Origin of the sequence: Bacillus sp. TH50 (assembly GCF_016650565.1) — a bacterium.
Taxonomy (GTDB): Bacteria; Bacillota; Bacilli; order Bacillales; family Bacillaceae_G; genus Bacillus_A; species Bacillus_A mycoides.
Genome location: NZ_JAEKFM010000007.1, coordinates 1,153,431 through 1,211,101, shown reverse-complemented (window position 1 = coordinate 1,211,101; position 57,671 = coordinate 1,153,431). Strand labels below are relative to the sequence as shown.

63 protein-coding genes, 2 pseudogenes and 1 riboswitch (2 of these 66 cut by a window edge) are annotated in these 57,671 nt (G+C 35.1%); of the genes and pseudogenes, 12 read left to right on the top strand and 53 right to left on the bottom strand.

Annotated elements, in window-relative coordinates:
* The 13 genes from menG to JFU23_RS23295 form a co-directional block, all read right to left on the bottom strand.
* A protein-coding gene (gene menG / locus JFU23_RS23355; protein WP_002086620.1) for a 2-heptaprenyl-1,4-naphthoquinone methyltransferase crosses the window boundary here: on the bottom strand, nt 1-386 show its 5' portion. 328 nt of this gene lie to the left of the window's left edge; 386 of the gene's 714 nt are visible here — the first part of the coding sequence; the start codon lies at nt 384-386; its stop codon lies off the left edge, out of view.
* 29 nt (nt 387-415) lie between these two features.
* Complete coding sequence (locus tag JFU23_RS23350) at nt 416-1,168, bottom strand: heptaprenyl diphosphate synthase component 1 (RefSeq protein WP_002030763.1); 753 nt, start codon at nt 1,166-1,168, stop codon at nt 416-418.
* A gap of 271 nt (nt 1,169-1,439) precedes the next feature.
* Nucleotides 1,440-2,009 carry a GTP cyclohydrolase I FolE gene (gene folE, locus JFU23_RS23345; protein ID WP_002011819.1) on the bottom strand — a complete coding sequence of 190 codons (570 nt, stop codon included), beginning with the start codon at nt 2,007-2,009 and terminating at the stop codon, nt 1,440-1,442.
* A 121-nt stretch (nt 2,010-2,130) separates the two neighbouring features.
* A complete protein-coding gene (locus tag JFU23_RS23340) occupies nt 2,131-2,403 on the bottom strand; it encodes an HU family DNA-binding protein (protein ID WP_001043860.1) in 273 nt (90 codons plus the stop codon).
* A 298-nt stretch (nt 2,404-2,701) separates the two neighbouring features.
* Nucleotides 2,702-4,180 (bottom strand): stage IV sporulation protein A, encoded by a 1,479-nt coding sequence (spoIVA, locus tag JFU23_RS23335; protein WP_000416521.1) that lies wholly within the window; start codon nt 4,178-4,180, stop codon nt 2,702-2,704.
* 242 nt (nt 4,181-4,422) lie between these two features.
* Nucleotides 4,423-5,136: a hypothetical protein gene (locus tag JFU23_RS23330; RefSeq protein ID WP_002126422.1), complete on the bottom strand. Its 714-nt coding sequence runs from the start codon at nt 5,134-5,136 to the stop codon at nt 4,423-4,425.
* Between the two features lie 65 nt (nt 5,137-5,201).
* Complete coding sequence (locus tag JFU23_RS23325) at nt 5,202-5,405, bottom strand: DUF2768 domain-containing protein (RefSeq protein WP_002011815.1); 204 nt, start codon at nt 5,403-5,405, stop codon at nt 5,202-5,204.
* A gap of 227 nt (nt 5,406-5,632) precedes the next feature.
* Nucleotides 5,633-5,884, bottom strand: a complete 252-nt coding sequence (locus JFU23_RS23320) for a stage VI sporulation protein F (RefSeq protein WP_000369753.1) — start codon at nt 5,882-5,884, stop codon at nt 5,633-5,635.
* A gap of 116 nt (nt 5,885-6,000) precedes the next feature.
* Nucleotides 6,001-7,023, bottom strand: a complete 1,023-nt coding sequence (locus JFU23_RS23315; protein WP_002011813.1) for an NAD(P)H-dependent glycerol-3-phosphate dehydrogenase — start codon at nt 7,021-7,023, stop codon at nt 6,001-6,003.
* 18 nt (nt 7,024-7,041) lie between these two features.
* On the bottom strand, nt 7,042-8,352 hold the full coding sequence (gene der / locus JFU23_RS23310; RefSeq protein ID WP_002011811.1) for a ribosome biogenesis GTPase Der: 1,311 nt from the start codon (nt 8,350-8,352) through the stop codon (nt 7,042-7,044).
* 124 nt (nt 8,353-8,476) lie between these two features.
* On the bottom strand, nt 8,477-8,662 hold the full coding sequence (locus JFU23_RS23305) for a capping complex subunit for YIEGIA (protein ID WP_002086624.1): 186 nt from the start codon (nt 8,660-8,662) through the stop codon (nt 8,477-8,479).
* Nucleotides 8,659-9,552 carry a YIEGIA family protein gene (locus JFU23_RS23300; protein WP_201032800.1) on the bottom strand — a complete coding sequence of 298 codons (894 nt, stop codon included), beginning with the start codon at nt 9,550-9,552 and terminating at the stop codon, nt 8,659-8,661. The genes JFU23_RS23305 and JFU23_RS23300 overlap by 4 nt, the downstream gene beginning before the upstream one ends.
* Nucleotides 9,545-10,156 (bottom strand): YphA family membrane protein, encoded by a 612-nt coding sequence (locus JFU23_RS23295; protein ID WP_201032799.1) that lies wholly within the window; start codon nt 10,154-10,156, stop codon nt 9,545-9,547. The genes JFU23_RS23300 and JFU23_RS23295 overlap by 8 nt, the downstream gene beginning before the upstream one ends.
* Nucleotides 10,157-10,273: 117 nt before the next feature.
* Between JFU23_RS23295 and JFU23_RS23290 the strand changes: the two genes are divergently transcribed.
* The gene (locus tag JFU23_RS23290; protein ID WP_000513901.1) at nt 10,274-10,408 is read left to right on the top strand and encodes a YpzI family protein; all 135 of its coding nucleotides are present in this window, start codon (nt 10,274-10,276) and stop codon (nt 10,406-10,408) included.
* Nucleotides 10,409-10,534: 126 nt separating this feature from the next.
* Here JFU23_RS23290 and JFU23_RS23285 read toward each other — a convergent pair whose 3' ends face one another.
* The 5 genes from JFU23_RS23285 to JFU23_RS23265 all read right to left on the bottom strand — a co-directional run bounded on the left by JFU23_RS23285 (nt 10,535) and on the right by JFU23_RS23265 (nt 15,097).
* Nucleotides 10,535-11,323, bottom strand: a complete 789-nt coding sequence (locus JFU23_RS23285; RefSeq protein WP_201032798.1) for a hypothetical protein — start codon at nt 11,321-11,323, stop codon at nt 10,535-10,537.
* A 250-nt stretch (nt 11,324-11,573) separates the two neighbouring features.
* Entirely contained in the window at nt 11,574-12,623 is a 1,050-nt protein-coding gene (fni, locus tag JFU23_RS23280; protein WP_201032797.1) for a type 2 isopentenyl-diphosphate Delta-isomerase, read from the bottom strand.
* Between the two features lie 12 nt (nt 12,624-12,635).
* Nucleotides 12,636-13,784 carry a 30S ribosomal protein S1 gene (gene rpsA, locus JFU23_RS23275; protein ID WP_201032796.1) on the bottom strand — a complete coding sequence of 383 codons (1,149 nt, stop codon included), beginning with the start codon at nt 13,782-13,784 and terminating at the stop codon, nt 12,636-12,638.
* Nucleotides 13,785-14,115: 331 nt separating this feature from the next.
* Nucleotides 14,116-14,793 carry a (d)CMP kinase gene (cmk, locus tag JFU23_RS23270; RefSeq protein ID WP_201032795.1) on the bottom strand — a complete coding sequence of 226 codons (678 nt, stop codon included), beginning with the start codon at nt 14,791-14,793 and terminating at the stop codon, nt 14,116-14,118.
* A 130-nt stretch (nt 14,794-14,923) separates the two neighbouring features.
* The gene (locus JFU23_RS23265; protein ID WP_002135263.1) at nt 14,924-15,097 is read right to left on the bottom strand and encodes a DUF5359 family protein; all 174 of its coding nucleotides are present in this window, start codon (nt 15,095-15,097) and stop codon (nt 14,924-14,926) included.
* A gap of 213 nt (nt 15,098-15,310) precedes the next feature.
* On the opposite strand from JFU23_RS23265, the gene ansA reads away from it, so the two are divergent.
* Nucleotides 15,311-16,285, top strand: a complete 975-nt coding sequence (ansA, locus tag JFU23_RS23260; protein ID WP_201032794.1) for an asparaginase — start codon at nt 15,311-15,313, stop codon at nt 16,283-16,285.
* A gap of 63 nt (nt 16,286-16,348) precedes the next feature.
* Here the strand turns inward: ansA and JFU23_RS23255 are convergent, their stop codons facing one another.
* The 15 genes and pseudogenes from JFU23_RS23255 to JFU23_RS23185 all read right to left on the bottom strand — a co-directional run bounded on the left by JFU23_RS23255 (nt 16,349) and on the right by JFU23_RS23185 (nt 27,632).
* Nucleotides 16,349-16,870 (bottom strand): IS3 family transposase, encoded by a 522-nt coding sequence (locus JFU23_RS23255; protein WP_201032793.1) that lies wholly within the window; start codon nt 16,868-16,870, stop codon nt 16,349-16,351.
* Nucleotides 16,867-17,229: an IS3 family transposase gene (locus tag JFU23_RS23250; protein ID WP_201032792.1), complete on the bottom strand. Its 363-nt coding sequence runs from the start codon at nt 17,227-17,229 to the stop codon at nt 16,867-16,869. Before JFU23_RS23250 ends, JFU23_RS23255 begins: the two co-directional genes overlap by 4 nt.
* A gap of 8 nt (nt 17,230-17,237) precedes the next feature.
* Nucleotides 17,238-17,534, bottom strand: a complete 297-nt coding sequence (locus JFU23_RS23245; RefSeq protein ID WP_002170592.1) for a transposase — start codon at nt 17,532-17,534, stop codon at nt 17,238-17,240.
* 88 nt (nt 17,535-17,622) lie between these two features.
* Complete coding sequence (locus JFU23_RS23240; RefSeq protein WP_002030753.1) at nt 17,623-18,603, bottom strand: YpdA family putative bacillithiol disulfide reductase; 981 nt, start codon at nt 18,601-18,603, stop codon at nt 17,623-17,625.
* Between the two features lie 109 nt (nt 18,604-18,712).
* Nucleotides 18,713-19,243 carry a peptidoglycan recognition protein family protein gene (locus JFU23_RS23235; protein ID WP_002011791.1) on the bottom strand — a complete coding sequence of 177 codons (531 nt, stop codon included), beginning with the start codon at nt 19,241-19,243 and terminating at the stop codon, nt 18,713-18,715.
* A gap of 79 nt (nt 19,244-19,322) precedes the next feature.
* Nucleotides 19,323-19,559 (bottom strand): DUF3961 domain-containing protein, encoded by a 237-nt coding sequence (locus tag JFU23_RS23230; protein WP_002011789.1) that lies wholly within the window; start codon nt 19,557-19,559, stop codon nt 19,323-19,325.
* A 94-nt stretch (nt 19,560-19,653) separates the two neighbouring features.
* Nucleotides 19,654-19,863, bottom strand: a complete 210-nt coding sequence (locus JFU23_RS23225) for a hypothetical protein (RefSeq protein WP_201032791.1) — start codon at nt 19,861-19,863, stop codon at nt 19,654-19,656.
* 80 nt (nt 19,864-19,943) lie between these two features.
* Complete coding sequence (gudB, locus tag JFU23_RS23220; RefSeq protein WP_201032790.1) at nt 19,944-21,230, bottom strand: NAD-specific glutamate dehydrogenase; 1,287 nt, start codon at nt 21,228-21,230, stop codon at nt 19,944-19,946.
* Between the two features lie 348 nt (nt 21,231-21,578).
* Entirely contained in the window at nt 21,579-22,187 is a 609-nt protein-coding gene (locus JFU23_RS23215) for a genetic competence negative regulator (protein ID WP_002011786.1), read from the bottom strand.
* A 77-nt stretch (nt 22,188-22,264) separates the two neighbouring features.
* Nucleotides 22,265-23,139, bottom strand: a pseudogene (locus JFU23_RS23210) (MerR family transcriptional regulator).
* Nucleotides 23,139-23,915 (bottom strand): metallophosphoesterase, encoded by a 777-nt coding sequence (locus JFU23_RS23205; protein ID WP_002126398.1) that lies wholly within the window; start codon nt 23,913-23,915, stop codon nt 23,139-23,141. Before JFU23_RS23205 ends, JFU23_RS23210 begins: the two are co-directional and overlap by 1 nt.
* Before the next feature lie 71 nt (nt 23,916-23,986).
* A complete protein-coding gene (locus JFU23_RS23200; protein WP_201032789.1) occupies nt 23,987-24,466 on the bottom strand; it encodes a LysM peptidoglycan-binding domain-containing protein in 480 nt (159 codons plus the stop codon).
* Nucleotides 24,467-24,488: 22 nt separating this feature from the next.
* On the bottom strand, nt 24,489-25,052 hold the full coding sequence (locus tag JFU23_RS23195) for a CPBP family intramembrane glutamic endopeptidase (RefSeq protein WP_002064506.1): 564 nt from the start codon (nt 25,050-25,052) through the stop codon (nt 24,489-24,491).
* On the bottom strand, nt 25,052-26,581 hold the full coding sequence (locus tag JFU23_RS23190) for a RecQ family ATP-dependent DNA helicase (RefSeq protein ID WP_002086642.1): 1,530 nt from the start codon (nt 26,579-26,581) through the stop codon (nt 25,052-25,054). The genes JFU23_RS23195 and JFU23_RS23190 overlap by 1 nt, the downstream gene beginning before the upstream one ends.
* On the bottom strand, nt 26,571-27,632 hold the full coding sequence (locus JFU23_RS23185; RefSeq protein WP_201032788.1) for a YpbB family protein: 1,062 nt from the start codon (nt 27,630-27,632) through the stop codon (nt 26,571-26,573). Before JFU23_RS23185 ends, JFU23_RS23190 begins: the two co-directional genes overlap by 11 nt.
* Before the next feature lie 297 nt (nt 27,633-27,929).
* Here JFU23_RS23185 and JFU23_RS23180 point away from each other — a divergent pair, with 297 nt between their 5' ends.
* Nucleotides 27,930-28,178, top strand: a complete 249-nt coding sequence (locus JFU23_RS23180) for a ferredoxin (RefSeq protein ID WP_001151994.1) — start codon at nt 27,930-27,932, stop codon at nt 28,176-28,178.
* 117 nt (nt 28,179-28,295) lie between these two features.
* Here JFU23_RS23180 and JFU23_RS23175 read toward each other — a convergent pair whose 3' ends face one another.
* On the bottom strand, nt 28,296-28,874 hold the full coding sequence (locus tag JFU23_RS23175; protein ID WP_002011769.1) for an ECF transporter S component: 579 nt from the start codon (nt 28,872-28,874) through the stop codon (nt 28,296-28,298).
* Nucleotides 28,875-29,037: 163 nt separating this feature from the next.
* Nucleotides 29,038-29,177: riboswitch (FMN riboswitch) on the bottom strand.
* Nucleotides 29,178-29,425: 248 nt separating this feature from the next.
* Between JFU23_RS23175 and JFU23_RS23170 the strand changes: the two genes are divergently transcribed.
* Nucleotides 29,426-30,112, top strand: a complete 687-nt coding sequence (locus JFU23_RS23170; RefSeq protein ID WP_201032787.1) for a hypothetical protein — start codon at nt 29,426-29,428, stop codon at nt 30,110-30,112.
* A gap of 220 nt (nt 30,113-30,332) precedes the next feature.
* Here JFU23_RS23170 and JFU23_RS23165 read toward each other — a convergent pair whose 3' ends face one another.
* From JFU23_RS23165 to JFU23_RS23100, 14 genes are all read right to left on the bottom strand, one after another.
* Nucleotides 30,333-30,947, bottom strand: coding sequence for a peptidoglycan DD-metalloendopeptidase family protein (locus tag JFU23_RS23165; protein WP_002141020.1), 615 nt, complete (start codon nt 30,945-30,947; stop codon nt 30,333-30,335).
* Nucleotides 30,948-31,031: 84 nt separating this feature from the next.
* Complete coding sequence (locus JFU23_RS23160) at nt 31,032-31,613, bottom strand: cob(I)yrinic acid a,c-diamide adenosyltransferase (RefSeq protein WP_002086651.1); 582 nt, start codon at nt 31,611-31,613, stop codon at nt 31,032-31,034.
* 143 nt (nt 31,614-31,756) lie between these two features.
* Nucleotides 31,757-33,532: a sensor histidine kinase ResE gene (gene resE, locus JFU23_RS23155; RefSeq protein WP_085963310.1), complete on the bottom strand. Its 1,776-nt coding sequence runs from the start codon at nt 33,530-33,532 to the stop codon at nt 31,757-31,759.
* On the bottom strand, nt 33,532-34,248 hold the full coding sequence (gene resD, locus JFU23_RS23150; RefSeq protein WP_002011758.1) for a DNA-binding response regulator ResD: 717 nt from the start codon (nt 34,246-34,248) through the stop codon (nt 33,532-33,534). Before resD ends, resE begins: the two co-directional genes overlap by 1 nt.
* Before the next feature lie 301 nt (nt 34,249-34,549).
* The gene (gene resC, locus JFU23_RS23145; protein ID WP_088030880.1) at nt 34,550-35,707 is read right to left on the bottom strand and encodes a cytochrome c biogenesis protein ResC; all 1,158 of its coding nucleotides are present in this window, start codon (nt 35,705-35,707) and stop codon (nt 34,550-34,552) included.
* A gap of 14 nt (nt 35,708-35,721) precedes the next feature.
* A complete protein-coding gene (gene resB / locus JFU23_RS23140; RefSeq protein ID WP_201032786.1) occupies nt 35,722-37,347 on the bottom strand; it encodes a cytochrome c biogenesis protein ResB in 1,626 nt (541 codons plus the stop codon).
* 121 nt (nt 37,348-37,468) lie between these two features.
* Complete coding sequence (gene resA, locus JFU23_RS23135) at nt 37,469-37,990, bottom strand: thiol-disulfide oxidoreductase ResA (protein WP_002141016.1); 522 nt, start codon at nt 37,988-37,990, stop codon at nt 37,469-37,471.
* A gap of 94 nt (nt 37,991-38,084) precedes the next feature.
* Entirely contained in the window at nt 38,085-38,813 is a 729-nt protein-coding gene (rluB, locus tag JFU23_RS23130; protein WP_061675122.1) for a 23S rRNA pseudouridine(2605) synthase RluB, read from the bottom strand.
* Nucleotides 38,814-39,101: 288 nt separating this feature from the next.
* On the bottom strand, nt 39,102-39,632 hold the full coding sequence (gene spmB, locus JFU23_RS23125) for a spore maturation protein SpmB (protein WP_002086660.1): 531 nt from the start codon (nt 39,630-39,632) through the stop codon (nt 39,102-39,104).
* Nucleotides 39,629-40,225, bottom strand: a complete 597-nt coding sequence (gene spmA, locus JFU23_RS23120) for a spore maturation protein SpmA (protein WP_002086662.1) — start codon at nt 40,223-40,225, stop codon at nt 39,629-39,631. Before spmA ends, spmB begins: the two co-directional genes overlap by 4 nt.
* Entirely contained in the window at nt 40,218-41,342 is a 1,125-nt protein-coding gene (locus JFU23_RS23115; protein WP_201032785.1) for a D-alanyl-D-alanine carboxypeptidase family protein, read from the bottom strand. The genes spmA and JFU23_RS23115 overlap by 8 nt, the downstream gene beginning before the upstream one ends.
* 113 nt (nt 41,343-41,455) lie before the next feature.
* A complete protein-coding gene (locus tag JFU23_RS23110; protein ID WP_002030730.1) occupies nt 41,456-42,370 on the bottom strand; it encodes a superoxide dismutase in 915 nt (304 codons plus the stop codon).
* Between the two features lie 106 nt (nt 42,371-42,476).
* Complete coding sequence (locus tag JFU23_RS23105; protein WP_002086668.1) at nt 42,477-42,968, bottom strand: YpuI family protein; 492 nt, start codon at nt 42,966-42,968, stop codon at nt 42,477-42,479.
* 22 nt (nt 42,969-42,990) lie between these two features.
* Entirely contained in the window at nt 42,991-43,380 is a 390-nt protein-coding gene (locus JFU23_RS23100) for a hypothetical protein (RefSeq protein WP_002086670.1), read from the bottom strand.
* A 186-nt stretch (nt 43,381-43,566) separates the two neighbouring features.
* On the opposite strand from JFU23_RS23100, the gene mprF reads away from it, so the two are divergent.
* A complete protein-coding gene (gene mprF, locus JFU23_RS23095) occupies nt 43,567-46,149 on the top strand; it encodes a bifunctional lysylphosphatidylglycerol flippase/synthetase MprF (RefSeq protein ID WP_201032784.1) in 2,583 nt (860 codons plus the stop codon).
* Nucleotides 46,150-46,153: 4 nt separating this feature from the next.
* Here the strand turns inward: mprF and JFU23_RS23090 are convergent, their stop codons facing one another.
* Nucleotides 46,154-46,948 carry a hypothetical protein gene (locus JFU23_RS23090; RefSeq protein ID WP_201032783.1) on the bottom strand — a complete coding sequence of 265 codons (795 nt, stop codon included), beginning with the start codon at nt 46,946-46,948 and terminating at the stop codon, nt 46,154-46,156.
* Between the two features lie 174 nt (nt 46,949-47,122).
* On the opposite strand from JFU23_RS23090, the gene deoD reads away from it, so the two are divergent.
* From deoD to JFU23_RS23070, 4 genes are all read left to right on the top strand, one after another.
* Nucleotides 47,123-47,830, top strand: a complete 708-nt coding sequence (gene deoD / locus JFU23_RS23085) for a purine-nucleoside phosphorylase (protein ID WP_000110704.1) — start codon at nt 47,123-47,125, stop codon at nt 47,828-47,830.
* A 201-nt stretch (nt 47,831-48,031) separates the two neighbouring features.
* Nucleotides 48,032-49,843: a sensor histidine kinase gene (locus tag JFU23_RS23080; RefSeq protein WP_002030723.1), complete on the top strand. Its 1,812-nt coding sequence runs from the start codon at nt 48,032-48,034 to the stop codon at nt 49,841-49,843.
* 107 nt (nt 49,844-49,950) lie between these two features.
* Nucleotides 49,951-50,481: a tyrosine-type recombinase/integrase gene (locus JFU23_RS23075; RefSeq protein ID WP_000806230.1), complete on the top strand. Its 531-nt coding sequence runs from the start codon at nt 49,951-49,953 to the stop codon at nt 50,479-50,481.
* Nucleotides 50,482-50,606: 125 nt separating this feature from the next.
* Nucleotides 50,607-50,801 (top strand): DUF3924 family protein, encoded by a 195-nt coding sequence (locus JFU23_RS23070; RefSeq protein ID WP_002011737.1) that lies wholly within the window; start codon nt 50,607-50,609, stop codon nt 50,799-50,801.
* Between the two features lie 37 nt (nt 50,802-50,838).
* Here JFU23_RS23070 and JFU23_RS23065 read toward each other — a convergent pair.
* The 3 genes from JFU23_RS23065 to JFU23_RS23060 all read right to left on the bottom strand — a co-directional run bounded on the left by JFU23_RS23065 (nt 50,839) and on the right by JFU23_RS23060 (nt 53,465).
* Nucleotides 50,839-52,193 (bottom strand): IS3 family transposase gene (locus JFU23_RS23065; protein WP_157404958.1). Its coding sequence is split into 2 segments (ribosomal slippage): nt 50,839-51,740 and nt 51,740-52,193, totalling 1,356 coding nucleotides; the frame shifts between segments, so codons are not numbered across the junction.
* Between the two features lie 139 nt (nt 52,194-52,332).
* A complete protein-coding gene (locus tag JFU23_RS30275; RefSeq protein ID WP_003188136.1) occupies nt 52,333-52,470 on the bottom strand; it encodes a hypothetical protein in 138 nt (45 codons plus the stop codon).
* Nucleotides 52,471-52,619: 149 nt separating this feature from the next.
* A complete protein-coding gene (locus tag JFU23_RS23060; protein ID WP_201032782.1) occupies nt 52,620-53,465 on the bottom strand; it encodes a DUF72 domain-containing protein in 846 nt (281 codons plus the stop codon).
* A gap of 160 nt (nt 53,466-53,625) precedes the next feature.
* On the opposite strand from JFU23_RS23060, the gene JFU23_RS23055 reads away from it, so the two are divergent.
* The 3 genes and pseudogenes from JFU23_RS23055 to JFU23_RS23045 all read left to right on the top strand — a co-directional run bounded on the left by JFU23_RS23055 (nt 53,626) and on the right by JFU23_RS23045 (nt 55,979).
* The gene (locus tag JFU23_RS23055; protein ID WP_201032781.1) at nt 53,626-54,891 is read left to right on the top strand and encodes an ATP-binding protein; all 1,266 of its coding nucleotides are present in this window, start codon (nt 53,626-53,628) and stop codon (nt 54,889-54,891) included.
* Nucleotides 54,891-55,331 (top strand): annotated as a pseudogene (locus tag JFU23_RS23050) (Gly-Xaa-Xaa repeat protein); the annotation flags it as partial. The gene JFU23_RS23055 and the pseudogene JFU23_RS23050, both read left to right, overlap by 1 nt.
* Before the next feature lie 219 nt (nt 55,332-55,550).
* Nucleotides 55,551-55,979 carry a hypothetical protein gene (locus tag JFU23_RS23045; protein WP_002168802.1) on the top strand — a complete coding sequence of 143 codons (429 nt, stop codon included), beginning with the start codon at nt 55,551-55,553 and terminating at the stop codon, nt 55,977-55,979.
* 178 nt (nt 55,980-56,157) lie between these two features.
* Here the strand turns inward: JFU23_RS23045 and JFU23_RS23040 are convergent, their stop codons facing one another.
* On the bottom strand, nt 56,158-57,671 hold the 3' portion of the coding sequence (locus JFU23_RS23040) for a transglycosylase domain-containing protein (RefSeq protein ID WP_201032780.1). 526 nt of this gene lie beyond the right edge of the window; only the last 1,514 of its 2,040 coding nucleotides appear in the window; the start codon falls outside the window, past its right edge — the gene reads right to left on this strand; its stop codon occupies nt 56,158-56,160.

Here is a 57,671-nt window from a genome sequence, read left to right as displayed (position 1 = left end):
ACGTTACGTAACCCAAAACCAATCGTTACATAATCAAACGTATTATCTTCATAAGGAAGTTCCATTGCATTTCCATGCATAAGTTCTACTTGCTTTAATTCTAAAGCTTCTACCTTTTGTTTACCGACAGCTAGCATATTTTCGCTAAAGTCTAAACCGTAAACCTTCCCATCTTCACCTACAGCTCCCGCTAGTGCAATTGTCCAATCTGCCGTCCCGCAGCATACATCAAGTGCCTTACTCCCGGGTTTCACATCCATAATTCGCATCGTTTCTTTGCGCCATGCCTTATGCCTTTGAAAACTAATTACAGAATTCATCACATCGTATTTATCAGAAATTTTCTCAAATACGTCATGTACTCTTTCTTCTTTTGATTGTTGCATGCTCGTACCTTCTTCCAATGTAAAGTTGCTTATGTCCTTGATTTATCTCTTAACATAGAAATTATCTCATTAACTTCTGTATGATTCTCTAAAAAATTTTCTTCTTGCTTTCTCATTTCCATAAGCCATTCATTAATAACTGTTTCCAAATTTTTATCATCATCCAATGAGATTTTTTGGACTGCTTGAAAAACAGGTGAATTTTGTTTATCAGCATACAATTGACACTCTTTTTGAAGACGATTTTTTCCTAACACATAAGTTATATATGGTTTCCAATTAGATAACTGAAAATGATCACATGTTTTTTGCAAAAGCGCAGATTCAATTATTACTACACTTTCCATTATGTCTTGAATCGTCACATGTGCTTTTTGATACAGCATAATTTTATGTTCATTAATCTCCTTAATTCCTTCAGCAAGTGCACGAATTAAGATAATATCACAATTCATTGACAATAAGTAATAGTATAGACCACTATAATAATCCCCTGCAAGAACTGTCAATTGACGACGCTTATGGAATCCACTCGTCTCTTCGTTTGCTTTATTTGATACTTTTTCATGTGTATCAAGAGCAATTTGTACAAGCATAATCGTTACGACATAATGATCAATTTGTTCTTTATGTATATTTGCACTTTTTAATGCACCGTATAACAGCGCTATTTTTTCTTCATCAATAAATGGTTCTTCAATATAGTTTATAAAATAAGGATGGCGTAATTTCTCCATCAATTTCTCTTTAATACCCGCATACCCTCCGTAGATGTCACACACAAAAAATCACCCTTGTTTTCTAATTCATAAAATTTATTATAACACATACATTCTATTTTCTATAATCAAAACTTGGCTACTTCTGCCAAACTGCCACCGAATAAAGCCTCAACTTTTATTCATACAAGTTATCTTCGTCTCTAACAACTACAAACATTCATTTACACAAAAGGCAGAAGTAATTTTCAACCTTTATATTCTTGCTCTTTAACATTAAAACTATATCATTTTTTTGTATATAAAAAAAAGAAAAGCAGTTTCCCGCTCTTCTTTAATTCGTCTTAATAAACGATAAAATTTCACTACGTGCTGCTGCATCATTTTCTAACACGCCGCGCACTGCAGTCGTTACTGTTTTCGCACCAGGCTTTTTCACACCACGCATCGTCATACACATATGCTCTGCTTCTACTACTACCATTACACCATGCGGCTCTAGTACTTCCATAATAGAGTTAGCTACTGTTGATGTAATACGTTCTTGTAGTTGCGGACGACGCGCAATTGTGTCTACAGTACGAGCTAATTTACTTAGTCCCGTTACTTTTCCACCTTGCGGAATATATGCAACGTGAGCAACTCCATAAAACGGAACAAGATGATGCTCACACATCGAATAGAATGGTATATCTTTTACTAGCACAAGCTCTTCGTGGTCTTCTCCGAATACTTTGTGTAAATGCTCTTTCGGATCCTCATGCATTCCTGAGAATACTTCTGCGTACATTTTCGCAACACGTTTCGGTGTATCAAGTACTCCCTCGCGATTTGGGTCATCTCCGATTGCCTCTAAAATAAGACGTACTGCATGTTCAATTTGTTCTAAATTAACTTTTGCCATCCGCTAGCCCTCCCGAAAAACCTAAAAGTGATACGAACACATTCTAGCATATTTATGTTTTTAAAAGCAAAAAGAAGAGTTTCCAAAAAGGAAACTCTTCTTCCCTGTTAATATGTAAGGATTATTTAACCGCATCTTTTAACGCTTTACCAGGTTTGAATGCAGGTACTTTACTTGCAGCGATTTCAATCTCCTCACCTGTTTGTGGGTTACGACCTTTACGAGCCGCACGCTCACGAACTTCGAAGTTACCGAATCCGATTAGTTGTACTTTATCACCTTGTTTTAAAGCTTCTAAGATAGAATCAAAAACAGCGTCCACTGCTTTTGTTGCGTCCTTTTTAGAAAGGGAACTTGCTTCTGCAACAGCATTGATTAAATCTGTCTTGTTCATGCCATTCACCTCCTCCCAAAGATAAGACTGTATAATGATCATAAAATGAGTCTTACTTTCATTTGTAGGCAATTTTTACAAATTCTATACTACAAAGATGTAGATAAATCATTATCAACGCCTATATTATACGATTCTCCTTTATAATTCAATATTTTTAAGGAAATTGTTACTCTAAAAATGTGAAATTCTGATGAAACTTGACAATTTACAACAAAATATTAGATAATGACTGTTTATTTTTCTATTACGTACTCAAAAAGAAAAAAATCCCTCTGCAATTAGAGGGATTTTTTTCTTATAATATAATCGCAATTAATCCGCCAGATCCTTCATTAATAATTCTTTCTAGCGTTTCTTTTAATTTATAACGAGCGTTTTCTGGCATTAGAGATAACTTCGCTTGAATTCCTTCTCTAACAATAGAGCTAAGAGAGCGCCCAAATATATCAGAATTCCAAATTGATAGCGGGTCATCTTCAAAATCTTGCATCAAGTAACGAACTAGTTCTTCACTTTGTTTTTCAGTACCGATAATTGGTTCAAATGTTGATTCTACATCCACTTTAATCATATGAATAGACGGCGCAACCGCTTTTAATTTAACACCGAACCTTGAGCCGTGACGAATAATTTCCGGTTCATCTAAGCTCATATCAGCTAATGCAGGCGCTGCTACTCCATATCCGGTTTGTTTTACCATCCGCAGGGCATCCGCCACTTGGTCATACTCTGTTTTCGCATGAGATAAATCGAGCATAAGCTTTAATAAATGATCTTTCCCTCGAATCTCTACTCCTACTACTTCTTTTAAAATTTGATCATACAATTCATCTGGCGCATATAAATCAATCTCTGCCACACCTTGCCCCATATCGATGCCAGCTAGACTTGCTCGATCAATAAATTCATATTGACTAAACTGCCAAACGACACGGTCCACATCACGAAGACGTTTTATATCCTTTACAGTCTCTTGAACCGCTTCCTGATAACTTTGGCGTAACCAATGCCCTTCATTTAGCACCATTACCCAGCTCGGAAGGTTTACATTCACTTCTAAAACCGGGAACTCGAATAATGCTTCTCGCAGTACGTTATACACATCTGTTTCTCTTAAACTCTCTACACTCATCGCAATTACTGGGATATCATATTCTTCTGATAAACTTTGACGTAACTGCTCCGTATCTGGATGGTATGGCTGTACAGTATTGATAATCATAATGAAAGGCTTTCCTACTTCTTTTAACTCATTTACAACGCGTTCTTCTGCCTCTATATAATCTCTTCTTGGAATTTCACCAATTGTTCCATCTGTTGTAATAACGACACCAATTGTTGAATGCTCTTGAATTACTTTACGTGTTCCGATTTCTGCAGCTTCATGGAATGGAATAGGCTCTTCATACCAAGGAGTATTAATCATGCGCGGACCATTCTCATCTTCATAGCCTTTTGCTCCTGGAACCGTATATCCAACACAATCTACTAATCGAATATTCACTTCAAGACCTTCATCTACTTCGATAGAAACCGCTTGGTTTGGAACAAACTTCGGTTCCGTCGTCATTATTGTACGACCAGCAGCACTTTGAGGCAGTTCATCCTGCGCTCTTTGACGGTCTGACTCATTTTCAATATTGGGAATAACAACAAGTTCCATAAATTTTTTAATAAATGTTGATTTCCCTGTTCGAACAGCTCCTACAACTCCAAAATAAATATCACCGCCTGTGCGTTCCGCAATATCTTTAAAAATATCTACCTTTTCCAAGTGATTCCCTCCCTCAATATTTTTGGGAATAATTCCACGTTTATAGTCAACTAATACCTTCTCTAATGTTGCCTATAATATCTGATATAATATAATGGTATTCTAGAAGTTCGGACAATATATCATATAATTTTGTCCAATTTCATATGACTATTTAAAAATACCTTTTGTTTGCATCGCAAGTTGTATAACATAAAAAACCTTTCTTCTAGAACTTATTCACTAAAAGAAAGGTTCATGACTTATGATTTTAAAAAAATTGGTTCTCCATTTTTTACTGTGTACGGCAAAGAATATGCAGGAACAAACGGGGAATCCTTCGATAGTATACTCCGGATATCTTCACCTTCTTTAAATTGTCCTTCATTTTTTTTCAACGCTTCATATAAGTCGATTCTATAATCAACAAACAATTCTCCTTTTTCATTAATTACAAGAGGGAGACCTTTTCCTGAGTACGGACTTGTCACTTGTGGTACATCTTTATATCCTAGTTTTTTGAAGTCTAATTCATAAACACCATCTGTAATCACTTTTTTAAAAGGTGGATATTGATGTTCATCACGATACATCCTTAGCTTCAATGCCACTTCTTGAATTTGTTCCGCCATTCTCACATCAATTAACTTTACTGTCGGATTTTTTTCAACATCTATTAATACATATTGATATACCCCACCACTTTCATACGCATTCCCTGGCGCCTCTTGTATGTACCTTGGAGCAATTTTTTGAAAATCAATTGGATACTTCTGATAAATCGGCGTACTCATATCACGCGTCTTAATTGGTAATAAACCATCCGTTTGCTCCTTATATGTATTAATGGCTTTTTGCACAACTTGCAACTGGTCTTCATAAGGAATAGCACTTTGTTTCATATTTTCTCTTGGATACATACACCCTGTTAAAATGCTCATGCAACAAAATATTAAAATAATATGGATTTTTTTCACTGACAATCACCTTTTCATGCTAGTATGGACTGTTGCTTTTGTAACATTTACCGACTACACATCCTTTATTGCTCAATAGGGCCACTAAATACAACAAGGAAAATAACAATTCCCGATACAATCATGAGGGTGTACGCTACTAAAGCTGTAATCCCTTTCAAAAATTTATTCTTCATTTTATGCCTACTCAATAAAATAAAACTTACTGCAAGAAACATAAATCCAATTGCCCCTAAAGCAAACCACATTTTCATAAGTCCTTCCGACATATATACACCCCTTTACTTTCAATCTATTTTTATACTATTTTAACAAATTAAAATCTTTAAACAAATAAAAATCATCATTTTTCCGTGAATTGATGATTTTTATTTAAAATAATAAAACCGAAGCACGAAATGATGCGCTTCGGTTGACCAAATATGCCCTTAACAGCTCTATTCCCATTCTTTCATAACTATCATATGCATTCTCTAAACTCTTTGTTTCTCATAATTTATTTTTTAAACATTTTACTTAACGAACCAAAATCCGCCGGCATATTATTGTTAATAATCGCTTTTACAATTTGATCCTCTTGCTCTTTCGGCACTTCGCGTCCTGCCATTAGAGCAACTTGATGAATCAATTGGCGAAGCACTGTCTCATCACGTAAGTTCGCATTTTGAACAGACGACGCTAATTTAAAAATATCTTCTTTGTTCACTTTCGCTTCTTTTTCAATGTTATTAAAAATGTTGTTATCCATTCTTTTCACCCTCTCCTCAAGTTACTCTTCATCCTATGCAGAGATGAAAAATTGGTGAAAAGACCCATAAAAAATAAAAAACGGTAGAAGTACGAAATGTACTTCTACCGCTTTCTTTATAACAAATCAGGTATCGCTTCAACTTCATGTTTTCGAACACGTCCCATCAATGAGCCTACTGCATCTTTCACATTATTCCCATTGAACAGCACGTCATATAAAGCAGCTGTAATCGGCATTTCAACTTCCATTTTCTCTGCCAATTCATGAGCAGCTTTCGTTGTTCTTACACCTTCTACAACCATACCCATACTTTCTAGCACTTCTTCTAAAGAGTGCCCTTTTCCAAGCATATTTCCAGCGCGCCAATTTCGGCTATGCACACTTGTACAAGTTACAATTAAGTCTCCCATACCAGTTAGACCAGCAAACGTTAACGGATTTCCGCCCATTTTTCTTCCTAAACGAGCAATCTCTGTTAAACCACGTGTCATTAATGCCGCTTTCGCATTATCACCTAATCCAAGCCCGTCAGATATCCCCGCAGCTAGTGCAATAATATTTTTTAAAGCACCACCAAGTTCAACTCCAACGATATCTGGGTTTGTATATACACGGAAATAGCTATTCATAAACAAATCTTGTACTCCCTCAGCCGCTTCCATACGCTTTGCTGCAGACGTAACAGTTGTCGCTTGACGCAATCCAACTTCTTCAGCGTGACTCGGCCCAGATAGTACAACAACATCCTTAATCAAGCTCTCTGGAATTTCTTCCTCAATCACTTCCGAAATACGTTTTGACGTACCTGGTTCGATTCCTTTACTTGCATGAATCCAAGTAATTGGCTCTGTAACAATTTCTTTCATCTCTTGCAATACGTCTCGGTACGCTTTCGTCGGTACTACTAGCAGTACTGTATTTACATCTACTAATGCTTCTTCTAAAGAAGAGTAGGCTACGATTGTGCTTGGCAATGTAATCCCTGGAAGATATCTACTGTTCTCACGCTTCGTATTAATTTCATTCATGAGTTCAGGACGGTTTCCCCAAATACGTACATCATGCCCATTGTCAGCTAATACCATCGCTAACGCTGTTCCCCAGCTACCTGCTCCTATTACTGTGATTTTTGTCATAAAATCACATCCTCTCCATTAGTCTCTTGCTCTAGCGATAATGTGAATCGGCGTTCCTACAAAACCGAACGCTTCACGTAAACGGTTCTTTAAGAAGCGCTCATATGAAAAGTGCATTAATTCTGTATCGTTTACAAATATAACAAATGTTGGTGGTTTTACCGCAACCTGTGTCGCATAGAAGATTTTCAGACGGCTACCATTATGTGTCGGCGTTGGATTCATCGCTACCGCATCCATAATTACATCATTTAATACATTCGTTTGTACACGGATGCTATGGCTTTCATTTACCTCATTGATAACCGGTAATAACGTTTGTGTACGCTTTTTCGTTTTCGCAGATAAGAATACAATCGGTGCATACTCTAAAAATTGGAAATGAGCACGGATGTTTTCTTCAAATGCTTTCATTGTTTTTTCATCTTTTTTCACTGCATCCCATTTGTTTACAACGATAATAACAGCTCGTCCTGAATCATGAGCATATCCAGCGATTTTTTTATCTTGCTCAATAATTCCTTCTTCTCCGTCTAAAACGACTAAAACAACGTCAGAACGTTCAATCGCTCTAAGTGCACGAAGTACACTATACTTTTCTGTACTTTCGTATACTTTCCCTTTTTTACGCATACCAGCTGTATCGATGATTACATAATCTTGATCATCTTTACTATATGGTGTATCAACAGCATCACGTGTCGTTCCCGCTATATTACTTACAATTACACGTTCTTGACCAAGAAGTGCATTTACAAGTGATGATTTCCCTACGTTTGGACGTCCAATTAAAGAGAAACGGATTGTTTCATCGTCATACGCTTCTTCTTCAATCTTTGGAAAATGATTTGCAGCTTCATCTAACAAATCACCAAGTCCTAAACCGTGTGTACCTGAAATCGGGAATGGCTCGCCAAATCCTAATGCATAAAAATCATAAATATCACTACGCATGTCGGGATTATCAACCTTATTTACCGCAAGTACAATTGGTTTTTTAGAACGGTATAAAATTTTAGCAACTTCTTCATCTGCTGCAGTTACACCATCGCGACCATTCGTCATAAAAATGATAACATCTGCTTCATCAATCGCTACTTCCGCCTGTTGACGAATTTGTGTCAAGAACGGCTCGTCTCCAATATCAATTCCACCTGTATCAATAATGTTAAACTCATGATTTAACCATTCTCCCGCACTATAAATACGGTCTCGCGTTATACCTGGTATATCTTCTACGATTGAAACTCTTTCTCCAACAATTCTATTGAAAATAGTAGATTTCCCTACGTTCGGGCGGCCTACTATCGCTATTACTGGTTTCGGCATATACTTTCATCCTTTCAACTTGCTTCTGTTTATTATGTAAAAAACCCTTCTTTGTGCAAGAAGGGATTTGCATTCCAGAATATTTCTCAACGTATCAAAACACCTCACATTATACCACACGTTACTAATGTTTCACAATAATATATACATTATCTTGTAAGCGATGTGCAATACCATCTAAAATAGCCTCTAAATTATTTGCAACAAATTCCAGTTCCTCTGTCGACTCGCAAATAAATAAAGGGGCACCACCTGCAAATTTCTCTGGCGTTGTTGTAATGACTGCGAGAATAACACTTTCTAACATCATCTCTTATCTCCCCTTCCTTTCGGAGCTTCTGATGACATATGAACAGCACTCTCTAATGTTGGTACATTTCCGATTACCCCTATCGCTTTTTCTGCATCTTGATCTTGCGGCAGAACAAAAATCCCAACTCTCCCATCCTCTAAATCACGCTTCGCTAACGGTACAAGTGCCGGCGTTCCAGAATCTCTATATATTCCTAAAGCAACCGAAACATCATGTAAAATAGCTTGCCGTTGTCCTAAGTTTGAGATTGTAACCATCGCATCTATCGATTTCGGTTTTAAAATAAATCCCATTCCATATTTCATAATTTCTTCTTGCCTTGCTGGCAATCCAATATTCATAATGTAAATATTATCAATATAAAGTCCCGCTCCTTCAAAACGAAGTGGAACGTGCTCTATTTCTACAAGGTCATGAAGTCTTTTACCTGACATTAATTTTTTCGCAACGAAAAAACTTACTATACTAGTAATTACCCCGGCAATCCATGAATCGAATCCTATATACGCAAACGTTGTTACAAACGACGTTAACATCGCCAAGTAGTTACGACTTTCAAATACTAATGCAATTCCTTCAATGTATGTATTACCACGTGGTACGAGCTCATATCCATCTAATTGTTGAAGTGTATTTCTTTCCATATTGCGCACATCACGAAATTGCGTCGCTGCTAACGTAAGAAATGTAATTGCAGAGAAATCTTTTTTCAAAACAGACGGAATCGCAATTGCTCCTAAGGCAGCCGCAATTAATCCCATCGCGATATGAATAATTTTCCCGTGAAGCCTCGTCGGATATTGCCTCGTATCGGTACGAAGCATTAACAACCTAGTTATTGTACCTGCAATTACGCCACATAAAATAGCTGGTGTATATTCAGTCATGTATTACCCTCGCCTTTCTTTTACGTGTTTTCCTCTTAAATTGTTCCATATATACCGATGCCTTTGTAATCCAAAGTAAAATCGCCATAAATAAAGTGGAAACAGCAGCAACATCTAAAAAAGCTAAACTGCCGTATTCATAAGGAAAATGTAATTTACGAAAAATCAGCGTCACCAATAATTCTCCTTGTAACATCCCTATATATAAGGAGCATAATCGTAATATGCGATCCCCGTGCAATAAAACCGATGCATACACAAGTGCACCACTTAACAGCAACAACCTATCAACCACAATCCAAATTGGATCATATACTTCTAACAAATGAAAGCTTGTATATAACATTGCAATAATAAGTGCCGAAAGTAAGGTATATAATTTTTTCCAAATAGAATATAACGCGATACCTACAAAAGAAATAATACAAAGCAAAAGGGCATTTACCGATATTGCGAAAGAAGCAATCGTCACATTTAACGGAGAACAAATAATAAGAATTAATATACAAGCACTTATCTTCCAACGAATAGATTCCTTTTTCATAAAAAAGGTCACGACAATCCACCCTATCCAAGCAACAAAATAAAAAGTACTCCCATCCATCATTTCACCTCCTATGATTTCCATTATGGGAACTTTTTATGAAAGTTAATCCTCCTTTTCTTTGTGCATAGTTTTTCTCATAACAGCAAAACTTTTAATAAGGAGGTGTAACTCACAATGGGTAAAGATCGCCAAGAACGAAAGCTAAGAGAATCACGCCGCGTTGAATCTGATCGCGACCAATCACTTCAATATCCCGGTGCAACAAGTCTTGATACACCGGAGCAAGCTCGAAAGCAGAATCAGCATTAAATAAAGTGAAACTTCAGTGGGGGATTATTAGCCCACACCAATCAAGCTGCCCTCAAATAGGCAATACAAAAAGACGGTTTCGATATTGTACGAAACCGTCTTTTTACACAATTATTTTATTTATTTCTACTCGTAATATAATTTTTTTGTTTTCGCATTATAAACCCTATCACTCAACGAGGCATCAATCGTAACTACACCTGTTGGTTTTTTAGAATATGTAATAACATAATACGTATGTAGAGAAGGATCTTTACTCTTTACCTCTACACGTACATAATCCGTCTCTCCTATCTCATTTAACTTTCGCTCAACCTCTTTTTCCGCACCTACAATATCTTCTTTTTCTCCTTTAATTTCCCTACTCACAATGGTATTTCCTTGGTCAGAAAGCAATACTACTTCAGCATTACTTAAACTCACTTCATTTGGTATATTAAAATAATAAATTACATGCGAATCTTCCGATGGATTTTTGTCTTCTCCTAATTCCCTTGGCAAAATTAGTGCTTCTATTCCACTTCCTGCATTCACCGTTGGATTCCTATACAATTTATTCCCGACTGCGATTGCAATATTCGCCGTTTTAATTGCTGATTGCGCTGTTGTTGAACTAGAATCTCCTTCTCTTACATTTGAAGTTAATGAAATTTCAACCTTTTTATTATATCCAGAAACCGCTGTATCTTCTCTTATATTTCGTACATGGATGTTAAAATATTCACTATTATATGTAATGCGTCCTATTGAATTTTTACTATTTGAAGATACATTATCTCCTTTTTTATTAACATCCTCATCCCCAAAATTATCGTAAATTTTCCCTTGTTTCTTTTGACTCTTAAATAGCAATCTCTTATCTTGTTTTATCGCTAACCAGCTATATAGAGAGGAATACTTTCTTACTTTTGCCATGTTTCTCTCCACAAACATGGCAAAAGTGAGAATCCTCCAATAATTCAGCAACATATTTTCTACATTTCTTCATTTTTATAACCCCTTTTTTTCAATTTTAGCTTTTCTGTATGATATTTATATATACTTTTATCATAATGAAAACTCTCTCTTTTTCCATTTATAGAATTATATAGAATGAAAATTTCTCGCCTTCCCTCTTCATTTTACGAAAATAAAACGCAAAAAAATCAACCGGATGGTTGATTTTTTATCGCCTACTATAATGTCCAGTGTCAATCCCTCGCTGCGCTAACCAATGATACGTTTCACCTTTTACAACAAGAGGTACAGATTGTAACTCTTCTATCGTCTTCACGCCAAGAGCTGTCATAATAAATTTTAAATCTGTATGTAAAAGATCAATTTCATCCACTAAATTCTCAACACCATCTTGCATTAAAATACATAAAAAGTATCCAGCAAACGCAGTTGTATTAGCCCCTAATGCGATTGCCTTCGCCACGTCAAGTGCTGTTTGTATACCCCCAGATGCAATAAAAGAGAGGTTATTATTTGTAGAGGTTGCTTCAATAATCGAGGTAGCTGTTTGTATGCCCCAGTTATTAAAATAAGAAAGCATTCGCTGTCTTCTTTCATTTTCAACAGCAGCAAAATTCGTACCACCTTGTCCGCCAATATCAATTGCTGTTATACCTATATTCGCTAACTGTTGTACTGTTTCCTTACTCATTCCAAAACCGACTTCTTTTACGATGACAGGTACTTTACTTTTTGAAACTATTTTCTCAATCCGCTGAAGTACACCAGTAAAATCACGGTCTCCTTCTGGCATCGTTAACTCCTGTATGACATTTAAATGAATTTGCAGTGCATTCGCCTCAATCATATCAACGGCACGCTCTGCCTGTTCGACAGTTGCCTCACTTCCTAAGTTTGCGAAAAAAATCCCATTCGGATTTACTTTCCTAACAACTTTATACGAAGCCGCTTCACTTTCATCTTTTAAAGCTGCCATTTGCGAACCTACAGCCATAGCAAGGTTATGATGTTTCGCTACATATGCTAATTGCTCATTAATATGTAATGTTTGCTCTCCTCCACCACCAGTCATCGCATTGATAAAAATCGGCGAACTTAGTGAAAGTTCGCCGATTTTTGTTTCACATGTTATAGTGTCATAACTTGAATTTGGCAAGCTTTGATGCACAAAATCAATATCATGAAAGCCATGCGTACGAGACTGACCAGTAGAAAGAGCATATTCAATATGATCTAATTTACGTTTTGCCCTTACCACTTGTACCCCTCTTTATTTCTTTAATTTTTTCAGTTGTTCACCAATAATATCACTTAACTGGAAAGTAGCCGAATCAGCATTTGGCTCATATTGGCTATAATCTTCTGTTACATTATTTTCTTCAAGCGTTTCTTTTATGCTTAAAGAAATACGTTTTTCTGCTACATGGACTTCAAGTACTTTCACTTTTACTTCTTGTCCCATTTCCAATACTTCATTTGGATTTTTCACGTGACGATTTGCAATTTGAGATACATGTACAAGCCCTTCAACACCAGGTAAAATTTCAACAAACGCACCGAATGTAACAAGGCGTTTTACTACTCCCTCACGAATATCTCCAGCTTTTATTTCGCCAGCAACATTTTCCCAAGGTCCTGGCTGAGCTGCTTTAATTGATAAAGAAATACGTTGCGTATCAGCATCAACAGATAACACTTTTACCTTTACCTTTTGACCTTGCTCTAATACCTCAGAAGGTTGCTCTACACGTTCGTGTGAAATTTGTGAAATGTGAACTAAACCGTCCACACCACCAACGTTAACGAAAGCACCAAAATCCGTTAATCGTTGTACTGTTCCTTCAACAATATCCCCTTCTTTTAACGAAGAGATTGCTTCTTTTTTCTTAGAATCCAGTTCTAGTTCTACTACCGCTTTATGTGAAAGAATAACACGATTTTTTTCACGGTCTAATTCAACAATTTTCACCGCTAATGTTTTTCCTTTATAGTCAGCAAAGTCTTCTACATAATGTACTTCTACAAGTGAAGCTGGGATAAAACCACGAACACCAAGGTCCACAACTAACCCACCATTCACGATATCTTTTACAGTAACATCAAATACATGACCAGAATTAAATTTTCCTTGTAATTCTACCCACGCTTTTTCTGCGTCAACAGCTCTCTTAGATAAAACAAGATCATCATCTTCTAATTTAATAATTTTCAATTCAAGTGTTTGATCTAATTCTACAACATCGCTTGCTTTTTCAATATGAACGTTAGCTAATTCACTAATCGGAATTACGCCATCTGTTTTGTATCCAACATTTACAAGAACTTGTTTCTCTTCAACTTTCGTTACAGAACCTGTAACAACGTCACCAACTTGTAATTCTTTTGAATTCATAACTTCTTCATTCATTTTCTCTACCATGGAAATACCTCCCTACAGAATTGACAAAGCATTTTTATGTATATACGAAATGAAAACAAATGTTTTCATTTGCATGTTTAAGAATTTATCATCACATATTCTGTTTCAATACAGTTCACAAGAAACTATATTAAATCTATATAAATAGTATACAGCAAAATCATCTTGAAGAAAGTATGATTTGAAATATAATAGCGAATATATTCTGACAGTTTTTTCCCTCTGTAACTAACTTCTTACAAATTAGCCCATTTGTCAAGAAAAGAGACTTATAATTCACTTATCCTTTACATTTCAAAAAAAAAAAAAGAAAGAGGATAGTCCTCTTTCTTTATTTCGCAAATACTCCTGAAACAATACCCATAATTTTTTGGACAACTTCTTCAATTGATAAAGAAGTTGTATCTAATTCCAATGCATCATCAGCTTTTTTCAAAGGAGAAACTTCGCGTTCTGAATCTAATTTATCACGCCTAGCAATTTCTTCTCTTAACTGCTCTAAATTAGAATCGAAACCTTTATTCATATTTTCTAAATGTCTTCTTTCCGCTCTTTCTTCTACAGAAGCAAGCATAAAGATTTTCACTTCAGCATCTGGTAGTACATGTGTACCAATATCACGGCCATCCATTACTACGCCGCCTTTTTTAGCTAATCCTTGTTGACGACGTACCATTTCTTCACGAACAAGACGATGCTTTGCTACAATAGATACACGATTCGTCACATCTGGCGTACGAATCACTTCAGAAACATCTTGTCCATTTAAAAATACAAGTTGTGTATTTTCCCCTTGCTGAAATTTAATATTTACATTTTTTACAACTTCCATTAACTTTTCTTCATTTTCAATATCCACTTTTTGTTCAAGGGCTGCATATGTAATAGTACGGTACATTGCGCCTGTATCAATGTAAACATATGAAAGTTTTTTTGCAACAACTTTTGCCACTGTACTTTTCCCAGCAGCCGCTGGACCATCTATAGCAATCGAAATTCGTTTATCCATTGTAACACCTCATTTTCCACTTATAAAACAAAACGAAAAGCAGGTATTTTCCCCCTGCTTCTTCTCATTTGCCCCACATCATTAAATCCTCAATAATTGTAGCATAATCCATCATAGAAGAAAATGAAAACTACTTATTCACCTGTAAGATTTCCGCCTTATTTTTCGTGACGACACCTTCGTAATAAACAATTTTCGATAAATATTTCACTGAAGATTTATGTATAAAAAGCAGTTGGACGACAGAAAGAAAAATAAATTGAATCAGTAATATACGAATTATAATTTTCTCCACTTTTTTCAAAAAAACTCACTCCTTCCCTCTCTACACTTACACATCTACTCTCATAAATTTCCATAAATAAAACCTAACCTAATAACCACTTACCGGAGCACACTTAAAGTAATTTATTTTATTGTCATTTTCTAAGCCTACTTTTATACATTTTCATTGTCGAATTTACTCAAAACATGTTATGTTCTAAATGTATTTTTCAACTTGAAAGGGGTATAAGCATTGAAAAGAATCCTAGTTTTACACACAGGTGGAACAATTGCAATGGAGGAAGATAAAGAAACTGGGGTCGTACAACCAGGTAAAAAGAATCCTCTTTTAAAATTTATTCCTGATTTAGAAGGCGATGTTGATTTAATTGTCGAAGATGTGTTCCATCTTCCATCTCCTCACATGACTCCTAGCGAAATGCTACAATTGCAAGTCATCATTGACGAAAGAGTAAAACAAGACGATATTCACGGCGTAGTCATCACGCATGGTACCGATACATTAGAAGAGACAGCTTATTTTCTTGATTTAACAGTTCAAGCAACTATCCCAATCGTTGTGACAGGGGCAATGCGTTCTAGTAATGAATTAGGTGCCGATGGTCTATATAATTTCTTATCAGCTGTAAAAGTTGCTAGTAGTAATGAAGCTGCTGAAAAAGGCGTTCTAGTCGTATTAAATGACGAAATACATTGTGCTACAAATGTAACAAAAACGCACACAAGTAATGTCGCGACATTCCAAAGTCCACAGTACGGACCAATTGGCATGGTAACAAAACGTGGTGTTGTTTTCCATCATGCTTTAGTGCATCACGAAACATGCACAGTACGACAGATTTCTAAAAACGTTGTCGTTCTAAAAGCATACGCAGGTATGGATAATACATTATTATCAGCAATCGAAACACTACCAGTAGACGGGATTGTTATTGAAGCACTTGGACAAGGTAATTTACCTCCAAGAACACTTCCTAGTCTAGGGCGATTAATAGAAAAAGGCATTCCAATTGTATTAGTTTCACGCTGCTTTAACGGTATCGTTCAAGACGTATACTCTTATGAAGGTGGCGGAAAACAATTAAAAGATATGGGCATTGTTTTCACCTACGGTTTAAACGCTCAAAAGGCGCGAATTAAATTACTAGTCGCACTAGAAAACACAAACTCTCACGAAACAATCCAACATATGTTTATGCACGATTAAAAAAGAAGCTGTCGAAGATTTTGCAGTGACCCCTGTCAAGTAGACAGTATTAAAAAAGCGCAACTAAGCAACCTGAGTTCTATATTTATATGGACTCAGGTTATTTAATTTCTTTTGAAATCTTTGATGATTATAAAAGTGCATATATTTACGCACGGCAAGTTTGACCTCATTCGCTTTATGGAAGGAGTGTAAATGAAAACACTCTGCCTTAAAGTGACTGAAGAAGTTTTCCATACAAGCATTATCCCAACAGTTGCCTCTTCGAGACATACTTGCCTTCATCTGATATTTTTTAAGTAATTGATTATATTGACGAGATGTATACTGGGACCCTTGATCACTATGTAAGAGGATTCCCTTCATATTTCGTTTTTTCTTTGCCTTTTTAAGTGTATCTAACACAAGTTTTAAGTCGTTTCTACGACTGGTTTCATAGGCAACAATCTCATTATTGTATAAATCCTTAATAGCGGATAAGTACAAGCGCTGTCCATTGAAAATCAAATAGGTAATATCGGTTACCCATTTCTCATTCGGTTTTGAAGCTTGAAACTCCCTATTTAGATGGTTCTCTGAAATCACATAAGCTTCTTTTTTCCGTAATAAGGTCGTTTTTTCCTAATTACGGCTTTGATACCTAGTTCACTCATCAATCTTTGGATGCGTTTATGATTCAAATGAAGGTTATATGTGGCTTTCAGCCACACTTGTATTCTTCTATATCCATAAATTCCTCTTAATTTTTTATGACACTCCAATATCTTTTTCTTAATTTCGATATCCTCTGATTGTTTTTTTGAAGGCGTCGTATGCCGTTTTATCCATTTGTAGTACCCACTTCTGGTTACACCAGCAATATCGCATAGAATGGTCACTGTATAACCTGTTTTTGTCATTTCATGGATGACTTCGAATTTTTTCGTTTTGGATACGACTTTCATTCCTCCTTTTACATTCCTAAGAGCTTTTTTAACATTTCATTTTCCGCTTCTAATCGTCGGATCTTAGCTTCAGGATCTTCGGGTCTAACCCTTGGTCTACCTAAACCTGGTCCTTTCGCTTTACCGCGTTTTTCTTCTAGTCCTTTGATTCCTTCAGCTTCAAAGTATTTCACCCAACGACTTACAACCGAGTGATGAATACCCAATTCTTTCGCAATGGTTTTATAGCTCATGCCTTCTTTTAAGTATAAATCTATAGCTTTTTTCTTAAATTCTACATCGTAAGTGACTCTAATTTTTCCCATAAAAAAATCCCCTCCATAGTAAACAGGTTAATGTGCTTTCTTTTTCCTGTCTACTATAAGGGGATCATATCATTTCGACAGCTTCTTTTTATTCTTCTCTTGATGCAATGGTTTGCGCAATCGCATCTCCATGGAATCTACCGTTCTCGATAAATATTTCATTTGCGTTATTCCCCGCAGCAATTACACCTGCAATAAAAATATTTTCAGCGTTTGTTTCCATACTACCCTCTATATAAATCGGGCGCCCTGTTTCTTCATCAATCCGAACTCCCATTTTTGTTAAGAAGCTGTGGTCTGGATGGTAACCCGTCATAGCAAATACAAAATCGTTTTGAATTGTATTTGCCTCACCATCTACTGTATACGTCAACGTATGCTCAGTGATTTCTTTTACATGCGCATGGAAATGCATTTGAATTGTCCCATTTCGTACTAACGCCTCAAATTCCGGCAAAATCCACGGCTTAATACTTGGCGAGTATTCCCCACCACGGTATAGAACTGTTACACGTGCACCCGATTTAACAAGCTCTAATGCTGCATCTATACTTGAATTTTTACCACCTATTACAACGACATCTCGATCAAAATAAGGGTGTCCTTCTTTGAAATAATGAGCTACTTTCTCAAGTTTCTCACCAGGTACATTCATATAATTCGGATTATCATAATATCCAGTTGCGACAACAATGTATTTCGCAACATATATTTCTTTGTTTCCGTCACGCTTCGTCGTTTCAACTTTAAAAACATCACCATCTTTTTGAACTTGTTCCACTCGTTCAAATGCATTTACACGTATAGATTTACGCTTTACTACTTCACGATAATACGCAAGCGCCTGATTACGAAATGGCTTACGATTTTCTGTAATAAAAGCAACTTCACCAATTTCTAATTTTTCACTAGAGGAGAAAAATGTTTGATGAGTTGGATAATTATAAATTGCATTTACAATGTTTCCTTTTTCGATTACTAACGGATTTAACCCCACTTTTTGCAACGAAATCGCCGCTGCTAATCCGCATGGACCGCCTCCGATAATAATAACTGTTTCTTTTTGCATACTTAGTTCACTCCTAGTCTTCTACCTCTGCTCTATTTATATAAACAAGAAAAAACCTACTTACAGCAGTAGGCATCTATCTTTATTGTATTCATTTTTCATATATTTGTCATCTAAACGAAACATACATCCGATAGACATCTGCTAAAAACTGCTGAAATTTAATTCCTTGTTGCCCTAATACATTCTCAGGATCGATTTTCCGAGTAGGATCCAACGTTTTGTGTGACACAATAGCCTTTTTAGGATTTAAACCGAAATTTTGACATAAATAAGCGTGATACCACGTAAAACGAGTATACGCCTCCCAAAAGTTTACGTCGCCACCATAGCAAAGTTCAACCCCAATTGCAGCCTTATTCGCATCATAACCGAATAACTCATTATCCGTTGGCACATTGTATCGAACATGGTACGCAACTTCATTTATAGGGACAATTTCTAATATTGTTTTATCATCAATAAATGTATGCGCTGAAGCTTTCGGTTGTATTTCATTAAAGTAATCCCGATTTCCTATCGCATTGCTACCAGGGTTCCCCGTGTCATGACTTACAATAAATCTTACTTTTGAAAGAGGAATTCCTGGTCGTGAATTTCCATACCCAATATAGTTACGCTCTATAGGGAACATCGCCATTACTACCAACTCCCGCTCTAAAAAATTACCTTACTTCCTTATATATGTATTCGGTGGCAATGTCCTTATGGCATATTTCTTATGCGAAGAGAACATCGAAAATATTTGATGTGAATACCATAAATAATACAATACTTACAGCCACTCCGTAAAAACCGTAAAACCAAATACAATCTTCTTTCGTATCTAAACCGAAAAATTTATTTACCGATTGTAATAATGTGCCACGCTTGCTTTGTTTGTTTCGTAATACTTCCACTCGTTCTACAACATCTGCTGGCATCATAAATCTTTGGTCTACTGTCATTTTCATCATTTATCTCTCCTTAAAATCATTTCCGTTTTGCTTATCTAAGGAAAGTATAGCACGTTCGTTCGTACAGAACAAGCGTTCTTTTTTATTTTTTATTCTATTTTTCACCAAACCAAGTAATAATTGTGAATATAAACGCGATAATTGTTCCAACTACAACTGCCCCAAATATTAAAAACAATACTCCTTCGCCGAACAGCCGAACGACACTTGTTTTTCGGGCTCTCTTAGCTCTTGCAAGTTCACCCTCTAACACCTTAACCTTTTCTTCTAATTGGTCTACTCGTTCCATTATTTCATTCCCCATATACAACACCTCATTTAATACTTCAACAAAAAAACGCGATTCCCTCGAAAGGAAATCACGTTTTCTCAAAACATTATATATTATACCCAACCTCTGAAGCGACTAGCCTCAGCCATTTTACGAACACCAATCATGTATGCAGCTAAGCGCATGTTCACTTTACGAACTTGTGATGTTTCATAAATTGAATCGAATGATTTTACCATTACTTTTTCTAAACGTTGTTCTACTTCTTCCTCAGTCCAGTAGTAACCTTGGTTATTTTGTACCCACTCAAAGTAAGATACCGTAACGCCACCAGCACTTGCTAATACGTCTGGAACAAGTAAGATACCACGATCTGTTAAGATTTTTGTTGCTTCTAATGTAGTTGGACCATTTGCAGCTTCAACCACAATTTTCGCTTTAATCTTATCAGCATTTTCTTCTGTAATTTGGTTCTCAATTGCAGCAGGAACTAAAATGTCGCAATCAAGTTCTAACAGTTCTGTATTTGAAATTGTATTATTAAATAGTTTTGTTACAGTACCAAAGCTATCGCGACGATCTAGTAAGTAGTCAATATCTAATCCATTCGGATCATGTAATGCACCGTAAGCATCTGAAATTGCAATTACTTTCGCGCCTGCATCATGCATAAATTTAGCTAAGAAGCTACCCGCATTACCAAATCCTTGAACAACAACGCGTGCACCTTTAATATCAATGTCACGTTTTTTCGCAGCTTCACGAATACAAATTGTTACACCTTTTGCAGTCGCTGTTTCACGTCCGTGTGATCCACCTAATACAAGTGGTTTACCTGTAATAAATCCTGGTGAATTAAATTCATCGATACGGCTATACTCATCCATCATCCATGCCATAATTTGTGAGTTTGTAAATACATCTGGAGCCGGAATATCTTTTGTCGGACCAACAATTTGGCTAATTGCTCGTACATAACCGCGGCTTAATCTTTCTAATTCACGGAAAGACATCTCACGTGGGTCACAAATGATTCCACCTTTACCTCCACCATATGGTAAATCAACAATACCACATTTTAAACTCATCCAAATAGAAAGTGCTTTCACTTCATTTTCTGTTACGTTTGGATGGAAGCGAATTCCACCTTTCGTTGGACCAACAGCATCATTATGTTGTGCACGATATCCTGTAAATATTTTAACAGTCCCGTCATCCATACGAACTGGAATTTTCACTGTCATCATACGAATTGGCTCTTTTAATAATTCATATACTTCGTTTGGATAACCCAATTTTTCTAATGCTTCATTAATTACAATTTGTGTTGAATTTAACAATTCAAAATGTTGTTCCCCTTGTTGTTGTATTTTCGTTTGAGTTCCCTTTTCGGCTACCATAGTAAGTAAACCCCCTGTAATTTCACTTGTTTAGTAAACCTTCATTGCCTAGTATACACCGTTAAATTTGGAATGCAATAGAAAACGCTAACAAATATATACAAACTATTTTGTATTGCAAGCGTTTTCACTATTATTATAGTCCTTTTATCGCTTTTAGAAAAGTAAAATACTTAAATATTTAAATATTTTTTATTTTCATCAAAATACATTCGATAAAACAATTATTTCATCAAGAAATACTGATTACATTTTAACATACAGATTGGCTAGTCTTGTTACCTACACTTCGTTTTATAGATTTTAGATTTTCAGCTGAATAAAAATAAAACCTCAAGCTACGTTACATTAGCTGAGGTTTTGTTTTTTCACAAAGTAATTGTATATTTGTTCAATCGCTTGAGAATCCATTAATTCTTTACCATATTCCATTACGCGGTAAATTGTTGCTGTTGACGGATTACCGTACTCCGCTAAAATAGCTATAAAATCCGCCTTCAATAATTGAAATTGCTCTTCTTCTTCTATCCAAAGATAAAAACGATCATCCCACGTATACAACTTCCCATCAGTTACACCAAGGTTATATAAGCGATTTGACAAATTGATTACATCATCTAATGTAGCAAACTCGTAAAGTATATGTTCACTTTCATCAAGAGTCACTTGCATTTCAATAAACTCGTCACGGAACTCATCTTCTGTGTCCACTTCGTGATTTTCTTTTGTTACAATTACAACCATACCTTGAGCTTGTAGAGAAAATACTTCAACAGCAATCGGTCCATCCGCTTCAAACCCTAATTCTGTATTTGCTTCTTGCATCATATCACGGAATAGTTGCTGTACTTTCGGTGCATTTCTCCACAAATCTTCTTTCGTTAATCCTCGTTCAGATAAATCATCAAATGTTAGGAAAATTTTAATCTTATTATAATTTAAACGTTCCAGTCTCATCTCATACCCTCCCTACGTAACCATTGCATCTAATTTTTATTATATGAAATAGAAAATAGATGGTTCTTTTCGAACGACTATTCCGACATCTTTAACCATCCATCCCATTCTTCTTTCGTGTTACCAATTAGGATATTTTGAAGATTTAATTGATCTCCAATGCCTTTTCTTCCTATAAAACCACCAGAGATGTTTTCATTTTTTCTTGCAACAAGTCAATAAATTCTACTGCCTCTTCAAGTTCTCGTTCATCATCAAAAGATATAAACAAATATTTAGGTTGTAATTGTTCAATAGCTAGTAAAATACCTTCTTCATCTAAACTTGTCCCCATATACATTGTTTGATATCCTTTTAGTCGTAAATACGTCGCGAAAATAAATCCTTTTAATATATTATTTTCTAAAACGAAAACTTTGTTAACGGAAGAATACACCGACGCATTATGATAGATCATTCCTAAACGTGTTTGTAAGAATGATACAACATATTTGAATTGCGACATTGTAATCTCATTATTACTTTTTAAAGTTAACAACTTGTTTGCCACTTGAAGAATGATGCTCGCAACAACCTTTTCCGTTGAATATATACTAAAAACCTCGTTTAATAATGCAGAAATTGTAATTTCATCAAATTCTAACAAAGCTTGTAGTATATCGTCCACTAAAACAACTTCTGTATCAGTAATTTTTTCTTTTTGAACGTTGTTCTGCAACCGATTCCCTTCTAATAACTGAACTGCTTGTCCAATCATCATCCCCTCAGAAACTTTGTTCATTAACCATTTCAAAATATGAATATGCTCTTCTGTATATAAACGATGCCCCGCACGATTTCTCTTTGGGGCAATAATATGATAGCGTCTTTCCCATGCGCGAAGTGTACTCGGTTGAATTCCGAGTATATTTGAGACAGCTTTTATATTATATTTTCCATTTAAATTCGGCATTATTTCCCTCCGCATAACGTAATGATATGTGTTTGGGAAGGTGCCCGAAAACGAAGAGGGAACAATGTTGTTCCATACCCATTACTAACAAAGAGAGTCGTATTAGAATGCTTATATACGCCACCCTTTAAATACTTTTCAGATGGAAACAACCGAATCTGACCTCCATGTGTATGTCCACTTAATACGAGCGAAATTTGTTCATTACCAGACATTTTCTTTATTATATCTGGGTTGTGACTAATTAAAATGCGAAAACCTTCTTCTTTACAATCAGACAACGCTAAATCTAAACGATCTCGTTCTAATCCAACATCATCGATACCGAGCAAGCAAATTTTCTCTCCTAATTCAGACTCAAATACAACTCTTGTATTATCTAATACCTTCACATTATTTTCTATTAATAAAGCATCTAATTCGTGATATTCAATTTCATAGTCATTATTTCCCCATACAAAATATACAGGGGCTATTTCTCTTAACTTTTGAATATTTAAAGAGATTTGCGATAAAGGTACTCCTTTTTCAGCTAAATCACCGCCAATAATTACGATATCTGCTTTTCCTTTCACTCGTTCAATTAGCGAGCTAGAAATGATCCTTCTATGAATATCCGAAATAAAAAAAACTTTAACTTTTTGAAAACTTTCCGGAAATTCTTCGAATACTAAAGTATGTTCCAACACTGTATTACGCATCGCTTCTTTATACATTCCAAGAAGACATACAAAACCAATGCATATGAGAGTACATAATAATATAATCCATGACATATATTTTTTACTCTCCCTCCTCGTAAAGTATAGTCCTTAATTTTATGTGGAGCTATATATCACTCATTTAGCTAGCTCTCATACTTCGTGGACTTATCTTTTATAGGAATTTTCAATTCTTGTCCTACCTTCACTTCGTCTTCTTGTAAATCATTATACTTTTTTATTATTTCTATCCCATCTTCATCTGAGAAATATTGCTTCGCTATACTTTCTAAAGTTTCTCCATCTTTCACAACATGAGTTGCTACTTTCTCAGGCTGCTTCTTTGATTCAGTCTTAGCGGAATCAAAGAAAATTACTTCAAACGCACTTTTCTCAGCATTATTACTATCACCTTTTACCTGTATATACTTATCCGTATACCATAGGATACTAATAGGTAACAATATGAACAAAAATGTTAACACTCGGACGAAAATGTGATTCATTTTAAACTTTGGTTTGTTCTCTTTATTTCTATGAATTTCACTACGCGGCGGTAAACTTTCATCTTCTTCCACTTGCTCAACTTCTAACTCCTCTTCAAAATCAGGAATTCGTTTTCTCATGTTGTTCACCACCACCTTCCATTTATTTTCTTAATTGGAGCCCCATTATAAAATCAACAAGAAAGTGTGCAAAGATTGTTATAAACAAATTTCCCGTCCACTCGAATACATAACCAAAAACAAAACTAATAAAGCAGACGAAACAAAACAAAAAAGGCTTCGTTATATACCGAATATGTAACACAGCAAAAATTAAACTCGCTATTACAATTCCGAAATGAGTCTGCACTACACCTCTAAATAAAAACTCTTCCGCAAAGCCAATAATAAACGTGATAACGAGTAAATGCATGACAGAAATCCCTTGAAACATTCTATCGTTAATGCCACCATCATCAAACCAAGATTCTGGAAACACTCGCATTGCAACATAATCTAATAACACAATACAAATCGCTAACAAGCTACCTATTAAAAGTATAGAAACCGGTTCCCATTTCCATAAACTATAAACTTCTCTTTTATCTTGAAATAATATATATGCTAGTAAACAACCGATACCAATAATGATTAGTTGTGTTATGTAGAGATTCAGTCTTATTTCTCTCGGACTCATATCTTCAACATTATGCCTTTGAATGTTCATCATTCCTCCATCTTTCCTAGGCCGAAAAGCTTTTGTAACTCTGTTTCCCAATTATAGTCGAAAACTAACTGTTGCGCTCGTCTTTTTTTATAATCCGTTTTTGTAATACCACAGTAATCACAACAGTTTTCTATCTCTTTTTCTTTTCTATAACCGAATTGTTGTAATAAATATTCACGTCTACATCCTTGAACTTGTATCCATGACTTCATATTTTCTAGCTCACTATATTTATTACGCATTCTCACTTCCACTTCCGCTATTAATCTGTGCATTATTTCATCTGACAAGCTCTCTAGCATGAGATTTCGCTGTTGTATGATTCCAAGATGCTCGAGATGATAACGTGTAAAGCGCCAATACTGTTCATTAAATCTTGCTGCATTATAACAAATTTCTTCTACATCTTCTAATGGTAATACTTTCGTTTGAAACATTCTTTCTTGTAGTAACGAAAATAAAAATTGTATTTGCGATTTACTTGGTAATTCATCTTCAATGATTGAAATTGGCAAATCGTGATCCAATGGACTACATAATAAAATGGCTATACTCAATTCTCCATCTCTTCCCGCTCTTCCAATTTCTTGTAAATAGGAAGCTACATTTGTCGGATATTGAAAATGAATAATATATCTTGTATTCGCCTTATTTACCCCCATCCCAAAAGCACTTGTACATATTACAATTTGCAACTGGTCATTCATAAACTGTTGTTGAATTAACATACGCTCTTCATGTTCCATACCACCATGATAAAAAGCTACACCTGTAATTCCTTTTCCTCTTAAATACTCGGTTAAACGCTCTGTCCAGGCCCTACTTGAACAATAAACAATACCAGGCCCTTGCAAATACATTACATGCTCAAAAAGCGCCTCTTTTTTTTCTTCTATTGTTTCCACAAATTGCACTTCCATCGCAATATTTGGACGATCAATTGAGTACACATGCTCAGCAATATTTTTTAGATTTAAACTTTCCGCTATATCTCGCAGTACATCCTTTGTCGCAGTTGCTGTTAATGCTAGTACTGTCGGAGATCCGATACTCTCAATTACTTTATCTAATTTTTTATAATCTGGCCGAAAATCATAGCCCCATTGTGAAATACAATGCGCTTCATCTACGACAAATAATGAAATATGAATTTTTTTCAATTCTCTTATTAGAAGTTCCGACTGCAACATCTCTGGTGATACGAAAACAAATTTATAAAAAGATAGCTTTTTCATTGCTTCTCTTTTTTCAATTAACGTCCGAAAACTATTCAATGCAATAACTCGATTTTTCACGACATACTTTAATTGCGTAACTTGGTCTTCCATTAAAGATAATAATGGTGATACAACAAGCACCGTACCCTCTTGCAGAAGCCCCGGAAGTTGATAACACATTGACTTTCCCCTTCCAGTCGGAAGCATTGCTACAACATCTTTTCCTTCCAATAAGTCCGTAATAACTCCTTTTTGCCCCGGACGAAATTCAGAATATCCAAACCACTTATATAAATATTCCTCAAGCTTCATTTATACCCTCCATCCGTGCCAATACAAGACGTACTTCAAAATAAGAGATTTCCTCTCCAACCGCTTGCTTCAACACACGCAATTTACGTGTTTGTAATGCTTCAATTACTTTTGTTACTTTTTCCATTTTTTCTTTTTCCATAAACATTTCAATAGAAAATTCTTTTTCTCGTAAAGCAATTTCTACAAAATGGTCTTCTATCGTGGCAACCTTCAAATTCCGAATTGTTGCTATTTCTTCTAAAGAGCGTCCTTTTCTCCAAAGATTATATGTTTTTTTCGTTGATAAACTAAATAAATCAGCTTTCTCATTTGGATAAGATATAATTTCAGCTAATAATGGAAACTCATTTTCTTTATTGCGAACTTCTTGAATAAGGAAATGAATTGTACCCCAAAATAAAAAATACACTCGAAATATATCTTGTTTCGTAATTTCCGCTAATTGTTGTAAAGTACACCCAATACGTTTATACCCAGTTAACCGATATATTACGATTGTCGCCTCTACTGGATTATTTTTTTGTAAAAGAGTATGCATTTCCTTCCATAATCTTTTAGCCAATTCACTTCTCATATACGGTATTCCAGTGAGAAAACGTTTCACCCACATCATTATTTCTGTATCCTGTTGAATTGGAATAAATTTCGTATTCGCCTGTTGTAAATTCGAAATGGTTTGAACGATCAATGATAATCTCTTCCAAAACGTTTCACCTATTTCACCATAGTGTAAACCATTTAAATATGTCGGAAAGGCAAAGTCACCTTCCCATTTGTTTAATTGCACGTTACCAGCAGTCGTTAACACATATGTATTATCATGTATACCTTGAACTAAATCCGTTTGTAACAACTTTGCAACTTCTTGATCATAATCAGCTCTATTTAATGACTTATAAATCCCAAACAAAAAAGAAATTTGAAACATATTCCCATCTTGTAATGTTTGCGACGATCTCTTTCCTTTTAATAAATAATAAATCGAAGAAACGGTTCTTTCACCATTCAATTGTTTTAAACAATATAATAAAGTATATTGTAGCTGCATTACCGCTTCCACCTCTCAGTCTAACTTCATTCCTTTTTCAATACGATTGCACATTAACTGCTATTCATTTAACTTATCATATTCACACTACATGCTTGTATATATTCTATTGTATCAAACGAAATAACATTTAAGTATTTTGAAAATCTTATGAAATAATTCAAAAATAAGTTGACACTCTAATTGATAAGCATTATCATTATAATTTTATGTTGAAAAGTTTTTAAAACCGTTTTACAATAAGATTATAATTTTTTGGCGAACTTTTCACATACATATTATCAGGAGGGAAAAAATATGGCAAAATATACAATCGTTGACAAAGATACTTGTATTGCATGCGGTGCTTGTGGTGCTGCTGCACCAGACATTTATGACTATGATGATGAAGGCATTGCATTTGTAACATTAGACGATAACCAAGGTATCGTTGAAATTCCAGATGTATTAATTGAAGATATGATGGATGCATTCGAAGGTTGTCCAACTGACTCAATTAAAGTTGCTGACGAATCATTTGATGGCGACTCTTTAAAATTCGAATAGTCTTTTATTAACTTCAAAAAATCCCCCTCATAAGTATGAGGGGGATTTTTTGCACTCTTTTTCATTCTCACTAACAAAAAAACCATTAGCAGTTACGCTGCCAATGGTTTAATATTTTTAAGCATTTTTCATTTTTGCAAATACCCATACTTTCAAGCGTGAAAATAATGCTACAAATACAATTGTTACAACAATTCCTTTAATTACATTAAACGGTAATATTGCCGTTACAATAGTTTGTCGCATAATATCACTAGACATAGCTGGTGAATTTAAAAACCAAGTGTACGCTGGTAAAATAATAAAGTAGTTTAACACACTCATAATAACTGTCATAGTAATTGTACCTAGCATTAATCCTGTCGTTAAACTTTTTACTGTGCGATACTTTCGGAATAAGAATGCTGCTGGACCAATAAATAAACATCCCGCTATAAAGTTTGCTACTTCTCCTACTGGTACTCCCGTTAAACTTCCTTGAATTCCGTAATGCAAAATATTTTTTATCGCTTCTACAATTACACCTGCAATTGGACTAAAAATTATCGCCGCAATTAAAGCTGGCACATCACTAAAATCAATTTTTAAAAATGGCGGAAGCCCTGGGAATGGAAAATCCAACATCATTAGTAAATACGCAATACTACTTAGCATCGCTACACTCACCATCTGCACTACACTGTTTTTTTGTTTCATCTTTCTCTCTCCTTTTCCATCGATCTTCTCATGGAAAGTGGAAAGGTTCTGCTATGCCTATTTTTTCATAGAACGAAAAAACCCTTTGTGATTTACACAAAGGGAGAATTTTAAGGCACATCAAACAGACGTTCAAATACTTATCTTTTTTGAACGCTTGAACCTCCATCTTCTCCCATCCAGACTGTACTGTCGGCTTTGGAATCACACCAAATCCTGCCTTAACGGCTCGCGGGCTTAGAACGAAATTATAAAATGTTCATCACCGCCGGTCGGGATTTTCACCCTGCCCCGAAGATAGACCGATATTCTATTTTCCACTTCATTATACAACAACATGATCGTATTGTGAACAAAAAAAGTGTAACTTACTAAAAATAAGTTATTGATTTTATATAATTAAAGAAACGATCACTATATTTTACAATACAACCCATATTTTTTATAATTCGGTATTTCTCTTATGAATCCCCCTAGTCATATGTCGTCAAAAGTGATAAGATGTTGAATTGTTAAGATAAGAACATTTTCTGAGTTATGGAGGAAATGTCATGAAGAAAGATAAAAGACACTCTATTCGAGAAGCAATGAAAAAGAACTTAAGAAAAGAATACTTTTATTTGAAAAAAGAATTACTTTTCTACTGTCCAATTGATCTAGGCACATTCTCAAGAGAGACATACTACGCTACTTTTGACCAAGATGGCATAAGTATTTATCAGTATGATAAAAAAACAGAAAGTAAATTAAAATTGTGTGAGCGTCATCCATGGAAGAGTTGGAATAAGGTAAAAGTTGATCACTATTTAACAACTTCTCAATTTATTTTCCAAGGTGAGCGAAACTGGATTTTATCCCTTTTCCAAAAAGGAAAAGAAGCTCAAAAAATAATTGAAGAACATACATCTTTACAAACGGAAGTTGTTTCCCGTCCGTTTTCCAAGAAACTTCCTGGTTTCCGTTCTGATACACCATTGAATAAATACATCGGTTGCATTTGTTACACTGCACTTATTGCATTTTTATTAAAATGGATGATTCCATTTCAAGCACCACAAATCGCCCTGTATTCTCTTTCAATTGGCTTTATGCTTCTTGGTTTACTTTGTCTTACAATTGGTCTAATCGAACCAACTATCGTACTATTTCGGACAAAAGAAAAAAGAAGAACAAAAGTCTTTTACTTATATAGCTACTTAGCTATTACTGGATTTATATGTGTCTTTATTTTTTGGTAAAAGAAGCCGTCCCAAAAGATCTTTTGGGACGGTTTTTCGTTAGGAATAGGTTGCTCTTACTGTCGCATTTTATTGTTAGTCGACATTTCTTGTCGAAATGTCGATATAATAATAGCTATGTTCGATATAAATTTGCGTCGATATAATTTCATTTACTATCGCAATCTTAAATAAGAAAAAAATAACTTTATTCAAAAGTTATGCTTTTGAGACGTTACCTTTACTTGACGTATAGTTGTTGGTTCGGATAGATTTGCTCTTGTCGCAATCCATTCCTCACTTTAATTTCCTCAACTGTCATACTAAATTTCCGGGCGATACCAACTAAAGTATCACCTTTTTGTACAATATATAGTGATGATGACACAACTTGATTTTTTTGTTCATTTAAAACAAGCAACGGATTCATCGCATTCCTTTTCTCCATCGTCCATCTCCCTTGATGCACTTCTAAATGTAAATGCGCTCCTCGCGATTCTCCTGTATTCCCTACCTCTCCAATTAGCTCTCCTTTTGAAATGTTATCACCTTGAACTACATATCTCTTATTTAAATGCGCATAAACAGCCTCATATTCTCCATGTTTAATAAACACAACATTTCCATAACTACTTGAAAAATAAGACTTTGTCACCTTACCATTTTGAATAGCTGCAACAGGCGTTCCAATAGGCGCAGCTATATCAATACCATAGTGTTTCCCATGTCTTGTCCCAAAATAATCACTTATCTGCCCATCAACAGGCCATATCCACTGATTCCCTTCAGCGTAAACATGTAATTGAGATAAAAATAATACACTCAATATCACCACGCCACATTTTAACGCTTTCATATACATCCTCCGTTTTCTAATAACCGTCATACCTTCTCTATTGTGGGATATTACAGAAAAAAGTATACAAAAAAAGAAAGTGGATTACTCCACTTCCTTCTCTTCTTTATTACGAAAAACAAGTGCACTGCGGTTATACTCCACATCTTTCACTTGTAAACGCGCATTTATTACTCTAGCAAGCGCAAATAAATAATCAGATAACCTATTTATATACTTTAGAACAATTTCATTGGTTTCTCCTTCTTTTTGCAATGACACTATACAACGTTCTGCTCTTCTTATAACTGTACGTGCAATGTGTAGTGCAGCCGATATCTCGCTACCGCCTGGTAAAATAAAACGCTCTAAAGGCGGCGCTTCTTCTGTATACGAATCAATTCGTCTCTCTAAATACTCGACCATCTCTATCGTTACTTTATAAGGGATTTTCTTCTCTACTATTGCTAAATCCCCTCCACAATCAAATAGTTCATGTTGAATATTTTCAAGTTCGTTATAAATGTTACGAAAACATTCCTCTTGTAATTTAGACATGGCATATCCGATATGAGAATTCGCCTCATCAATTGTTCCATAAGCTTCTACACGTATATGATCTTTATCCACTCGGCCACCTATGACACTCGTTTCCCCTTTATCACCTGTTTTTGTATAAAGTTTCATTTCATTATGACACCTCTCTTTTTATTTTCATTCTGATTATTAAAGAAAAAAAACTCTACCATTCTTTATTTAATTGCACTTACAAAAAAATAAAAAAACAGTAAAGCTTTTATTCATGATCAACTTTTAAAAAACATATATATCTAAATTATACGATTTGGTAAATATACAGAGAATGTAGTTCCTTCTCCAACGACACTTGATACAGAAATTTTCCCGTCATGACCTTGAACAATATTTTTAGCAATCGCAAGCCCGAGTCCTGTTCCAACTTTTTTCCCTCGCGTTCTTGCTTTATCAGCTTTATAGAATCGATCGAACAAGAACGGAATATCTTCTTCTGGAATACCAGCACCTGAATCTTGCACTTCGAAAGTAAGGCCACTATTTTTCGTATTAATTACAAGTGTAACATGTCCACCTGCATTTGTATGACGGATTGCATTATCAATTAAATTCGTCAGTACCTGTTCCATACGGTCTGCATCAAACGGATATTGTTCAATTGGACTTTGGAAATCCACTGTTAATTGGACTTCTTTATCCTTTGCAATCCCCTGGAATTTACGGCCAATTTTTTCGACAAATGGATGAATATCTACTTCACCTATATGTAACTCTACATGTCCACTTTCCATACGGGCTAAATCTAATAACTCATTTACAAGTTTACCTAAACGAACAGATTCATCATAAATAATTTGAACAAACTCATTAATTTCTTCTTTCGTTTGCACAATATCATCTAAAATTGCTTCACTATATCCTTGAAGCATTACCATCGGTGTACGAAGTTCATGTGATACATTCGCAATAAAGTCTTGACGCATTTTCTCAAGACGACGCTCCTCCGTCATATCTCGCAATACTGCTACAGCTCCACGAATTTTTGTTTGATTGTAAAGCGGTGTCATAAGAACTACGTAGTTACCTTTTTGCAAATTAATTTCAACAACTTGTTGTTGCTCACTTTCTACAACGAGATGGAATAGTTCAACAAGTTCAGAAGGCAGTTTTTTAATTAACTCTACTTCTTTTTCTTCTTGCCAAACTTGTAAGAAGTGTTCTGCCGGTGGGTTGATAACAACGACTTCACCTTCTTGATTTAACGTAACAACACCATCTGCCATACTACTCAAAATGCTAGCTAACTGCTCTTTTTCTTGCTGCAGGGCATTCATATTAAACTTCAACTGTTTTCCCATTTGATTTAAAGCAGTTGCAAGCTCACCAATTTCGTCCTGCGACACCATAGGGGCTTTCGTATCAAATTTCCCGCGCGCTACCTCAAATGCAACCTCACGCATTTTACGAAGTGGTGCCGTAATTCGAGTAGATAAGAAAAATGCAAAGAAAGTCGTTAAAATAATCGCAATCCCGGCTGATAAGAAAATAAAATCAGTCGTTCTCTCCATACCTTGTATTGGAACTTGCAATGATTCATATACAAACACTGCACTTTGATTTTTTGACTGTACTGGTTTCCCGACGATCATAATATCATTTTCAGTATTTTTATTCTTCCTACTATTAGAAGCTTTTCTAATATTATTCTTAATATCCTTTTTATCTGTAAAAACAGCTGCTAATTCTTTATCATTTTTCAAATCATCTATTGTAAGAGTAACTAATCCTTCTTGTTTCGGCGAAGAAGAAATTTCCTTACCGTCTTCTACAATGATAATCCTTGAAAGTGGATCAGAAAATTTGTAAGCAATATCCTCAATTGTTTTTACATCGGCACCTTCTTCAATTAATTCCGTGACACTTGTTGCAACTTTCTGAAGCCTAGCTTCACTCATATCAACATAATACGTTCTAAAAAACTGTGAAAGTAAAATAGCAACAAATCCAAGAACAAACGAAACGAGAAGTAATATGGTCATCCATAACTTCCCTACTACACTTCTCCAAAGCATCAGTCGTTCACAACCTCAAACTTGTAACCTACGCCCCAAACGGTAACAATCATTTTCGCTGCATCTGGTGATTGTTTACTTAACTTTTCACGTAAACGCTTTACATGCGTATCAACTGTACGTAAATCTCCGAAGAACTCATATTGCCATACTTCTTTTAACAATTGCTCACGATCAAAAACTTTATCCGGGGATTTCGCTAAGAATAATAGTAATTCATATTCTTTCGGTGTTAAGTTTACTTCATTACCATCCGCTGTAACGCGGTGCGCATCATTATCAATTGTTAAATGAGGGAAAACAGTAACATCTTTCGTCGTTGTATCTTGTGTAAAGAATGTCGTTGGTACAGCGCGGCGTAATACCGCTTTCACACGAAGTACTACTTCACGCGGGCTAAACGGCTTCACAATATAATCATCAGTTCCAACTTCAAACCCTTGTACCCTATTTACTTCTTCACCTTTTGCTGTCAGCATAATAATTGGCGTCGCTTTCTTCTCACGAATCCCTTTACACACTTCGATACCATCTTTACCAGGCATCATAATATCCAGTAGGATTAAATCATAATCATTTTGTAACGCCATTTCTAAAGCTGTATCACCATTATCCGCTTCTTCAATTGTGTATTGCTCTCTTTCTAAATACATCTTTAATAAACGACGAATACGATCCTCATCGTCTACAATTAAAATTCTTGATTCATTTTCCATTTCTACCCGCTGCGTACTTTTACCACAACGGTTTACACCTACCCTTCTACAATATAATGTTGCACCTATCCTCGTTTAATTAAGCATTTTTTAACGTTCCACTTCCCATATTATGCTTCACAAGAATAATAAAGTTTGTTCATTTTTTTTCCAAAACTATGTATTTTTTTTGAACAGTATATTTGGTCCTCGACATCATTTTACAGAATCAACCGCTACTTTGTCATGTTTTTCTCAAAAAAGAAGAAAATTTGACAAAAATAAAATAGGAAAGTGACATACACTCTCCTATTTTATTTCTCTATGCATATGAATGTAAACCCGCAATAATTAAGTTTACTACAATAAAGTTAAACATAATGATTGCAAAACCAATCACTGCAAGCCAGGCGGATTTTTCTCCATGCCATCCTTTAGATAAACGTAAATGTAATACCGCAGCATAAAAGAGCCAAGTAATAAGCGCCCAAACTTCTTTTGGATCCCAACCCCAAAAGCGCGTCCAAGCGATTTGAGCCCAAATCATGGCGAAAATTAATGCACCTAATGTGAAAACTGGGAATCCAATTGCAATAGAGCGATATCCAATTTCATCTAACAAATCACTATTCGTATTTTTCACTAACGGCTGAAGCGCCGCTGATACTCGTTTACGTAATGTAAGCCTTAATACGACATATAGCAATGTTCCGACTAACACAGACCAAATTACTGTATTTAATTTTTTCGCATTTACAATCGCCGGAACTTCAACTGTCGGCTCTAATTTATTTTCTGACAATAACTTTCCTTCGTGCGGTCCCACTAAAGCCGGAAGATTGTACTTCATTTCCACTTGTTGTTCATTTTTATCAACCCATTGAAACTTCGCTTCATATTTCATACTAGAAAATACCGTTGTCACTCCAATAAAACCAACTGTACAAACAAGTGTGAACACTACCGTTTCTAACCAAAATGTACGTTTGCTTCTCGTTGATTGATCTACATTCTTCAATAAATACATAACGCCCGTAATAAAACTAATTGCTAAAATTGCTTGTCCTGCTGCTGCAGTCGTCACGTGAATATGTAACCAATTACTTTTTAAAGATGGAATAAGCGGAGATATTTCCCTCGGAAACATACTCGCATATGCAATTAATAAAAGCGCAACTGGTAATGCAAAGAGTCCAATTATACTTACGCGGTACATAAAATACATGACAATAAATGCTCCAACAAGCATCATGCCGAAAAACGTACCGAATTCAAAAAAGTTACTAACTGGTGCATGTCCTGATGCAATCCATCTTGTAACAAAATATACTGTTTGTGCAATAAACCCTAAAATTGTAATCGTTATTCCTATATTTGCCCATTTATGACCTTTTTCTTTAATTGCTCCCCCGAAAAATAGAGTTGCAATTAAATATAAAATAAATGCGGTAAAGAGAAAGTTACTACTTATTTGCACCATATCGTTTCCCCACCTTAACTAATTTTTTTATCCACTACTTTATCGCTTGGCTGCGGAATTGCTGTACCTTCTAGTACTCTTTCAATATCTTTCTTTAAACCGAACCAATTTTTATTCGTATGTCCTGCAATCCACCATTCATCATTAACGCGTTGTATCCAAATACGGCGATGATTCCAATACATCCCTTGAATCACACCAACCATAAATATAAATCCTCCAATACCGAGAATCCAAAGCGTTAAATCTTTCCTTACAGTAAGTGCTGTTGCATTTTGCATTTCCACACCTGCAAAGGACATTTTATATTTGTTATTCCCATCTGGTTCTATATTTTGCTGAATACCGACAAAACTCACTTCACCATCTGGTGTTTCAGGCGTAAACATTTTAAACACAAATGCAGGGTTGTTTGGTAATTTCGTTTTCGTATTTGGTCTTCCATTCTCGTCAAAATAAAAATCTGGAAAATAGCTTAATAGTTCTAAAGAATAACCATTTCCTAAATCAAATTTTTCTGTAGGATTCGTTAAATCTACTTTAATCGGTCCCCACTTTTGATTATTTTCTTTGTTTTGCAAATGGAATGACATGCTTTTAAATTCACTTTCTTTGTAATCCACTTGATATACAGCAAATTGATCAAATTTCAGCGGTTCATTCACTCGAATTTCCGCTTCTTTTACTTTTTCTAATTTCGGTTTTTGTCCTGCTATATTTTCGCCGACCGCTTTATATAATACAGCATTCGTTTGGAAGTTTTTCGCAATCATTTTATCGCCTACACGATCAATCGCTTCATCAAAAACTTCCTTGTCCTTACTTTTATCATAAACTTCCTTAATAAATTTCTCGTTTTTTAAATAGTATTGACCATCCGTTCCTGGTATTTCTTTCGTTTCACCGTCACGTAACCAAAGGGCTTCGTCTACGTACATACTCGGTAAAAAACGGAGCATTGCACCGAATAAAAAGATAATGAGACCAATATGATTCACATATGGACCCCAGCGTGAAAACCGTCCCTTTTCAGCTAAAATGTTACCGTTTTCCACTTTCACATTATAATTACGTTTCTTTAAATTAATTTGAACTCGTTCTAAGTCACCTTCATGCGGCGTACCAGTCCCGTGCACTCTCTGTCTTTTCAAAAAACTTGGGTGTCTTTTCACCCCTTGTTTTTTTAAAGCTTTATAAAGAGGAATGACACGGTCTAAACTACATATAACAAGTGAAATACCAATGGAAGCAATTAAAATCATGTACCACCATGATCCATATAAATTATTAAATCCTAATTGATAGTATAATTGTCCTAAAAATCCATACTCGGTCTTATAATATTCAGCTGGTTCGATTCCTGGAGTTATGTACATTTCTTGGGGAAAGATAGTTCCTATTGCCGATGCAGCTAAAGTTATTACGATTAACCATACACCTACTTTTACAGAAGAGAAAAAACTCCAAATTTTATCGACTATCGTTTTTGTATGTGTGAGAGATCTCCGAGCACTCCCCTCATATCTCATATCCAATAATTTTATATTTTCATTACTTTCAAATGGTTTCCCACATGCTTCACAAAAAATGGTTCCTATCGGATTAACATGTCCACATTCACACTTAATTTCTTTCAACACTCTCACCGCCCCTATATCTATATGTACTATTGTATATTCTAACCTCAAGTTACCGCAATACTCAGAATTTTTAAATCAGAGGCACTATAAGGATGCACCTCATATGTAAAGGCTTTCTTTATTACGGAGTAATTTTCTTTAAATATCCTTCTAACTGTTCTTTCGTTTGTTCACCTATAATTTGTTCGACTACTATTCCATCTTTATCAATCAAAAAGCTTGTCGGTAATGGTCCTACCCCATATGTGCTTATGATTTTTGTTCCTTTATCAATAGCAACTGGGAATTTCAAATCATATTGTTTCACAAAGTTCTTAACAGCAATATCTGTTTCATCTGCATCTAACGCAATAATTTCAACGCCTTTTTCTTTATACTTTGGATATAATTCGTTCATATAAGGCATTTCTTTTTCACACGGTTTACACCAAGTGCCCCAAAAGTTTAAAAATACACCTTTTCCCTTTAAATCTTTCAGTTCAATTTTCTTTCCTTCTAAATCTGTCACAACAAAGTTAGGTGCTTCTTTTCCAATTTGCATTTTCTCTTTATCAGCAAAAAATCCTTGATAAAGTGTAAATCCTACAGCACCGCATAAAATGAGTAGAATAATAACACGAAATAATAAGCGATTTTTTTTCATATTGTCTCCCCTCTCTTCGACGAGTGATGAATATATGTATTTTTTAATAAATCACCAGCGGAGCATTCCACTGGTGAAAGTTTCACACTATCGATTAGCGCGGCTTTGTAGAAGCCAATGCACGTAATTGTTTCACCTCATGTGGTGACAATTCTCTCGCATCACCAGGTCGCAAGCTACCTACTTCTAAAAAGGCGTAGCGTTCACGCTTTAGTTTCACTACTTTACAATCTAACGCTTCAAACATGCGGCGTACTTGACGATTACGTCCTTCATGAATCGTTAATTGTACAATCGCAGTCTCTTTACGCTTGTCCCAAGAAATAATTTTCACTTGTGCTGGTGCTGTTTTCCCATCTTCTAATGCAACACCTCGTTCTAACATGCGAATTTTCTCACCTGTTAATGGCCCTTTAATTTTTGCAACATACGTTTTTTCAACTTTATATCTCGGATGCATTAATACATTTGCAAATTCACCATCATTTGTCATCAATAATACGCCAGACGTATCATAATCTAAGCGTCCGATTGGGAATAAACGTTGTCTAATTTCAGGGAAAAAGTCTGTTACAACATTTCTTCCTTTATCATCTGATACACTTGAAATTACACCAGTTGGTTTATATAGTAAAAAATAAACAGGTTCTTCTTTTTCAAGAGGGATGTTATTTACTTCCACTTTATCTTGAGGAGTTACTTTTGTTCCTAACTCCTTCACTATTTTCCCATTAACTTTCACTTTCCCTTGCTGAATTAATTCCTCAGCCTTTCTTCTCGATGCAATACCTGCTTGCGCAATCACTTTTTGTAATCGTTCCATTTCTTTTTTTCACCTCAAATTTATCTTACCTTACATTAGAAAGACTTGGCAACCGCCTAAGCTTTATGCCATTTACTTCGCCTATCTTTAACAACATAGCAATGATGATAAACGTCTAAAGGCATATCACGTTTTCACCCTTTATTATTGTTTACACTTTTTCATGTTGTCCACGCTAAAAGTTCATCATTTTGTCAAAAACACCGCATAAAAAAACCACTATTAAACTACACGTTAATAGTGGTCGTATACGTATTATAAGCTAAATAGCGCAAAAAATGAATAGCATTACCGAAACAATAGGGAAACAAACACAATTGAACAAATAATTCCGATTAAATCTGCAAAAAGTCCTACCTTTAATGCATCTCCCATTTTTCTAATACCGACAGCCCCAAAGTATACTGTTAATATATAAAAAGTCGTATCTGTGCTACCTTGCATCGTTGAAGCTAACCTACCAATAAACGAGTCTGGCCCATATGTAGCGATTAAGTCGGTCGTAATACTTAAACCAGCAGATCCCGAAATCGGACGTATAAGTGCAAGTGGAACGATTTCGGCTGGTACATGAATAAAGTCTAACATCGGCTTCATTACCGATATCATCGCATCTAAAGCACCTGATGCCCGGAAAATAGAAATAGATACAAGCATTCCAACCATAAACGGCAAAATGGAAACCGCAATTTGAATCCCTTCTTTTCCGCCCTCAACGAACGATTCGTACGTTGGAACTTTCTTTATCGTGCCATACAAAAGGATAAAACCAATTACACAAGGAATTACCCATAATGAAATTGTATTTACAATACTCATTTTTTCCGCCCCTTTCTACTCCTTCTCCGGTAAAAATAGCGGTCAATCCAAATCGCTCCAATCATCGATAACACTTGTGCTATAAATGTTACGCCAACGATTTCAGTAGGGTTTGCTGATTCATAAGTCATTCGAATCGAAATGACAGTAGTCGGAATTAATGTAATCGCTGAAGTATTTAATGCTAGAAACGTCACCATAGAACGACTTGCTGAATCCTTTCCACCATTTAACTCTTTCAGTTGTTCCATTGCTTTAATACCTAAAGGTGTTGCTGCATTACCTAACCCAAAAAAGTTCGCCATCATATTTGATAAAATGAATCCCATTGACGGGTGATCCTTCGGTATTTCTGGAAATAATCTTTTTACTATCGGCATAAAAAGTGATACTAACTTCTTTAACAATCCAGCTTCCTCAGCAATTTTCATTAAACCGAGCCAAAATACTAAAACACTAATAAGTCCAATACAAATCGTTACAGCATCTTTTGACCCTTCAAACACTGCTTTGGTCACTTCTTCCATCGTTCCATTTATCATGGCATACACAATCCCTATAACTGCCATCGCTGCCCATACGAGATTAACCATCTATCCCAACACCTATCATGTAAGAGAAGATTTCTTTCACGTTATTCCAATACATTCCCGTTGTAGCTACTAACTTTCGTTTACTGTAAAACAAATTTCTTTCTCCAACTTTCTCGTTCCCTACATAAATTTCTGTCTTCCCAATCTTTACTCCATCCGTAAGTTTTGCACTTTTATCGAGCTCAACTTTCAATAACACGCTCTTTCTTTCCTCTTCAGTTAAAGGTACAGAAAAACTATTTTTCGTATAAACATGATTGGCATATTTCTTTTCATTTATTTCAGCGAGTGCGCCTTGTCCTAAAACTTTCGCTTGCTTATAACGTTCAAAGCCTTTATCAAACAAATTCATATGATCATCCCAGTCACTAGAAGCACTCAAAGTTACGACAATTAAATCTAGTCCATCTTTTGAAGCTGTTGTGACAAGCGTCCGTCCTGCTTTCTTCGTAAAACCTGTCTTTCCCCCTGTTGCAAATTCATAATAAGATGTCACAAGCTTATGTTTATTTTTCCACGGATAATCCCAAGAATCTGATTTATACGTTTTTGTTCCAAAAATTTTCTTAAAGGTCTCGTTCCCCATTGCATATTTCGTTAATAATGCCATGTCATAAGCCGACGAATAATGCGATCCATCCCCATCCAAGCCATGCGGGTTTGAGAAATGCGTATCTTTCATTCCGATTTCTTTCGCCTTTTCATTCATTAAATATACAAATCCTTCTATACTCCCTCCCACATTTTCAGCAATTACTTGTGCTGCATCATTACCAGATCTAAGCATTAATCCGTAAACTAAATCTTCTAACTTAACTTTTTGTCCAGGTTTTAAATAAATTGCCGATCCTTCTACTCGTACCGCTTCATTACTAACCGCTACTAATTCTTTCATTTTTCCTGATTCAGCAGCTAATAATGCTGTCATAATTTTTGTTATACTAGCAATTTTTTGTGGCTCATGTTCTAATTTCCCATATAGCACACGACCGGATTGTTGTTCCATTAAGACTGCGTTACGAGCACTGACACCACCGTTCATTTTTGCATATGCAGGAATTGGCATAACGCTTGCGTACATTATAATTAGCGTAATTATTATACAAATTCGTCTCATATTTCCCCCCCACGTCCTTTTGGCACTTTTTGTACAAGTGTATGCTTGGCCTTTTAAAATATGAACGAAATCTTCCTTCCACCTCCACTAAAAAAGACGCATGAGATATGCGTCTAATACGGTGTCCATTCAATTTGCTTCGCACTTTCAAATCTCTTTTCTACATCTGGCCAATTTACAACATTCCACCAATTTTTAATATATTCATCTTTTCGATTTTGATATTGTAAATAATACGCATGTTCCCATACATCCAGTACAAGGAGTGGTATCGTATCCCACTGTGTAAACAATTGATGAAGCGTGCTTTGCAAAATTTCTAACCTTCCTGAACGGGGTACCCATACAAGAATTGCCCATCCTGAACCTTCCACTTTAGAAGCGGCTTCCGTGAAATGCTTTTGAAAACGTAAAAAACTTCCGAAATCTTGCTCAATTTGTTGTGAAAAAGCCCCTCTCGGACTTCCACCACCATCTTTTTTCATGTTATTCCAAAATATCGTGTGTAAGTAATGACCTGATCCATGAAAAGCCGCTTCTCTTTCCCAATGCTTAATTAAATCAAATTGATTTGTTTTTCTCGCTTCTTCCATCATCTTCTCTGCTTTATTTAATCCTTCCACGTAACTACGATGGTGTTTATCATGGTGTAACATCATAATTTCTCGTGAAATGTACGGTTCTAGCGCATTATATGGATAAGGTAATGGCGGAAGGGTATGCCCCCCAATCGGAACAGCTCGTTCGCTATCCCCTCTTTCACATAGTTCATATTCCTCTCCTTCTTGCATAAATACTTCCTGTAAATGGTGTTGAATATGTTCTACATCATCACTTATTTCATACATAAACTCGGCATCTGTGTCGTATTCATGCTCTTTCATACGCTCTAATAACGTTTGAATTTTATAAGCAAGCATATGGACATCATACACTTCCATTGCACGGCTATCTAATACTTGAAGAACACTTTCACACCAGCTTTCTACTTCATGAAAGTAATCTGTAAATACACCTTGCTGACTCATGTCACACCTCCTTGATGCTATCCACTTTAACTATATTCAATTAAAATCCCTTATATAACTGGACAAAAGGAAAAGAAGCTAAGTATCCTTAGCTTCTTTTCCTTAATTAATATTTGTGCAACATTTTTGTTTGGTAATCTGTCTCATAATATTCTAGTTCTTCACGCATCAATTGAAATTTCCCTTCTAAATCCTTCATCATTCGTTCTATAGATCCAGGGGGGATTTGCTGAAAAACAATAGAATTTTTCCCTGTATAAGCAGAACGACTATTTTCATACCAATGATCATTCTTTGGCGAAAAAAACTCTGCAATTACTTGATGGTAAATCTTATATAAAACTGTTTCAGCTGCGGTCTTTCGAAATGGTTGGCTATTCAACAAAACAAAACATGCATCAAGTCCTTCTTCACAAAAAACAAGAAGTCTTCTTATTGATGCTAATATCCCTTTATAGTATTGCTCGTTTCCTGTTGGTGTCTCCTCCAATAAAGAAGGTAACGTATGATAATTTACATAATTAGTTATCAAGGAAATTACATCTTCTAAAAATATAGAAACTTGTTCTGTTTGATTTTCAACCATCAAATTAGACATGGCTTCTCTCTCCTTTGCCGTTTTACGCTATTTCTACTCTTTTATTTTTATGTAATTCAGCTAATATTTCTTGTACTTTCACCACTGTTCCCTCGTCAAAGTATCGTTGAAAGTCTGTTACTTCATTGAGATACAATCGCTTCTGTGCGCGTAGCTCTTTATCTTTCACTAAACAAGCGATCGCTACAATATCTCGTAAATATACGTCTTGTTCTTCTACTTTATAAACTGGATTTCCTTCAAAAGGGGTAATTTCTTGTAAAATTTCTTCAAAATATCGAACATATAAGACAGAAAAGGTTTTCTCTTGATTATTTAATATATATGTTACTTCAGATCTATTAAAAAAATCTTCTGATGTATTCGGTTTTGCTTTTTCTAACTCATATCCTGCATAACCTATTATAATCATCTACTTCCCCTCTCTTCCTTCTTTAACCTTATATTAACTCAATTTTCTAATAAACGAAATATTCTTTTAAATATAACCTATATAAAAAATAGCTTCCCTATACAGGAATTTACCTTTTTATTTTTCTTGAAGTTTGTCATAATAATATTATTGTCTCAGTTTTCTTACACAAGGAGAGTTGTATTTATGTCGTTTTCATGGAAACGTTTCTTACAAATCGGGAAAATAATCTTCCCATTTGTTGTCTTAACAATTGTTTTCTTTCAAGCTAAAAAAGAATTAGCAGGCATTTCTTTTTTAGAAGCAATTGAAACAATTAAAAACATTCCAACTGGTGGGGTATTTTTAGCGATTACACTCGGTGCATTTGCCGTTTCAACAATGTTCTTTTATGACTTTGTTATGCTTCGTTACTTAAAAGCAGATATACCTGTACAAAAGATCTTCCGCATCTCATGGATTGCCAACACTTTAAATGGATTTATCGGTTTTGGTGGTCTTGTTGGTGCCGGTGTACGTACAATGCTATATCGTCCGCATATAAAAGATAATGGAAAACTTATTAAAAGTATTGCTTGGATGACAACCGCTTTTATTAACGGATTAGCCATTCTGTCATTCCTCGGCCTTATTGGAATATTAGACACTAGTTTTATTCTGCACGAAAAACCGTGGTTATGGCCTGTTCTTATCTTCTTTGCTCTTTTCGTTCCTATATATATTGGGTTTTCTAAAATTAAAAATAGAAAAACAAAACAGCTAGACGGACAAGAGGAAGAAGAAGAGAAAAATCCAACTGTTTTATATTCATTAGTTTCATTAGTCGAGTGGGTATCTGCCGGTATCGTTATGTACGTCATTTTAATATTGTTTGGAATTGATATCGAATTTCAAAAGTTTTTAGGTGTTTACGTAATTGCTGCTTTAGCTGGTGTCGTAAGTCTTGTTCCTGGTGGCCTTGGTTCATTTGACCTTGTTTTCTTAACTGGACTAGGACAATACGGCGTTGATACAGGCGTATTACTACCTGCTATGTTATTATACCGACTTGTCTATTACATCTTACCATTCTGCCTAGGTCTCATTTTTGCAGCCTTTGAAATGACAGGAGCTGCCATAAAAAAAATTGAAGATAAACCATTTATTGCACCTGCGTTAGAAACAACTGGTGTAATTTGGACTTTACAACGTGATTTTTTAGGGAAATTAGGTTCATGGGCATCCGCCGCTTTAACAGTATTCGCTGGCTTAATGGTTATTCTATCAACAATTTTACCGACTAGTATAAATCGAGCTCACGCCTTACATATTTTAGCTCCAAAGCACCTTATTCAATTTTCTTTTAGCTTATCATTAACATTCGGTATTCTCCTCCTGATTCTTTCGCGAGGCATATATTATGGAACAAAGCGTTCTTACTATATGACGATTGTTTCTTTAATTGGAGCAGCAATCTTTAATACCTTAAAAGGAATTGACATTGAAGAAACCTTTATTTTATTAATCGTACTTGCTGTGTTGTATATGCTTCGTAAAAGATTTATACGCGAGAAAATGGAAGTCTCACTTTCTGATATCGTAAAAGTATTTATCTTCTTATTACTTACGCTATATTTATATAAAAACTTAGGTATTTTATTTGCGGGTGCAAAAGAAGCGTTCCAACCTGATTTTGTCGTTCGAAATATTACACAAGTTAAACGAAGTGCATTAGCAGCAGCCTTTTTCGTTCCTACTTTTTTACTTATCGGCTCACTAATTGCCAATCGTTACCGTAGTCAATTTCCCGGGCAACCAGCTAATGATAAAAGGTTAGAAAACTTCTTAGATGAACATGGCGGGAATGTACTTAGTCATTTAGGTTTTTTAGGAGATAAACAGTTCTTCTTCAGTAGTGACGGAAAAGCACTTCTTCTCTTTTCAATTACTGGAAAACGTCTTGTTGTACTAGGTGATCCAATTGGTGATCCATCCTCCTACCGCACTGTATTGCAAGAATTTTTGACTGAAGCTGATCGATTTGGGTATATTTGCGTATTCTATCAAATTGAAAGCAAATGGATGAGCTTATACCACGATTTTGGCTACAATTTCTTTAAACTTGGTGAAGAGGCTGTCGTTGATTTAAATACGTTTACAATAACAGGAAAGAAACGTGCTGGTATGCGAGCCACTTTCAACCGTTTTGAACGAGAAGGTTATACATTCTCTATTCATGAGCCACCATTCTCAGACGAATTATACGAGGAATTAAAGATAGTGTCTGATGCTTGGCTCGGCGGAAAAAAAGAGAAAGGATTTTCACTTGGGTACTTCGATCGTGAGTATATTAGTCGTGCCCCTATCGCTACATTATCTGATGCAGAAGGAAAAATCATTGCATTCACAACCTTTATGCCAGTATATCAAAGTGGCATATTATCTGTTGATTTAATGCGTTATTATCCAGATGCCCCTAGCGGAATTATGGATGCAATTTTTATCCACTTATTCCACTGGGCAAAAGAAAATGAATACCATTCCTTTAATATTGGTATGGCACCACTCTCAAATGTCGGTGTATCAACGCAATCGTTTTGGTCTGAACGAGTTGCTGCTGCAATATTTAATAACGTTCGTTACACATATAGCTTCAGCGGTTTACGACATTTCAAAGAAAAATATAAACCTGCATGGAGTGGAAAATATTTAGCATTTCGAAAGAATCATTCTTTACCAATTACAATGCTCTCTGTAACAAAATTAATAGGAAAACGAAAAAACAGCTAAGTACTTAGCTGTTTTTTCGTTTTTGCACTTGTATACTAAACTCCTTTTCATACTTCTTACCATTTATATAGAAATCCCCCCATATTTTATATGTTCCTTCTTCTGGAAATGTAATACGATATTGTAATTGCTCATCCGTATCAACAGGAACGGCATATAAAAAATGTCCACTCGTTTCATCAACGATATATAGCGCGTTGACTTCGCCTCTCCCTGAATTTAATTTCAGCTTTTCTCCCTTTTTCGCTTGAAACTGAAATGTTAATGTCGTTGCCTCATTCGGATGTAATGCACCAAATAAAAGAGACACTTGATGCTCTCCTATATTTTTTGTAAGTACAGTATCGACAGGTAGTTTCTTTTTATTCTTGTCCTTGTTTGTCTCCTTTTTTTCTTCACCAAAATCTTTCTTAGCAAATGATTCCAGGGACTTGTTTTCATTTTCATACAAAAATATCGTGTACCTTTCACCTTTTGCTACATCTGAAGATAGCTTATACGATCCATTTCCAGCAAATATAGGCTTCGTTTGTTGTATGTTTTTCAAATTCCCATCCACTATCACTGCTCGAATTTGATCGTTCACACCACGAACTTCATTATTCATTTTATTTAGCAATTGAAACGAAATATCGACTTTTTCATTTCCTTCTTTATTCTTCACCTCCCATTTCACTTCTTGAACATCTCCGGTCGTTTCTACAGTTTCTTGATATTTTTTTATGTAAAATCCTCCTGCCACAATAAGTATTAGTGCAATAAGCCCAATGACAAGATTTTTCAAAATATCACCTACCATTTTTATTTTCTTTATCCATGCAAAACCTCTTAAATATATATTCTAGATTATGATTTATGAAATCCTCCTCTTTTGCACATATTACAAATAAAAAAGATTTTAATTGAAAGGAGTCGTAGTGTATAATGCAAATGATATTGATTTCTATCAATACATTAATAAGGAGGATTTTTCATGAGTGTACATATTGAAGCAAAACAAGGCGAAATTGCTGAATCTATTTTATTACCTGGTGATCCATTACGTGCAAAATATATTGCTGAAACATTTTTAGAGGATGTTACTTGTTATAATAACGTGCGTGGCATGTTAGGTTTCACTGGAACTTACAAAGGAAAGCGTGTATCTGTTCAAGGTACAGGCATGGGTGTTCCTTCTATTTCTATTTATGTAAACGAATTAATTCAAAGCTACGGAGTGAAAAATTTAATTCGTGTTGGGACATGTGGTGCAATTCAAAAAGATGTTAAGGTACGTGACGTTATTATTGCGATGACGGCTTGTACAGATTCTAATATGAATCGCTTAACATTCCCGGGTTTTGATTTTGCTCCTGCTGCAAACTTTGATCTTTTAAAGAAAGCCTACGATGCTGGAACAGAAAAAGGATTACACGTTCGTGTTGGTAACGTATTAACAGCAGATGTATTTTATCGTGAGAGCATGGACATGGTTAAAAAACTTGCAGATTACGGTGTATTAGCAGTAGAGATGGAGACGACTGCTCTTTACACATTAGCAGCTAAATATGGTGTAAATGCATTATCTGTATTAACAGTAAGCGACCATATCTTCACTGGTGAAGAAACTACATCTGAAGAGCGTCAAACTACATTTAACGAAATGATTGAAATCGCTTTAGATGCAGCAATTCAGCAATAGTACACTAAAGAACTCGTCATACGTCTGGCGAGTTCTTTTTTATGCTAAAATACTTCTATAGTCACTGCACCTTCTCTTTATGTGACTTTCTATAAAAAACTACTTTAGAGAGAGACAGATTTATCTCCTCTACTTTTTTGTAACCTTTGTTATAATTAAGAAATCATTTGTATTACAGTATTTTTCATACGAGGTGAAACAGTGAAGAACAGAAGCATCGTCTTTAAACTATTTTTATTAACATCAACTTTATTTACAATCATATTTCTCCTTTTTTTCCTTGGACAATCTCTATTTTTAGAGAAGTTTTATATTAATAAAAAAATAAAAACCGTTCAAACGGCTTTTGAAAAATTCGTAGATAATTATGAAAAAAGCGACAAAAGTTTTGAGGAAATCAGAAAGCTAAAACAAGAATTTCACGATAAAACGAATGCTGAAATGCAATTTTTAGATTCTAACGGCATTATTAAAAGTGAAAACAATTACTACATTGAGGTAATTAACCCTAATAACAATAAAACCTATTCCATCCCACTTAATAATCTTTTAACACCCGAAGAATATAATAAATTCGAAAATTTAGGCTTAAAAAAAGAGGGCATGATTCACGTAGAGGGATTTTTACAAGATAATATAATAACGCCACTAGAACTGACGACTAATTATAATCGATGGCGAAATGAAAATGGCAATTCTGATTTTCAATCAATTAGTGGTAACCCCTCTAAAAATAGACTCACAAATCGATATAAAACTACGTCTCAGATCAGTTTTACCGGTGTGATATCTAAATTACATATCCCTTCCAAATCTGAGGTTCGCCTTGCAAATGATTTTGAAACATTACAAGCTGTTGAATATTTTGCAAGTACTATTAGACAAGGTACTTCTAATTCAAATCAATTAAACACGTATATTTTAGATAGTGGGGAAAATATAAAAAACAGTGTCTTTGTAAAGCCTATTATGGAAAACGGAAAAATTAAGGATTACGCTTTTGTGATAGCATCTTTACAACCTGTTAATGAAGCGATGCTCGTTTTGAAAGATTATTATGTCTATGCCTTAATTATCGTGTTTCTCGTTATTATTTTGTTATCCTTCTACTACTCAAAAATCATTGTTAAACCATTAATTAAGATAAATCGTGTTACAAAAAAAATGGCAAACTTTGATTTTAGCGAGAAGTTACCTGTTACGGCAGACGATGAAATTGGCGGGTTATCAAGTGGTATTAATACACTCTCTGTAAATTTAAAAGATCGAATCGACCGATTAAATGTTGCCAATACAAAATTACAACAAGATATTGAACGCGAACGTCAATTGGAAAAAACGAGAAAAGAATTCATTTCTGGTGTATCTCATGAATTAAAAACACCACTTAGTGTTATTCGTAGCTTCGCTGAAGGTATTCAAGATGGCGTAAGTAAAGATACGACATATTATACAAATGTTATTTTGGAAGAGACAGATAATATGAACAGGCTCATTGTTGAAATGTTAGAATTAGCAAAACTAGAATCAGGTACGTACAAACTAGAAATGTCGACATTCTCGATCGGTGAATTAATTCAACAAGTCTATACAAAATTATTATTTAGCATGGAGGAAAAACATTTACAAGTAGACATCCATGCTGACTCTTCTCTATTTGTTAAAGCAAATCGTAGCCGTATTGAGCAAGTCGTTGTAAACTTACTTAGCAATGCAATTCGATATACTCCAGATGGTGAAAAAATACACGTCTCTGTTATAGAAACGGAAGATACAGTGAAAATCAAAATTGAAAACACAGGTAATCCTATTCCAGAAGAAAGCCTTGAAAAAATTTGGGATCGCTTCTACCGTTTAGACGCTTCTCGTAGCCGTCATACTGGAGGTACTGGCCTTGGGTTATCCATTGTGAAAAACATTTTAGATCTCCATCACGCTGAATACGGCGTGTATAATACCACTAATAGCGTTGTATTTTATTTTAATTTACAAAAAGTAAAAGAAGTCAAATAATTTGTCTTAATTTCACTAGGAGTTCACATGAAATTCACACTCTCCCTTTATAGTAAGAAACAAGTTAATCCTTTCCTTTACACATATAAAAGAGGAGAGTGCGTGAAATGAAACAAGCAGGACAACCTATTCAAAATGAAAAACAATTAGAAACTATCAAAAATATACTTTTACAATCTTCGAAACGTGATGGCTTATTATTCGTATTAGCTGTAAATTCTGGCTTAAAAGTAAGTGAAATCTTACAATTAAAAGTTAGTGATGTAATCGATGAAGACGAAAATGTTCGCCATTCCATTTTATTTTACAATGAAAAAGTAAAGAAACATAAATGGTTTGCTGTAAATGAAGACTTACAGCACGCAATCGAAGACTACATGAAAGAACGTAAAACTTGGAAACGTAATGAACCATTATTAAAGTCTCAAAAAGGAACAAAGTCTATTACGAGACAACATGCATGGTACATTTTAAACAAAGCTGCAAAAGAAGTTGGATTAGAAGGGATTAGCTCACATACACTTCGAAAAACTTGGGGCTATTGTGCATACAAATCAGGTGTTGATATTGCATTTTTACAACACTTCTTTGATCACAGTACTCCATCCAAAACTTTAAAGTATATCGGTATTGCTTAATAACTCTTATACATAAAAAGGTTACCATTTGTAAATTTGGTAACCTTTTTTATGTTTCATATTCTCTTTTCTTGTCTTGTCTCTCCTATACTGTAGTGGTACTCTAATAGTAAGGGGGAGAAATTATGAACACATTAACAATTGAATTACCGAAAGAAACGGCTGAAAAACTTGATTTATTAAAGAAATCTTATGAAAAGAAAACAGGTGCTACAATTTCTGAAAGCACTCTCGTTCAAACACTTATCTCAAAGGAATTTATCCAAGCGATAACTCCTTTTGATTTACAACAAATCATCAATGGAAAAGAACAGCAGTAATTGAAGTGACCCCTAAAAGTTAGACACGGTTATTTCATTAGGCTACTTGATCCAAATGAGTCCGGTATTGTACCGGGCTCATTTTTAATTTTGCCTTAATCCGTTTCTTATTATAATAATCTATATATTTTTCTAATTCTATTTTAAAATGCTCTATGCATTCAAATTCTTTTATATAGAGGAACTCCGACTTCATAATCCCAAAGAAATTCTCTATTACTGCGTTGTCGTAACAGTTTCCTTTTCGAGACATACTCTGTACGATAGCTCTTGATTCAAGTGTACGGACGTACTGTCTCATTTGATAATGCCATCCTTGATCCGAATGCATCAGTAGCTGGTGGTTTTCAGGTAAACGTTCTAATGCTTTCTCTAACATCTCTGAAACAAGTGAATACGCCGGTCTAGAACCAATTGTATAGGTAATAATCTCACCATTATACAAGTCTAATACAGGTGATACATACAGTTTTTCTCCAAATAATTTAAACTCTGTGATGTCTGTTACCCATTTTTGATTCGGTGCATCTGCATAAAAATTACGCTCTAAAATATTGGGTGCAATTTTACCGACTTTCCCTTTATAGGATTTATATTTCTTCATACGCACAACACACTTTAATCCAAGCTCTTTCATAATACGTTGCACCTTTTTGTGATTCACTTTCTGACCACGATTCGCTAACTCATCACGAATGCGACGGTAGCCATAACGACCTTCATTCTCCTCATAAATCACTTTAATCTCAGCTTTCAAATCGGCATCTACATCTGGGCGATTCATTTTCTTTACTAAATCATAATACGTGCTTCGTGGAATAGTAGCTAACTCCACGAGTGCCTTCACCGAATATTTATGCCTTAATTCATAGACTACTTGCGCTTTGTCTTGTTTAGTGACTTTTCCTTGTTTTGAACTAAGGCATTCAACTTTTTTAAGTACTCATTTTCCATTTCAAGCTGTTTAATACGTGCTTCAAGTGCTTCGACTGACCCTTCAGCTAAAGCTTGTTTTACTTGTTTATTTGACTCTTTTTTCATAGATGGACGCCCCTTTTTTTTAGATTGAAGGGCATCAATTCCTTGTGTTTCGAGTTGTTTTTTCCAAACAGAAATCGTTGAAGGGGCAGGAATGTTAAAGATAGCTGCCGTCTCAAATAAGGACATACCGTTTTCAATCATAAAGTTTAGTACGTCTAGTTTAAATTGTTGTGTGTAATTTGTACATCGTTTTAGAAAAGCTTCCACACCATTCTGCTTATATTGGTTTACCCAATTCAGAATGATTGTGCCACTTATACCGATCGCTCTACCCATTTCTCGATAACTTTCATTTCCGTTCAAATAACGTAGAACGATTTGTATTTTTTCATCAGCTGTAAATTTAGCCATAGAAAAACTGCACCTCCAATTGTTAGACTGTGTCTAACAATTGGGGTGCAGTTCATAATTGCTGTTCTTTTTTTATTACTATTTAAAATATAAAGTGAAACTTTAATCAGTGGGGGTTTTGTTCATCCCCCACTGATTATTAGCCTTCACCAATCGGGCGTTTACGGGCAGCAGGGCTCCCACCTAACTTCTTTGCTCCAGCCGAATTTTGAGGTAGGAGTTTTACTGCCGCAAATAGCGGGATAAAAAGTTTTTTACTTATTTTCCGAAAAACCATTGACAATGATAATGATAACCATTATCATTTATTATGAAGCCAACAATTGATGAATCAACCAAACGCTCAGTAACATTGTTACCCCTCTTTTTCATATAGAAAGGCACTGTACATTCCCCCTGTTTGTACAGTGCCTTTCTTGTTTATCATCATTCAAACAAATTTAATTGCTCAGGCTTCGGCTCACCATATGTAATGTTCATCATTTTCATAAGCTGTTTCGCATTATCCGCTGCATCTCCGCCCGAATTATTATTAAACAATACAAATATATCCTTCGTCTTCTTTTTCAATCGCTCTAATCGGTCTACCCATTCCGCCAATTCTTTACTATTATAACGATATAAACAGCGAACCGCTCTCCAATTTTCTCCTTTATCCAGCCAACCATGAACATTTCGGCCATGAAAACGTATTAACGCCATGTCCGAGTTTGTTGCCTCTAATATAAGCGGTACTGATCCTATTCCAGCCTGAGGCTCATCGCAAATTGTATGAATCCAGTTTTCTTTTTCTAAAAACTGTAACGTCTTATCTCTCATTTCTGGATAAAACCATGTTTGATTTCGAAATTCTATTGCACATGGTAAATCTTCCATTTTTTCTTTCGTGTATCGAAGTAAATCTACATTTTTCACTTTACAATCAAACCATGGTGGATATTGAAATAAAATCATTTTTAATTTATTTGCTTCTATTAAAGGAAGAATGGATTGTTTATACACATCAAACATCTCATCGAACGTAGAAAAAGGGATTTCCCCTTTCATATGTCCTGTCATTCCTTGATAGGCTTTTACTATAAAAGAAAAATCTTTCGGCGTTTCCATCGCCCATTTTGTATAATTCCGCGCAGGTTGTATCGCATAAAATGAACTATCTACTTCCACAATGGGAAAATGTTCACTATAAGTTCGCAATTTATTTCTATTTTCATAGGGATTTATATATAAAGAATCATGATCTCCCCACCCTGTCACTCCAATGAAAAGCAAATATATCCCTCCCTTTTTAACTTCACCTTCTATCCATTCTACTCACTTCCCGGACATTTCAGCTAATCAATTTCATTAAGTAGCCCCTTCTTTAAGAGTATCCGTATAAAAATATGATATACTAAATGGAAGAATTTTTAAATTGAGGGGTTATTTATTTATGCTTCCAAACGATGATATTGTATCTCATGAAAAACGAATAGAAGAACTAGAAAATAAAGTGCGGTTATATGAAGAGCTTGTGAATCAATTACCACATCATTTCACATACAAGAATCCACATATTGGTTTACAAATAAAGAAAACGAGAACGACTCATTCCATTCAAAACATACAAAAAGAGAATAAAAAGGCTGATTTTCAACTTACTTGCGATTCATTATTTTTATTTGAACAACTTGAAACATACTTTGTTCATATTTTTGATGCTTTTTCACATCATGTCACCTTTGTTGATAGTAAAGGAAATATAACTTTATGTAATCAAGCTGCAGCAGATGATTTTGGTGTAGTACGAAATGATATAATTGGAAAGCCAATTCAACAATTACTAAACTTGCCAGAAGAACAAATTAAAGCGATTGAAACATTAAGAACAGGAACAGAAATATATAATGAAGAAGTGTTAGACAAAAACTATGGTATTTTAAACAATCGAATTATTCGGGATTATAACGGAGAGATTTTTAGAGTTATTAGTGTCTTCCATTATTTAAACACAGAACGTGATGCAGAAAAATTTTCATTAGCAGGACGAATCGCAGCTGGGATTGCTCATGAAGTACGAAATCCCCTTACAACGGTACGTGGATACTTGCAATTTCTACAAGATAACGTTTCTCCATCCAATAAAGAATTGTTTAAAAGTCTACTCATTCCTGAACTAGATCGTGCAAATAGTATTATCACAAAATTTTTAGCCATTTCAAAAACGCGTGAATTTACTAGAGAACCTTTTCCCATCAATACGTTTTTACGCGAATATATTCAACAACTACTTGCTAGTGAAGTTTTTTTACACAACATTTCTATTGACTATGAATTTTCTACGGAATTAGATGGTGTACTTGTCAATATCGATCGTCATGAACTTGTGCAAGTTTTTTTAAATTTATTTCAAAATGCTATCGATGCTCGAGGCGGAAGACCTCTTTCCATTCAAATCTCTAGTTATCGCCTAGATAACTTTGTTCGGATTACTTTCACAGATAACGGAACTGGGGTTCCTCCAGCTATTCAAGAATATATCTTTGATCCATTCTTCTCAACAAAAGATTCAGGAACAGGACTGGGCTTGTCAGTAACGAAGAAAATTATTCAAAATCATAACGGTACATTAAAAATGTCTAGTAATCAAAACGGTACAACTTTCACTATTTCTATTCCAATTTTACCTAAAGCGAACTATGAACGAATTAATCATTAGGTCCGGCTGGTGCTACTGGCGCTACTGGACCGTCGGGCACACCACTCCCTGTAACTATAGCAGCAATAGGAAATTCTAATCCACAAACTATATCACCTGGAACGAATATCCAATTTAATCAAGTTTTCGAACTAAATAATCTCATTTTTAATGACACTTCAGATACTTTAACTATTTTAGAAACAGGAGTATACGATATTAGTTTCTCAGCATCTACAACCTTCCCGGGTTCTTCACCATTTGGATTCGGTATTTCATTCAACGGTCAATCACCTACTCGTAATTTTTCAACTAACGTTATCGGTAGTGCGGTTTCTTTCTCCACAATTGTTACTTTAACAGCTGGTACAACAATCTCTGTACAACCTACAGTAAATACTATTTCCATCCCTAACACTGGTGACACAACAGCTACACTATCAGTCTTCCGAATTTACTAATTTTAGTTTTCATTTTATTTTCGAACGACCAAGAATGTTTGATTTATAGTAATTTGTATTATTTTGATTGTATGTTAAATCTTTCTTTTAATAAAAAGGAGCACTTATTTTGGAGGATAAGTGCTCCTTCTTTACGTTTCTTTACTTCAAATTTACTCTAGCTTAATCCTCTTTTTGTATGATGAATAGTGAAGACAAAGACATGAAAGAGGGATGACAATGCGAATTATATCACTGACACGTTTTTGGTTTGTTCTTATGGTATGCATAATTTTATGTATAGGGTTTCTTTTAACTCTAAACTATTCAAATGTTTCAAAAGCAGAAAGAAAAACAATTCCATACGAACTTCTGTATACAAAACAAAACAACATCCCGTATTCCTCTTCCACACAAAATGAAAAAAAAGTTATAAAAGGAATGCTTATTACAGAAGCTTCTAGTTATGAAAACCTACTTCAAATCGCTGAAACGATTAAAGATCAATATAAAAATAAAGACGTTGATGAAATAACACTCTCTATCCATAATGAAAATACTGGAAATTTCGAAGAGGAATTGCCATATGAACCTATTAGTAAAGGAATAATAACCGTCACGTATGATTCTCAATCCTTCGGTAGGACCAATGTTACGCTAAATAAATAAACTGAAGCTTTAATCCGTGGCGCTTTTCCCATCCCCACGGATTATTAAGTTAAACCCATCAAATTTTTATAGGCAGCTCGATTCTCACCTAACTTCTTTTCTGTTGCCACATTTTGAACCGAGATAAAACCGCTCATTTCTCATAAAAAAGAGGCGAACTCGTTATTCGCCTCTTTTTTTACCAAAATGGAATCCACTCTTTCACTTTATCTATCCATTCATTTTGCTGTTCTTTTCTTTGTTGTTCCTCTTCTTTTCGTTTTTTCTCTTCTTCTTTCCTTCGTTTTTCTTCCTCAATCGTTTTTAATTGTTTTGTATAATCCGCCTCAGGTATTAATGATAACTGAAATGCCTTTTGAGTTGGATTTCCATTCGCTTTCTTCATAATATCCCGGAACATTGTCGTTGTAATTTGGCTGCCTCCTGGCACATAATGCTCACTATCCGTTTTATCATACCCTACCCAAATTGCACCTACTAAATCCGGTGTGTATCCAACAAACCACGAATCCTTCGCACCAGTGCTTGGTCCATTTACAAGCTGGGTAGTCCCTGTCTTGCCTGCGGTATCGATATTATTAACTTTCGCTTTTTCACCTGTTCCCCTTTCAATAACACCTTTTAATAAGTATGTCATCTTTTGGGCAACTTTCTCGTTCGTCACACGAGTTTCTTTCTTATACCATTTTCCAATTGTTTTCCCTTCAGCATTTTGGATTTCTCTAATGGCATGAGCTTCTACTTGGACACCATCATTTGCAAGTGCGCTATACGCTTGAGCCATTACAAATGGTGAAGTCCCTACATGCATACCTCCTAAAGCAATTGGATACGTATGGTCTTCAGGCTCTAATGGAATACCAAACCGCTCTAAAGATTTCAATCCTTTATCTAATCCAATTTTCTCTAATAGCCAAACTGCTGAAACATTATATGACTTTGCCACCGCTTCATACATCGTCACATTACCATGGAACGTATGATCACTATTTTGTGGTGCATATTCTTTAATATTAAACGGTTCATCTTTTAAGACATCGTATACTTCATATCCTTGTTCTAACGCTGGTACATACACTGCAAGAGGCTTTAACGTTGAACCTGGCTGTCTTTTTAATTGTGTTGCATGATTAAACTGTAAAAATTGATAAGGACCTCTGCCTCCAACTAAAGCCGGAACACCGCCAGTTTTTGGATTCATAAGGACCACTCCAGTTTGCATAAGCTGATCTGAGCCACTATCTTTAAAATAACTATCATTATTCACAACATCTTCAACCGCTTGTTGTTTTTTCGAGTCAAGTTCCGTATAAATACGATAGCCACCTGCTAAAATTTCATTTTGTGTTAATTCATACTTGTCCATCGCTTCTCTAACAATATAATCTACGTATTGAGAATATTTCCCCTTATATTTATCGTCAACACCACGTCGTAATACAAGACCTGATTCTTTCTCCTGATTATATTGTTCTTCAGAAATATATCCTTGCTCCTTCATTAAACCTAATACGACATTACGTCTTTCAATTGATTTATTAAAGTTTTTATACGGCGAATACGCAGATGGCGCTTTAATTAATCCTGCAATCGTTGCAGCTTCTGAAATCGTTAAGTCTTTTACTTCTTTATCAAAATAAGATTTAGCTGCTCTTTTTATCCCCCAAGCACCTTCACCAAAATAAATTTGAT

Coding starts and splice junctions, on each gene's coding strand:
- JFU23_RS23110 (WP_002030730.1), bottom strand. CDS start 42,370: ATGAGTCAGCAAGGTGTATTTACAGATTACTTTCATGAAGTAGAAAGC.
- JFU23_RS23165 (WP_002141020.1), bottom strand. CDS start 30,947: ATGAAAGCGTTAAAATGTGGCGTGGTGATATTGAGTGTATTATTTTTA.
- JFU23_RS23235 (WP_002011791.1), bottom strand. CDS start 19,243: ATGGCGATGTTCCCTATAGAGCGTAACTATATTGGGTATGGAAATTCA.
- resE (WP_085963310.1), bottom strand. CDS start 33,532: ATGCTTTGGAGAAGTGTAGTAGGGAAGTTATGGATGACCATATTACTT.
- deoD (WP_000110704.1), top strand. CDS start 47,123: ATGAGTGTACATATTGAAGCAAAACAAGGCGAAATTGCTGAATCTATT.
- spmB (WP_002086660.1), bottom strand. CDS start 39,632: ATGAGTATTGTAAATACAATTTCATTATGGGTAATTCCTTGTGTAATT.
- spmA (WP_002086662.1), bottom strand. CDS start 40,225: ATGGTTAATCTCGTATGGGCAGCGATGGCAGTTATAGGGATTGTGTAT.
- JFU23_RS23340 (WP_001043860.1), bottom strand. CDS start 2,403: ATGAACAAGACAGATTTAATCAATGCTGTTGCAGAAGCAAGTTCCCTT.
- JFU23_RS23180 (WP_001151994.1), top strand. CDS start 27,930: ATGGCAAAATATACAATCGTTGACAAAGATACTTGTATTGCATGCGGT.
- resA (WP_002141016.1), bottom strand. CDS start 37,990: ATGAAAAAAAATCGCTTATTATTTCGTGTTATTATTCTACTCATTTTA.
- JFU23_RS23055 (WP_201032781.1), top strand. CDS start 53,626: ATGCTTCCAAACGATGATATTGTATCTCATGAAAAACGAATAGAAGAA.
- JFU23_RS23185 (WP_201032788.1), bottom strand. CDS start 27,632: ATGCAGCTACAATATACTTTATTATATTGTTTAAAACAATTGAATGGT.
- gudB (WP_201032790.1), bottom strand. CDS start 21,230: ATGGTAGCCGAAAAGGGAACTCAAACGAAAATACAACAACAAGGGGAA.
- JFU23_RS23300 (WP_201032800.1), bottom strand. CDS start 9,552: ATGACTGAATATACACCAGCTATTTTATGTGGCGTAATTGCAGGTACA.
- JFU23_RS23305 (WP_002086624.1), bottom strand. CDS start 8,662: ATGATGTTAGAAAGTGTTATTCTCGCAGTCATTACAACAACGCCAGAG.
- JFU23_RS23045 (WP_002168802.1), top strand. CDS start 55,551: ATGCGAATTATATCACTGACACGTTTTTGGTTTGTTCTTATGGTATGC.
- resD (WP_002011758.1), bottom strand. CDS start 34,248: ATGGAAAATGAATCAAGAATTTTAATTGTAGACGATGAGGATCGTATT.
- resC (WP_088030880.1), bottom strand. CDS start 35,707: ATGGTGCAAATAAGTAGTAACTTTCTCTTTACCGCATTTATTTTATAT.
- JFU23_RS23075 (WP_000806230.1), top strand. CDS start 49,951: ATGAAACAAGCAGGACAACCTATTCAAAATGAAAAACAATTAGAAACT.
- JFU23_RS23320 (WP_000369753.1), bottom strand. CDS start 5,884: ATGGATAACAACATTTTTAATAACATTGAAAAAGAAGCGAAAGTGAAC.
- JFU23_RS23115 (WP_201032785.1), bottom strand. CDS start 41,342: ATGAGACGAATTTGTATAATAATTACGCTAATTATAATGTACGCAAGC.
- JFU23_RS23070 (WP_002011737.1), top strand. CDS start 50,607: ATGAACACATTAACAATTGAATTACCGAAAGAAACGGCTGAAAAACTT.
- JFU23_RS23090 (WP_201032783.1), bottom strand. CDS start 46,948: ATGGTAGGTGATATTTTGAAAAATCTTGTCATTGGGCTTATTGCACTA.
- JFU23_RS23215 (WP_002011786.1), bottom strand. CDS start 22,187: ATGAGACTGGAACGTTTAAATTATAATAAGATTAAAATTTTCCTAACA.
- cmk (WP_201032795.1), bottom strand. CDS start 14,793: ATGGATAAACGAATTTCGATTGCTATAGATGGTCCAGCGGCTGCTGGG.
- JFU23_RS23225 (WP_201032791.1), bottom strand. CDS start 19,863: ATGGGGAATGAAATAATGGAACGAGTAGACCAATTAGAAGAAAAGGTT.
- JFU23_RS23285 (WP_201032798.1), bottom strand. CDS start 11,323: ATGGCAAAAGTAAGAAAGTATTCCTCTCTATATAGCTGGTTAGCGATA.
- der (WP_002011811.1), bottom strand. CDS start 8,352: ATGCCGAAACCAGTAATAGCGATAGTAGGCCGCCCGAACGTAGGGAAA.
- mprF (WP_201032784.1), top strand. CDS start 43,567: ATGTCGTTTTCATGGAAACGTTTCTTACAAATCGGGAAAATAATCTTC.
- JFU23_RS23250 (WP_201032792.1), bottom strand. CDS start 17,229: ATGAAAGTCGTATCCAAAACGAAAAAATTCGAAGTCATCCATGAAATG.
- JFU23_RS23100 (WP_002086670.1), bottom strand. CDS start 43,380: ATGATTATAATAGGTTATGCAGGATATGAGTTAGAAAAAGCAAAACCG.
- JFU23_RS23195 (WP_002064506.1), bottom strand. CDS start 25,052: ATGAACATTCAAAGGCATAATGTTGAAGATATGAGTCCGAGAGAAATA.
- JFU23_RS23205 (WP_002126398.1), bottom strand. CDS start 23,915: ATGTCATGGATTATATTATTATGTACTCTCATATGCATTGGTTTTGTA.
- JFU23_RS23105 (WP_002086668.1), bottom strand. CDS start 42,968: ATGTCTAATTTGATGGTTGAAAATCAAACAGAACAAGTTTCTATATTT.
- JFU23_RS23325 (WP_002011815.1), bottom strand. CDS start 5,405: ATGTCGGAAGGACTTATGAAAATGTGGTTTGCTTTAGGGGCAATTGGA.
- JFU23_RS23200 (WP_201032789.1), bottom strand. CDS start 24,466: ATGAGAAAACGAATTCCTGATTTTGAAGAGGAGTTAGAAGTTGAGCAA.
- rluB (WP_061675122.1), bottom strand. CDS start 38,813: ATGGAACGATTACAAAAAGTGATTGCGCAAGCAGGTATTGCATCGAGA.
- JFU23_RS23170 (WP_201032787.1), top strand. CDS start 29,426: ATGAAGAAAGATAAAAGACACTCTATTCGAGAAGCAATGAAAAAGAAC.
- JFU23_RS23290 (WP_000513901.1), top strand. CDS start 10,274: ATGGGTAAAGATCGCCAAGAACGAAAGCTAAGAGAATCACGCCGCGTT.
- rpsA (WP_201032796.1), bottom strand. CDS start 13,784: ATGGTAGAGAAAATGAATGAAGAAGTTATGAATTCAAAAGAATTACAA.
- JFU23_RS23175 (WP_002011769.1), bottom strand. CDS start 28,874: ATGAAACAAAAAAACAGTGTAGTGCAGATGGTGAGTGTAGCGATGCTA.
- JFU23_RS23295 (WP_201032799.1), bottom strand. CDS start 10,156: ATGGATGGGAGTACTTTTTATTTTGTTGCTTGGATAGGGTGGATTGTC.
- JFU23_RS30275 (WP_003188136.1), bottom strand. CDS start 52,470: ATGGTTTTTCGGAAAATAAGTAAAAAACTTTTTATCCCGCTATTTGCG.
- JFU23_RS23245 (WP_002170592.1), bottom strand. CDS start 17,534: ATGGGAAAAATTAGAGTCACTTACGATGTAGAATTTAAGAAAAAAGCT.
- JFU23_RS23230 (WP_002011789.1), bottom strand. CDS start 19,559: ATGATGAAAATGACAGTAGACCAAAGATTTATGATGCCAGCAGATGTT.
- JFU23_RS23190 (WP_002086642.1), bottom strand. CDS start 26,581: ATGAAGCTTGAGGAATATTTATATAAGTGGTTTGGATATTCTGAATTT.
- JFU23_RS23160 (WP_002086651.1), bottom strand. CDS start 31,613: ATGAAACTTTATACAAAAACAGGTGATAAAGGGGAAACGAGTGTCATA.
- JFU23_RS23315 (WP_002011813.1), bottom strand. CDS start 7,023: ATGACAAAAATCACAGTAATAGGAGCAGGTAGCTGGGGAACAGCGTTA.
- folE (WP_002011819.1), bottom strand. CDS start 2,009: ATGGCAAAAGTTAATTTAGAACAAATTGAACATGCAGTACGTCTTATT.
- JFU23_RS23240 (WP_002030753.1), bottom strand. CDS start 18,603: ATGCAAAAAGAAACAGTTATTATTATCGGAGGCGGTCCATGCGGATTA.